The sequence below is a fragment of the Bradyrhizobium sp. WSM471 genome (assembly GCF_000244915.1).
Lineage (GTDB): Bacteria > Pseudomonadota > Alphaproteobacteria > Rhizobiales > Xanthobacteraceae > Bradyrhizobium.
In genome coordinates this window covers 4,463,491-4,517,982 of sequence record NZ_CM001442.1, presented here as the reverse complement: position 1 = coordinate 4,517,982, position 54,492 = coordinate 4,463,491, and the positions used below count along the sequence as shown (strand labels likewise).

Here is a 54,492-nt window from a genome sequence, read left to right as displayed (position 1 = left end):
ATGATCGATTTGGATGGGACCAGCGGAAGCATCGGCAGTGCCGAATTCGTCGCCGGCAACTGCGCGACGAGCGAGGCCGCGGCCGCGCTTTGTGGCGGCGGGCTCGGCGGCTCCTTTGTGGCCTCGGCGCGCGGCTTGTCGTTGGCCGGAGCCGGCGTCGAGGCGACCGGCGCGATGCCGGGCGCCGGCGGCCCGATCAAAGCCGGCGCGTCCTGAGGTTTCGCAACGGACGCCTGCGGCGGCGTTGTCGTCTGCTTGGCGATCGCGCCGGTGACGGAATCGAGCCCTTGCTCCAGCACGGTGACGCGCGAATAGAGCCGGTCGCGATCGGTGTTCAGCGTCTCGATGGCGGAGGCGAGGCGGCGGGCCTCGTTCTGGCTCTCCTTGCTCAGCATCTGGAGCCGGTCGGCCTGGCGCGCGAGATCGGCGGACGCAACCTGGTCGCGCCGCCAGCCGAGCTGGGCCTGATTGGCGAACACGGCAAGCACCACGGCGCCGACGGCCGCCACGCCCCATGAGCCCAGCCGCCACATCATGCCGCGATCGAACGAACTCTCCTCGGCCACAAGTCCGGAGAACAGCCCGCCGGTCTCCTTGGCGCCGAAGGCATCCGCCAGTGGGTCGGAATCCTTTGCCATGAACGTTAAGTGCCCAACCCCTGTCCGGCTTCCCCGAATCAATCAGGGAACATTAACAGGAAAAGCGTGTCGCACTTGAACTCCGGGCGTTTGCGGGGGTAGCAAGGCGATAGCTCATGAGGGCGGCCGTCGCCCGCTGGCGCCACTTGATTCGGCCGATTGACAGGATTTCGATGACCGCCCGTTCCAGCCTCACGATCGTGCTCGCCGCCGGCGAAGGCACGCGTATGCGCTCACACCTGCCGAAAGTGCTGCATCCGGTGGCGCACCAGAGCCTGCTCGCCCACGTGCTCGCCGCGGCGCCCAAGGGAACCGGCACCTCGCTCGCGGTCGTGATCGGACCCGACCATCAGGCGGTGGCGGACGAAGCAAAGCGCATCCGCCCCGACGCGCTCACCTTCGTGCAACAGGACCGGCTCGGCACCGCGCATGCGGTGCTGGCGGCGCGTGATGCCATTGCCCGGGGCGTGGACGATTTGCTGATTGCATTCGGCGACACGCCGCTGATCTCGGCCGAGACCTTTGCGCGGCTGCGCGCGCCGCTGGCCAAAGGCGCCGCGATTGCGGCGCTCGGCTTCCACGCCGCCGATCCCACCGGCTATGGCCGCTTCATCGTCGAGAGCGACCGCCTGGTCGCGATCCGCGAGCAGGCCGATGCCAGCGCCGAGGAGCGCAGGATCGACCTGTGCAATGCCGGGGTCATGGCGATCGACGGCCGCCGCGCGCTCGCGATCCTCGAGAAGATCGGCAATGCGAATTCCAAGGGCGAATATTATCTGACCGACGCCGTCGGCGTTATCAGCGAACAAGGATGGGATGCCGTGGTGATCGAAACCAGCGAGGACGAAGTGCGCGGCATCAACACCAAGGCGCAGCTCGCCGAGGCCGAAAGCGTGATGCAGGCACGGTTGAGGAAAGCGGCGATGGAGTCCGGCGTGACGCTGATCGCGCCCGAAACCGTCTATCTCGCCGCGGATACCGTGTTCGGCAAGGACGTGACGATCGAGCCCTTCGTGGTGATCGGCCCCGGCGTTTCGATCGGCGACGGCACGGTGGTGCATTCCTTCTCGCATATCGTCGAGACCAGGCTCGGCAAGAAGGTCTCCATCGGCCCCTATGCGCGGCTGCGGCCCGGCACTTCGCTCGGCGACGGCGCGCGCATCGGCAATTTCGTGGAGACCAAGGCCGCGACGCTGGAGGCCGGCGTCAAGGTCAACCATCTCTCCTACATTGGCGATGCCACAATCGGCGCCAATTCCAACATCGGCGCCGGCACCATCACCTGCAACTACGACGGCTTCAAGAAGCACAAGACGATCATCGGGCAGGGCGCCTTCGTCGGCACCAACTCCTCGCTGGTCGCGCCGGTGACCATCGGCAACGGCGCCTATATCGGCTCGGGCTCGGTGATCACGCGCGACGTGCCTGATGATGCCATGGCGCTGGAGCGTAGCCCGCAGACCATCCGCGACGGTGGCGCGGCGCGCTATCGCGAGATGAAGACAAGTGGCAAGAAGCTTGAAAAGAAGCCGGCGAAATGAGCGCCGCTATTCGTCGTCGGCGAATTCGGAGAAGATCGCGCGCGTCAGGCGCCAGCCGCGCGCCTTGGCACGCTTGGCCGGCTCGCCGGCGGCGTGCTTGATGAAGACGGGCTTGCTTTCCTTGCCGCGCTGGGGCGGCGGCCAATGCGCAAGGTGCGTGCCGGTGGTCTCGCTGGCGCTCACCGACATCGATGACAGACGTTTGCGGTTGGATGAGCCTTTCATGGCCTCTCTCCTTGGTACGCAAGGGTTGGCCAAATTCGTTGACAACAAGTTAATGCGCGCGGTTTAAGGCTCAGCCAGTTCGACGCAGGCGAGGCGCGTTGCCGTCGGTGCTGTCTCAATCAGCAATAATTATTGAGTATCTGGTTCCTTAGGAACTTCGCTAAAAACCGAGCGCGTCGTTTAGGCGATTTTTCGACGATTTGGGGGATATTGATCCGCATGTGCGGGATTGTCGGCATTCTCGGGCGCGAACCGGTTGCAGAGCAATTGGTGGATTCGCTCAAACGTCTTGAATATCGCGGCTATGATTCCGCGGGCGTCGCCACGCTTGAAGGCAAGCATCTCGAGCGCCGCCGCGCCGAGGGCAAGCTGAAGAATCTGGAGAAGCGGCTGGAAGCCGAGCCGCTCAAGGGCACGACCGGAATCGGTCACACCCGTTGGGCCACCCACGGCAAGCCGACCGTGAACAATGCGCACCCGCACGCGACCGAGCGTGTCGCCGTCGTTCACAACGGCATCATCGAGAATTTCCGCGAGCTGCGCGAGGAACTCGAGACGAAAGGCACGGTGTTCCACACCCAGACCGACACCGAGATCGTGCTGCATCTCGTCGACGATCTGCTCACGCGCGGCAACAAGCCGGTGGAAGCGGTGAAATTGACATTGGCGCGTCTGCGCGGCGCGTTCGCGCTCGGCTTCATCTTCGCCGGCGAGGACGATTTGATGATCGGCGCCCGCAATGGTCCGCCGCTCGCGATCGGCTATGGTGACGGCGAGATGTATCTCGGCTCCGACGCCATCGCGCTCGGGCCGTTCACCGACACGATCAGCTATCTCGAGGACGGCGACTGGGTCGTGCTGACCCATACGAGCGCTTCGATCTTCGACAAGGACGGGCATGCCGTCCAGCGCGAGAAGACCAAGCACGCCGCCTCGACCTCGCTGGTCGACAAGGCCAATTACCGCCACTTCATGGCCAAGGAGATCCACGAGCAGCCGGAAGTGGTCGGCCACACGCTGGCACGCTATGTCGACATGGCGACCGAGCGGGTCTCGCTGCCGGTCAAGCTGCCGTTCGACCTCAAGAATATCCAGCGCATCAACATCACGGCCTGCGGCACCGCGAGCTACGCCGGGTTCGTCGCAAAATACTGGTTCGAGCGTTTCGCGCGCGTGCCGGTCGAGGTCGATGTCGCCTCCGAATTCCGCTACCGCGAGGCGCCCTTGCGCAAGGGTGATCTCGCCATCTTCATCTCGCAGTCGGGCGAGACCGCCGACACCCTGGCCGCGCTGCGCTACGCCAAGGCCCAGGGTGTGCACACGGTGGCCGTCGTCAACGTGCCGACCTCGACGATCGCGCGCGAGAGCGAGACCGTGCTGCCAACGCTGGCCGGCCCCGAGATCGGCGTCGCCTCGACCAAGGCCTTCACCTGCCAGCTCATGGTGCTGGCAAATCTTGCGATCGCGGCCGGCAAGGCCCGTGGCGAACTGTCCGACGAGGACGAGACCAAGCTCGTCCACGGGCTCGTCGAGATCCCGCGTTTGATGTCGGATGCGCTCACCACCGAACTCCAGATCGAAAAGCTGGCGCGCGAGATCGCGAAATCGCGCGACGTGCTCTATCTCGGCCGCGGCACCAGCTTTCCGCTCGCGCTCGAAGGCGCGTTGAAGCTGAAGGAGATCTCCTACATCCACGCCGAGGGCTATGCCGCCGGCGAGCTCAAGCACGGCCCGATCGCGCTGATCGACGAGACCATGCCCGTCGTCGTCATCGCGCCCTACGACCGGGTGTTCGAAAAGACCGTCTCCAACATGCAGGAGGTTGCCGCCCGCGGCGGCAAGATCATCCTGATGACCGACGCCAAAGGCGCGGCGGAGGCAACCGTCGAGTCCCTCGTCACCATCGTCATGCCTGACATGGCGGCGGCGTTCACGCCGATGGTCTATGCCGTCCCCGTTCAGCTGCTCGCCTATCATACGGCGGTCATCATGGGGACCGACGTCGACCAGCCGCGCAATCTCGCGAAATCCGTGACGGTGGAATAGGCGGAAGGGTTGAGAGCGGAACGCTTCGTGGTCTTCCAAAACCTGCTAGAAGACCCTAGCTTGAACGAAGCGACCGACCTGGAACCCGAATGACCCCCCGTGACGATGCGCCTGCGCCTCTTGATCCCACGCCGGAGCCGCATACCGGCCTGATAGGCCGCTTCCGCAATTATTTTCTCACCGGTCTCGTGGTGACGGGACCGGTTGCGATCACCTTTTATCTGGTTTGGTGGTTCGTCACCTGGGTTGATGGCGTGGTGCGGCCGTTCGTGCCGCTGGCCTATCGGCCTGAAACCTACATGCCGTACGTCATCCCCGGCTGGGGACTGATCGTCGCATTCTTCACGCTGACTCTGGTCGGCTTCCTCGCGGCCAATTTGATCGGCCGGACGCTGGTCGATGTCGGCGAGACCTTCCTCGGCCGCATCCCGGCGGTGCGCGCCATCTACCGCGGCCTGAAGCAGGTGTTCGAGACTCTGTTCTCGGGCAAGGGCTCGAGCTTCCGCAAAGTCGGTCTGGTCGAGTTTCCCTCGCCGGGCATGTGGTCGATCGTGCTGATCTCGCAATCGCCGAACGAGGACGTCTCCCGCAGCCTGCCGGGTCAGGAGGAGCACGTCTCGGTGTTCCTGCCGTGTTCGCCGAACCCGACGACCGGCTTCTTCTTCTACGTGCCCAAGAGCAAGATCGTCGAGGTCGACATGAGCACCGAGGACGCCGCGACGCTGATCATGTCGGCCGGCGTGGTGCAGCCGGGTTCGGCGCCCGACCCGAAGAAGGCGGCGGCGCTGGCGGGCATGGCGAATGCCGCGCGTATTGCCAACGCCTCGGCTGCGCTGCAGCCCCAGCCTGCGAAGGTGGAGTAGGGCCATTCCTCTGCGGGATGGCCGCCGGTCACGCGAGCGTCCCGTCCTCTGCTAGTCTCCGGTGAACCGAGCGCGTTGCTCGGACTTCGATCTGGAGTGCACGATGTCCAAAACCATTGCGATCCTCGCGCCCGGTGCCATGGGCAGTGCCGTGGCCCGCCGTCTCGGCGAGCACGGTGCGCGCGTGCTGACGTCGTTGAAAGGACGGAGCGAGGCGACGCGCAAACGCGCGGCGGATGCCGGCATGATCGGCGCCGAGGACGACGCGATCGCGGACGCCGACATCATCCTCTCGATCGTGCCGCCGGGCGAAGCCGTGGCGCTCGCCGAGCGGCTTGCCGGGCTGATCGTCCGGCGCGAGAAGAAGCCGGTCGTGGTCGATTGCAATGCCGTCAACGTCGATACCGTGATGAGGATCGAGGAGATCATCGGCTCGGCACAGGCGCGGTTCGTCGATGCCGGCATCATCGGGTTCCCGCCCCAGCCCGGCGGCAAGAGCCCGGCCTTCTACATGTCCGGCGAGCACGCTAAGGACGTCGCCCTGCTGAAGGATTTCGGGCTCGACGTGCGGATCGTCGAAGGGCCGGTCGGTGCCGCGTCCGCGCTCAAAATGTCCTATGCCGGGATCGTCAAGGGTCTCGTCGGGATCGGCTCGGCGATGGTGGTCGCGGCAACGAAAGCGGGGGCTGCGGATGCGCTGCGCGACGAACTCGCACTCAGCCAGCCCGCGGTTCTGGCCCGGCTCGAAGTCGCGCTGCCGGACATGATTCCGAAAGCCTATCGCTGGGTTGCGGAGATGCGGGAGATTTCCGGCTTTCTCGGCCCCGATCATCCAGCCAGCCAGGTTTACGAAGGCTTTGCGCGTTGGTTCGAGCATCTCGCTGACGACGCGAAAGGCGAGGCGGCGGATACCGACCTGATGAAGGCATTCGCCGCGCGTATCGCGCAGAAGAAATCCTGATCGTCCGGTCTCACGTCGCGGCCATCGATCATGTGCCGTGCACCGACTCCAGAAAACCCTGGATGTCCCGATCGCGTCTCAAGCGCACGACCGGGACGTCAGCACCATACTGCACGCGCTCGGCCTCGATGACAGGCGCGCGCTCGGCGTCGTAGCGCCATGCTTCCCGCATCAATGTCCAGTCGAACTGTTCGGGGCACCCCTCCGGGAGGTCAGGCCGGGTCTTGTCGCGATCGAGGGCGGAGCGCAGGAGAATGCGCCACTGGCAGAGCCAGCGCGGGCGGTCGATGACGACCAGAGTATCGGCGCGCGCCAGCGTGAGATCGAAGGCAAGCCCCGAGAAGCTGCCGTCGACAACCCATGCGTCGCCCCCGATCGCATCAGCAACACGTGTCCGGAAGCTCGGTTTGTCGGACGGCTTCCAGCCCGGCTGCCAGTAGAGCACGTCGAGATGCACCACCGGCAGCCCGAGCTTTTGCCCGAGATTCCGGGAGAGGTTCGTCTTTCCGCTGCCCTGACAGCCCACGACGATGATCCGGCGCATCGCCGCAAGGTTTCACGAAACCCGCCGAGGCGAAAGATTGGATTTCAACTTGCCGTTCCAGGTGCGGAATGGCTGAATGGCCGCGTTTGACATGGGAGTTCGAATGAGAGTGCTCGTCATCGGCGCGGGAGCGCTTGGAGGCTATTACGGAGCGCGCCTGGTCCGAGCCGGCGGCGACGTGACCTTTCTGGTGCGGACCGGGCGTGCGGAGCAATTGCGGCGGAATGGATTGCAGGTCGTGAGCCCGCACGGCGATTTCGCCGTGCAGCCGAAGGTCATCCTGGCCAACCATCTCAAGGAAACCTTCGACGTCGTGCTCGTCGGGGTGAAATCCTACTCGCTCGACGAGGCGATGGCCCAGTTTGCCCCGGCGGTTGGTGCCCAAACGATGATTTTGCCGATCCTCAACGGGTTGAAACATGTCGACGCCCTGACTGCGCGGTTCGGCGCCGCTCAGGTTCTCGGCGGGCTCGCGAACGTCAGTGCCGGGCTCGATGCGGACGGCCGTGTCGTTCAGTTCATGGCCAATCAGACCATCGTCTTCGGCGAGATCCAGGGTTCGTTGAGCGAGCGCGTGCTCGCGCTGGAGACGCTGCTGCATGTGCCCGGTATCGACGTGCGCGCCAGCGAAGCGATCATGCAGGACATGTGGGAGAAATTCGTCCAGCTCTCGACGCTCGCCGGCATCACCTGCCTGATGCGTGCAAGCATCGGAGACATTCTGGCCGTGCCGAACGGCGAGCAATCCATCTTCCGCCTGTTCGCCGAATGCTGCGCCGTCGCGACGGCCTCGGGTTTCGAGCCGCGAGCGCCTTTCATCGAGTTTGACCGGAAGCTGTTCACGATCCTGGACTCCCCGCTCAAGGCCTCGATGCTGCGGGACATCGAGCGCGGCTCGATTACCGAGGCGGAGCACATCCTCGGCGATATGGCCAACCGGGCCCGTGCGCTTGATATCGACACGCCCTTGCTGGATCTCGCCCGGGCGCATCTGGCGGCTTATGAGATTGGGCGGCAGAGAGCGGCCAGCTAACCCGCCCCGATCAGCGGGATCGCCTCATCCCGCTCGTAGAGATACAGCAGGCACCGCAGCGCCTCGCCGCGCTCGCCCTTGAGCTTTGGATCGTCCTTGAGGATGCGCAGCGCCTCGTCGCGGGCCTGGGTGATGAGCTGGCCGTGCACCTCCGAGCGGGCGATGCGGTAGCCAGGCAGGCCGCTCTGGCGCACACCGAGCACATCGCCTTCGCCGCGCAGCTTCAGATCTTCCTCGGCGATGCGAAAACCGTCGGTGGTCTCGCGGATCACCTTCAGCCGCGCCTTCGACATCTCGCCGAGCGGCTCGGAGTAGAGCAGAAGACAGGTCGAGGCCTCCGAGCCGCGCCCGATGCGGCCGCGCAATTGGTGAAGTTGGGCGAGGCCAAAGCGTTCGGCGTTCTCGATCACCATGATGGTCGCCGCCGGCACGTCGACACCGACCTCGACGACGGTGGTCGCGACCAGCAGGCCGATCTCGTGGGCGGCGAACTGGCCCATCACGCGGTCCTTCTCGGTGCCCTTCATCTGGCCGTGGACGAGGCCGACGCGCTCGCCGAAACGCTTTTGCAGGCTTTCGAAGCGCTTGGTCGCATTGGTGAGGTGCTCTGTACCCTCGGCCTCCGATTCCTCGACCAGCGGGCAGATCCAGTAGACCAGCTTGCCGGATTCGAGCGCGCGGCCGATGCTGTCGGTAACCTCGCCGAGGCGGCTCATCGATATGGTGCGGGTTTCGATGGGCTGGCGGCCGGCGGGCTTCTCCCTGAGCTCGCTGATGTCCATGTCGCCGAAATAAGTCAGCACCAGCGTGCGCGGGATCGGCGTTGCGCTCAGCACCAGCACGTCGACTGCCTCGCCCTTTGACGTCAGCGCCAGCCGCTCGCGCACACCAAAACGATGCTGTTCGTCGACGACGGCGAGGGCGAGATCCTTGAAGATCACGTCGTCCTGGATCAGCGCATGGGTGCCGACGAGCAGGTCGATCTCGCCGGCTTCGAGTTGTGCCAGCAGGTCCCGCCGCTCCTTGCCCTTTTCGCGGCCGGTGAGGATCGCCACCCGCATGCCCGCGCGCTCGGCGAGCGGCGTGATGGTCTTGATGTGCTGACGGGCCAGAATTTCGGTCGGCGCCATCAGGGCGGCCTGCTTGCCGACCTCGGTGACCGCAGCGGCGGCGAGCAGCGCGACCACGGTCTTGCCGGAGCCGACGTCACCCTGGAGCAGGCGCAACATGCGCACGGGTTGTTGCAGATCATTGGCGATGGCGGCCGCGGCGTCGCGCTGGGATGACGTCAGCGCATAGGGCAGGGCATCGATGATCTTGTTGCGGAGCTGCCCGTCGCCGGCGTTGCGCACACCGGCCGGGCGCCGCAATTGCGCGCGAATCAGGGCAAGCGCAAGTTGCCCGGCGAGGAGTTCGTCGAAGGCGAGGCGCGACCAGAACGGCTGGTCGGGCAGAATGTCGGTGAGCTCGACCGGCTGATGCATGCGGGTGAGCGCCTCCGAGATCGGCGGGAAGCTGCAGCGGCGCAGCACCTCCGGGCTGATCCATTCCGGCAGCGCCGGCAGCTTCTGCAGCGCCTGCGCGACCGCGCGGCGCAGCGAGCCGAGCGCAAGGCCTTCGGTCAAGGGATAGACGGGATCGATGCCGGAGAGTTTTGAAATCGCCTCCTCGTCCAGCACCCGGTCGGGATGCACGATCTGCGGGATGCCGTCGTACATCTGCAGCGTGCCGGAGACGAAGCGCTTCTCCCCAATTGGCAGCAGCTTTTCGACATAGCCGGGCTTGGCGCGGAAGAACGTCAGCACGACGTCGCCGGTATCGTCGCTGGCGTAGACGAGGTAGGGCGCGCGCGCATTGCGCGGCGGGGGCGGGCGGTGGCGGTCGACGGTGACCTCCAGCGTCACCATGGTTCCTTGCACGGCGTCGCGGATCTTCGGCCGTGCCCGGCGGTCGATGACCTGGCTCGGCAAATGCAGCAACAGATCGACCAGCCGCGGCGTCTCATTGCGGCTCAGCAGATATTGCAGCAGCTTGTCCTGCTTCGGACCGACGCCGGGCAGGCTGGTCACGGGGGCAAACAGCGGATTGAGCAGGCTGGGGCGCATCAGGCGAACCTAGGATCGTTTTCGCTCGTCATGCCCGGCTTTATGCCCGGCATCCACGTGTTTTTTCGTGCCCCTGCGGCGGCAGCGGGCCATGATAAATCGAGGGCTGACATGGCCCGCCCGAGTGGCTATATCACCCCGGCCCGGCACGTCCGGGCTTTTGGCGTTTGACTGGAATTGAGACATGACGGGAACGACACGATCGAGCAACGGGCTGGACGACCGCCGCAAGCGGCTTCTGTTCCGCTGCTGGCACCGCGGCACGCGCGAGATGGACCTGATCCTCGGTCGCTTCGCGGATGCCGAGATCGGCAATCTGTCCGAAGACGAGCTGACGCAGCTCGAGGCCCTGCTCGAAGAGGCCGATCCCGACCTCTATGCCGCCATCACCGGCGACAAGGTGCTTGCCGCCGAAATCATCGGCCCGCTTTTTGCGCGCATCAAGGCGTTTCCGATCGCGGACCGCGACGTATGAAGCAGGGGATGAAATCGCCGGCCGAGCTGCTCACGCCCGGCCGCGCGCTGACGCTTGCCAATGTCGCCGAGGGTGCCGAGGGCCTCGTCGTCTCCGATCTCGCGCGCGCCATCGCGGCGCGGCCGAAGAAGCCGGCTGTCAGCCTCGCGGTGGTCTGCCGCGACGGGCCGCGGATGCAGCAGCTCGAACGGGCCCTGCAATTCTTCGCGCCCGATTTGCCCGTGCTGACCTTCCCGGCCTGGGACTGCCAACCCTATGACCGCGTCTCGCCCCATGGCGGCGTCCTCGCGCAGCGCCTGACGACGCTGGCGCGCCTTGCGTCACTGACCGGCAGCGACAAGCCGCTGATCGTGCTGACCACGGTGAACGCCGTCGTCCAGCGCGTGCCGGCGCGCGAGCTCGTCGCGGCGCAGGCGCTGTCGGTCGCGCCGGGCAACGTCGTGCCGATGGACACCATCATCGCCTGGCTCGAGCACAACGGCTACAACCGCTCCTCGACCGTGCGCGAGCCCGGCGAATATGCCGTGCGCGGCGGCATTCTGGACCTGTTTCCGGCCGGCCTCGACCAGCCCGTCCGTTTCGATTTCTTCGGCGACAGCCTGGAATCGATCCGCACCTTCGATGCCGAGACCCAGCGCACGCTGCTCGACATGCGCGCGCTCGATCTCGTGCCGATCTCCGAATTCCAGCTCGTCACCGACACCATCCGTCGCTTTCGCATGGGCTATGTCGCCGAGTTCGGCGCGCCCGAGCGCGACGATGCGCTCTACGAGGCCGTCAGCGAGGGGCGCCGTCATCCCGGCATGGAGCATTGGCTGCCGCTGTTCCAGGACCGCATGGATACGCTGTTCGACTATCTGCAAGGGGCAGCCGTCGCGATCGAGCCGCAGGCCGAGGACGCCATCCGCGAGCGCTTCAAGCAGATCCTCGACTATTACCAGGCCCGCCGCGATGCCATGGAGCATCCGGGCGGCGGTGCCATCTACAAGCCGCTGCCGCCTGACAGGCTCTATCTGACCGAGGAGGAGTGGGGCAAGCGCGAGAGCGGGATGCCGTTGGTGCGGCTGACGCAGTTTTCGGTGCCTGCCGATGGTACCAGCGTGGTCGATGCCGGCGCACGCAAGGGACGAGACTTCGCCCCGGAGCGCAACGACAATAAGGTCAATGTCTTCGAAGCCGTCGTCGCACATGTGCATGGGCTGCTGACAAGCCGCAAGAAGGTGGTCATCGCGCTCTGGACGGAGGGCTCGCGCGACCGCATGATTTCGATGCTGCGCGATCACAAGCTCACGCCTGTGACCAGCGTCAACAGCTGGCGCACGGTGCAGGCGACCCCGCGCAACGAGACCATGCTCGCCGTGCTCGGCCTTGAAAGCGGTTTCGAGACCGACGAGATCGCGCTCATCAGCGAGCAGGATATCCTTGGCGATCGCCTGGTCCGGCCGCGCAAGGCGAGCCGCAAGCTCGACAATTTCATCTCGGAGGTGACGAGCCTCGCCGCCGGCGACATCGTGGTTCACGTCGATCACGGCATCGGCCGCTTCATCGGCTTGCAGACGCTCGACGTCGCCGGCGCGCCACATGACTGCCTCGAGCTGCATTATGCCGCCGAGACCAAGCTGTTCCTGCCGGTCGAGAACATCGAGCTGCTGTCGCGCTATGGCTCCGACCAGACCTCGGTCGAACTCGATCGTCTCGGCGGCTCGGGCTGGCAGACGCGCAAGGCCAAGCTCAAGAACCGCATCCGCGAGATCGCGGGCGAGCTGATCAAGATCGCCGCCGAGCGCCACCTGCACGAGGCGCCAAAGCTGCCGGTGCAGCCGGGCCTCTATGACGAGTTCTGCGCGCGCTTCCCCTATGACGAGACCGAGGATCAGCTTGGCGCGATCGAGTCCACGCTGAAGGACCTCGAGCTCGGCCGTCCCATGGACCGGCTGATCTGCGGCGACGTCGGCTTCGGCAAGACCGAGGTGGCCTTGCGCGCCGCCTTCGCGGTGGCGCTCGAAGGCAAGCAGGTCGCGGTCGTGGTTCCGACCACGCTGCTCGCCCGTCAGCACTACAAGACGTTCACCGAGCGTTTCAAGGGTTTCCCGGTGCAGGTGGCGCAGGCCTCGCGGCTGGTCCCGGCCAAGCAGCTCAATCTGGTCAAGAAGGGCCTCACCGACGGCGCGGTCGATATCGTCGTCGGCACCCACGCGCTGCTCAGCAAGTCGATCAAGTTCCGCGATCTCGGGCTGCTGATCGTCGACGAGGAGCAGCATTTCGGCGTCACCCACAAGGAGCGGCTGAAGCAGCTCCGCGCCGAGGTGCACGTGCTGACGCTGTCGGCGACGCCGATCCCGCGCACGCTTCAATTGGCGCTCACCGGCGTGCGCGAGCTCTCGATCATCGCATCGCCCCCGGTCGACCGCCTCGCGGTCCGCACCTTCGTCGCCCCGCACGATCCGCTGATGATCCGCGAGGCGCTGCTGCGCGAGCGCTATCGCGGCGGCCAGGCGTTCTACGTGGTGCCGCGTATCGACGACCTCGCCGAGGTCAAGGACTTCCTCGACAAGAACGTGCCGGAGATGAAGGTCGCGGTCGCGCACGGGCAGATGCCGCCCGCCGTGATCGAGGACATCATGACCGCGTTCTACGACGGCAAGTTCGACATCCTGCTGTCGACCACGATCGTGGAATCCGGCCTCGACATCCCCAACGCCAACACGCTGATCGTGCATCGCGCCGACATGTTCGGCCTCGCCCAACTCTATCAGCTCCGTGGCCGCGTCGGCCGTTCCAAGCTGCGGGCCTATGCGCTGTTCACGCTGCCGGCGCAGCAGAAGATCACGGCGCAGGCCGAGCGCCGGCTCACGGTGCTGCAATCGCTGGAGACGCTGGGCGCAGGCTTCCAGCTCGCCTCGCACGACCTCGATATCCGCGGCGCCGGCAACATCCTGGGCGAGCAGCAGTCCGGCCATATCAAGGAGGTCGGCTTCGAGCTCTACCAGTCGATGCTGGAGGAGGCGATCGTCAACCTCAAGGCTGGCGTGTCGGAGCCCGCCGCCGATCGCTGGTCGCCGACCATCACGATCGGCATGCCCGTGCTCATACCGGAGGACTATGTCGGCGATCTCTCGGTGCGGCTGTCGCTCTACCGGCGGCTCGCCGACCTCGACAGCGAGGAGGAGATCGAGAACTTCGGCGCCGAGATGCGCGATCGTTTCGGCGTGCTGCCGGACGAGGTGCGCTATCTGTTCAAGGTCGCCGCGATCAAGGCGTTCTGCCGGCAGGCCAATGTCGGCAAGATCGACGCCGGCCCGAAGGGCGCCGTCATCGCCTTCCGCGACAATTCCTTTGCTCACCCCGATCGCCTGGTGAGCTTCATCCGCAGCCACGGCCAGGCCGCGAAGGTGCGGCCCGACATGAAGGTGGTGTTCCTGCAGGACTGGGAGACGCCGGAAGAGCGTCTCGCCGGCACCACCGAGATCATGCGCCAGCTGGCGCAGCTCGCGCAGAGCAAGAAGGCGGCGTAGAAGTTTCCGGAGGCGGCGCGGCGCGAAACGACGCGCCGCATCCGGATCCCCGAACAGCGACATATGATCACTTGCGGAATGATCGAACAGTTGCTACGTTCAGTCTATCGAGTTTCGGCCGAACGACTTGGCCTCGCCGCTGAAAAGCGCGCCTGACTGACGACCCTCCCTCCAGATCTCGACGACACACGCCGCGCTTCTGAGCGCGGCTAAACGTTTATCTATCTTAAAGGACGATCCCCATGACGACGGGAACTGTGAAGTGGTTTAACAGCCAAAAGGGCTTCGGATTCATTCAGCCGGACGAGGGCAGCCAGGATGTCTTCGTTCATATCAGCGCCGTTGAACGCGCCGGCATGAATACCCTCAACGAAGGGCAGAAGGTTTCCTTCGAAATCGTTGCAGATCGCCGGACCGGCAAGTCTGCTGCTGAAGATCTGCGCGCCGCATAGGCTGCCGCAATCTCAATGACGTTGCTTTGACCACGGATGTACTGGCAGAGCTTCGGATCTTTGGACCCGCGACCGTTTATCGGCCGCGGGTTTTTTGCGCCGGCTGTCGCCCGCCGCGAATGAGAATGCGAACGGTCACGCAACGATTCCATATATGAGCAGTCGAGCTCCGACGGCAGCGGGCGCTGGCGGATGACTACGACGCCGCGCGCGACGCGTCGGCCGACAGCCGTCCCAGCAGCGACCTTGCCGTATCCGATGGCGACAGCGAATCCACCGAGACGACGGGATCGCTGCGCATCTCGTGCTTGCCGTTCGACGTGTGCCGCATCACCGCGGAGAGACGGCGGGCGATCATGTGGGCGGTGCGGAAGTCGGTCTCGGCGAACACGACGATGACCGAGCCGTCCTTCTGCGCCACGCCAAAATCCATCTGCCGCATCAGGCGGCTGAGAATGCGGGCGGCATCGAGCTGGGCGCGGGAATTGCCGGGGTCGAAGGCGAAGCGCGCGACCGAGAGGCCGCCGCCGCGGGCCAGCGTCTGCTCGACCGTCTTGGCAAAATCGCGCGCAAAAGCTTCCGCCGTGAGCAGGCCGCTGCGCGGATCGAGCCAGCCGCCGGCATCAATCGAGCGCAGCGTGCGGCTCAGCTGGGCTTCCATGGCGTGCTGGCGGATCAGGGGCAGCGCGTTGGCGGCGACCTTCGCCGGCTCGCCCGGGATCAGCTCGAGATTGGGCAGGTCGTAGGTCTGCGTCAACTGATGCGCAGTGACGATCACGGGCAGGCTGCGGAAGCGGGTGTCCTCGGCGAGCACCGTGAGGAAGGCATCGGTCACGCGGGGGGTAAAACCTTCGGCGAGCACGACGCCGTCGAGATCGCGGGTGTTGAGATGCTTGGCCGCCGCCTCGATCGAGAGCGCCCCGATGACGCCGACGCGCTCGCCGAGCGCAACGGAAAGCGCGGGGTAAGCCGCGCCGCGACCGATCAGAAGCACCGTGGCATCGCGAACGGGATCGGCCTCCGGCAGCGCGACTTTCACCTCGGGCAGCCGGCGCAGCACCGTGGCATGGAGCGTGCGAATCCGTAGTGCGGCGCGAAGCCGCGCGATCAGGCGTTCGGAATGGCCGGCGCGCGAGGAAGAGAAGGGCAGGGCGTTGTGAGGGAGCGCGCCCGCCGCATCCAGCGCCACGAAGGGAAGGTAAGGCGATTGCTCCGCGATCTTCTTGGCGAGCGGCGCCAGATGCGGCTCGTGCCCGGTGTGCATCGCGGCGAGAACCGCGGCCGGCTGTACCTCTTCGACCGCGCGCACCGCGCCGGCCCAGCTGGTGTCGATCACGGGGAAGAATCGCGCCTCGTCCAGCGCCGCAATGAAGGCCGGCCGCTCGGCATTGGACACAAACAGGATCGGGCCGGCCTGGGACATCGAGGAGCTCTGATCACGCGACAGGTGCCGCGCAATCTAGTCCCGCCGCCTTAATGCAGCGTCAATGGAACCGTCGAAATGACCCTCAACCCGGCCCGGACCGGTCGCGAAAAGCCTCGACCATCAGGGGGTTAAGCCCGAGTTCGCTGAGCGCTTCGCGGGCGCGGGCATTGTCCTGGGCCCGGCCCGCGAGCCGGTGACCGGAGAGCCGGTCGGGCAGCGCGGTCAGCAGGGCGCCCTGGCCGAGCCGGCGCGCCCATTCCTGGAGGTCGTTGGAGAGGAAGCGGTAGCCGCCGACGGCCATGATCCCGGAGGGCGGCGCGGTAATGCAGATCGCGCCGCTGGGGCGGTCGAGCCGTGCGGCATAGCCGGTGTCGACATAGTCGCGTGGCGGCTGCGCGATCAGGCTGTCGCCGACCGGCGGCGGAGGGGCGTAGGCCGCGATCGGCACCATCGGGCCGCGCAGGCCGAGCGTGCCCTTCGGTGTCAGCAGAATCTCGCCGGCGATCGACGAACCCGACTGCTCGCGCGGCGCGCCGTGCGGTCCCGGCATCACCGGCACCGGCATGCCGTCCTCGCCACGCCGGGCGCCGAACAATCCGGCCTCGCCGAACAGATAGACGTCAGTGAACGGCGCGTGAGGCGCGATCCATGCCTCGCTCGCCGCCACCTGCTCGGGGGCACGCCACAGGCCGATGACGTTGCGCAAGGTCGGCATCCGCGCCGCCAGTTCGGAATCGCCGAGCCGCTGGGCGAACTGTGCCGGTGCGATCAGCACGTCGCATTCGTGCGCGTTGACCTGCTGCTCCAGCACGTCGTTCTCGAACGGATGATGCAGCGCCAGCGTGCCGCCGCACAGCAGCCACACCGCGAGCGAGGAGGCGAGCCCTGCGAACGACATCGGCGTGAACGCCGCCATCACGGTCGCGCCCTGCCTGATGTCGGCTTCCAGCGACATCGCGAGCCCCCCGGCGATCAGGCTGAAATGCGGCCGCGGCACCGGACGAAAGCCTTCCGCGGTGACGTCGAAGGAGATCATCGCCGCCTTGCGACCATCCTGAATCACGGCGCGCGCGGTGCCGGGCGGACGGGCCTGCACGTCGTCGAGCGAGGCCATGCCTTCGGGCAGGTTGGTGCCGAAGCCGCAGACATGGCGGATCGAGAAGGCCTCCGCGGCCGCGTGCATGGCGAGATCGGCATAGCTGACGCCGTCGACCGTGCTCATGGTGACGATGGCGCGCGCCGCGGTGCGGTTGAGAGCGGCGGTCAGTTCGGCATGGCGCCAGAGCAGCGGCAGCACGGCGACGACGAGGCCGGCGCGATGGGCGGCGAGAACGGTGAGCACGAACTCGACCGTATTCGGCAGCTGGATGGCGATGACGGAATTGGCCGGCAGGCCCGATTCGACGAAATAGGCGGACAGCGCCTCGATGGCCGTGTCAGCCTCGGCATAGCTCATCCGCCGCGGCTGGTGCCCGGTCACGCGGAACTTGTTCAGGGGGTCGAGCAGAGCGGTCGCGTGCGGCTGCCGCATCAGCGTGCGCTGAAACAGCGTGTCGAGCGTCGGCGATACGGCTGGCTGGTTCACGGCGTCACTTTGCTTGATGAGCTTCCGGCTGCCCCTTCGACCACCAGGTCTCCGGCAAATAGCCGGACAGCGAGGTGACCTCTGGCCGTTCTATCCGATTCCAGCGCGCGATCCATTGCTCGGATACGTTAAACAGGGGGATTGTATAGAAACCGGAGATCAAAGCGCGATCGAGCGCCCGTACCGCGGATACGAAATCCGTATGTTCACGGGCTTCCAGCAGTGCGGCAATCATCGCATCGACCGCGGGATCCCTGGCCCCCATGTAGTTGCGGGTGCCCGGATTGTCGGCGGCAGCGCTCCCCCAGTAGAAATATTGCTCGTTGCCGGGCGACAGCGACTGGTCCCAGCGGTTCTGGATCATGTCGAATTCGTAGGCGAGCCGGCGCTGGTCGAACTGCACAGGGTCGACCGATCGTACGCTCGGCTCGATGCCGGCGCGCCTGAGGTCGCGCTGGAAGGCAAGCGCGACGCGTTCCTGGTCGCGGGTCGTGACCAGGATCTCGAAGGTGAAGGGCGCCTTGGTCGCGCGGTTGCGCAGCACGGTTCCGTCGAGATCGTAGCCGGCCTCCGATAACAGCTTCAGCGCCGCGCGCAGCGTGGTCCGGTCGCGCCCAGAGCCGTCGGTTACCGGCAGGCGGTAGCTGCCGTCCAGGATGTCAGGCGGGATCTGCGCGGCGAACGGCTTGAGCAACTCGCGCTCGCGAGCATCCGCAGGCTTGCCATACGCTGACAGGTCCGAGCCGGCAAAATAGCCGGCGACGCGCGAGTAGAGGTTGAAGAAGTAGTTGCGGTTGACCAACTCGAAATCGAACAGCAGCGTCAGCGCCTGGCGCACGCGGATGTCGGCGAAGATGGGACGCCTCGTGTTGAACACCAGAAATTCGGAAGGTTGCGGCATGCCCGGCTTGAAGGTGTCGCGGATCACGTCGCCATTCTTCGCCGCGGGAAAGTCGTAGCCGTCGTGCCAGCGCAGCGGCTCGTGCTCGATGCGGAAATCATAGAGGCCGCGCTTGAAAGCTTCGAACTGGCCGTTGGCCTCGCGAAAATAGTCGAGCCTGATCTCGTCGAAATTGTAGAGCCCGCGATTGATGGGCAGGTCACGGCCCCAATAGTCGGGATTGCGGGTGAGCGTCACGCTGGCACCGGGCCTCACCGCGGTGACGCGGTAGGGGCCGGAGCCGACCGGGGCCGTCAGCGTCGTCTCCTCGAAAGCCGCGACGTCGACGGCGTGTTTCGGCAGGATCGGCATCAGGCCGAGGATCAGCGGCAGTTCGCGGTCATTGGCTCCCGCAAGGTCGAAGCGGACGGTGAGGGGATCCGGCGCCTCGGCGCTTGCGACCTTGCTGTAATATTGCCGGTGGTTGGGGCGGCCGTGGTCGCGCAGCAACTGCCAGGAGAACAGCACGTCCTCGGCGCGGACCGGCTTGCCGTCGGAGAAGCGGGCGCGGGGATCGACGTGAAACGTGACAAAGCTGCGCGCGTCATCGGTCTCGACCGATCTGGCGAGCAGGCCGTAGAGCGTGAACGGCTCGTCATTGCCGCGCGCGAGCAGGCTCTCGACCACGTAGTTCCGCATCTGCTGCACGGCCAGTCCCTTGACGATGAAGGGATTGAGGCTGTCGAAGGTGCCGAGAACGCCCCAGGTCAACCGGCCGCCCTTGGGGGCGTCAGAATTGACGTAAGGCATGTGGGTGAAATCGGCAGGCATCGCCGGCTTGCCGTGCATGGCGATGGCGTGGGCTTCCTCGGCCCCTGCGCCGCTGACCGGGAGCCCAAAGGCGAACGGGAGCCCCAAGGCGAAAGCCAGGATACGAAGGCGGACGCAAAGACCTTCAGGACGGCCCTCGAGAAGGCGCTGGAACATGAACATCTGCACACGTTGATTCGAGGACCGCAGGCCTGAATCCTATCACAGGGATTTTCCCCGGGGCGTACGCCGGCGCGCGGCCAAAGACGCTTGTCGGCATTGATCTTTTCGTCGGCCACGTTAAGAAGGCGGGCAATCGCGCACGAGCGCCGAGCCGTCACTTATCCGCCTCATTTGACGGGGAGAGAGCCGCGCCCAACGTGGCCAGGCTCGGTGCGTCGAAGCGGTTCGGGCGCTTCCCGTTCAGAAAGGGTTTTCCGCAATGAATTTCCGTTACTTGGCCGCGTCCGTCCGGCCGCGCGGGCGACTTCTCGCCCTGTTGACGGCGACGGCGTTGGCCGTCCCGTTTGCCGCCGAGGCCCAGGCTCCCGCTCCGGGTGCGCCCGCGCCCAAGGCGGCTCCGAAGGCCGCTCCGAAGGCCGCCCCAAAGGCGCCGGCCCCGGCCGCTCAGGCACCCGCCCAGCCGGCTCCCGCCCAAGGCGCTCCGGCGCAGCAGGGCGCGGCCCAGCCGGCGGATCAGCAGATCCAGCTGATCTATGCCCCCTGGACCAAGTTCTGCCTCAAGGGCCAGGACGCCAATGCCAAGCAGGTCTGCTTCACCGGCAAGGACGGCCGTATCGAGTCGGGCCAGCCGGTCATTGCGGCCGTCATCATCGAGCCGGAAGGCGAGCCGAAGAAGATCCTGCGCGTGACGCTGCCGCTCGGCATGCAGCTGGTGCACGGTACCCGCATCATCGTGGACAACAATCCGCCGTTGCAGAGCCCGTATGTGATCTGCTTCCAGAACGGTTGCATGTCCGACTACGAGGCCACGCCCGAGTTCATCAACAACATGAAGAAGGGCCAGAACCTCGTTGTTCAGGCGATCAATGCCAACGGCGCACCGCTGACCCTGCCGCTGCCGCTCGCCGGCGAATTCCAGAAGGCCTATGACGGTCCGCCGACGGATCCGAAGGTGTTCGAGGAAACCCAGAAGAAGCTTCAGGAAGAGCTTCAGAAGAAGGCTGACGAGCAGCGCAAGAAGCTCGAGCAGCAGGGCACGCCGCCCGCCGGCCAGAAGTAATCGGGGCCCGATCCCGGACATGAAAAAGGCGCTCGGTTTCGAGCGCCTTTTTTGCTGGCCAGTTGATGGCTGCGAAAACTCAGTTCAGCGACGGATTGCGCGGGCGATAGCCGCCGGTCTTGTCCTTGACGAAGATCTCGGCGACCTGGGAATGCCGGACGGGCTCGCCGGAATCGTCCGGCACGAGATTCTGCTCGGAGACATAGGCGACGTATTCCGATTCCGAGTTCTCCGCGAGCAGGTGATAGAACGGCTGGTCCTTGTGGGGCCGCACCTCCTCGGGGATCGACAGCCACCACTCCTCGGTGTTGTTGAATTCCGGATCGATGTCGAAGATCACGCCCCGGAACGAGAAGATCCGGTGGCGCACGACCTGTCCGATCTGGAATTTGGCGGTCCGCGCTTTAATCATTCCCCGTCGATAGACCAGGATTGTGGCCGATGCTAGTGCCCTGATCTGGAATTAACCCGCGGTTGCGGGGCAGATAACCCCCCAATCTTCAGAAAACGCTTCATCAATGGTCGATATCCTCAATCTGGCTCTACCTTATTTCGGCTTGATCTTCGTTGGATTCGCCTGTGGCAAGGTCAAATCGCTGCCGGAATCGGGCCTCGCCTGGATGAACTTCTTCCTGCTCTATGTGTCGCTGCCGGCGCTGCTGTTTGCGATCATGTCGAAGACGCCGTTCTCGGAATTGAACAACCCGCCATTCCTGGTCGCGACCACGCTGTCGACCGTTGCGGCGTTCACACTCGCGCTGGTCGTCGGCAAGGTTCTCGGCGGGCTGACGCTGCGCGAGGCGACGCTCGCCGGGCTCTCCGGCGGCTACGGCAATATCGGCTACATGGGACCGGGGCTGGCGCTTGCCGTGCTCGGGCCGAAGGCCTCGGCGCCGACTGCGCTGATCTTCTGCTGCGACAGCATCTTCCTGTTCACGATCGTGCCGCTGCTGATCGAGCTTTCCGACCGCGATCATCCCTCGATCGTGCATGCCTTCGGCGTCGTGCTGAAGCAGATCGTGCTCAACCCGCTGATCATGTCGGCCTGTTTCGGCGCGGCCTTCGCATCGCTGCATGTCGAGATGCCGGTCGCGCTCGATCGCACCATCACGTTCCTCCAGAACGCAGCCGCCCCGACCGCGCTGTTCGTGCTCGGCGTGACCGTGGCGCTCCGTCCGTTCGATCGGGTCCCGTGGGAGGTGCCGGGCGTGATCGCGATCAAGCTCCTGGTCCATCCGCTCGCAGCGTTCGGCCTGATGCTGGCGTTCGGCCCGTTCGCGCAGCCCTGGGCCGCGACCGCCGTGCTGATGGCCTCGCTGCCGCCGGCGCTGAACGTGTTCGTCATCGCCCGGCAGAACGACGCCTGGATCGAGTCTGCCTCCGTCGCGGTGTTGCTCGGGACCTTTGCGTCCGTGGTTACGCTGACCAGCGTGATGTGGGCGATCCAGACTGGCCGGTTGGCGTTTCCTTGAGCGGCGGTTACTTCCGCCAAGTCGGCGTGAGCCCCTCGCGCATTGCAAAACGCCGGAGCGGGCCGATCGCGCCGAGCAGGTGCATGCCGACCGCGCGGACCGGCTGCAGCGGGAGGAAATCGTTGAGCAGCGAGCGGTTGGCGATGTCGATCGCAAAGGTCCGGCTCAGGATGTCCGGACGCCGGGCCCGGTCGTAACGCTTGAGCACGTCTGCTGCGCCAGGATCCTGGCCTGACGCGATGGCCTCGCCTGCAAGCCTCGCAATGTCGGCGGCATCGCGCAGGCCGAGATTGAGACCCTGGGCGCCGATGGGGGGAACCACATGGGCGGCTTCGCCGACCAGCGCGATGCGGTCGCGGCCAAAGGATTTTGGACGCTCGATCGCCAGCGGGAACAGATGGCGGCCCGGCTCGACCGTCATCCGTCCGAGGATCGAATGCGACTGCTTCTCGATCGCGGCGGACAATTCCTCATCGCTCAGGCCGCGAAGCCGCTCGGCGTCCGCAGGCGCCGAGACCCAGACGACGCTGGAGCGATCGCCGGGCAGGGGCACGAACACGCAAGGGCCATGCGGCGTGTGGAACTCGGTCGAGACGTTGCGATGGGGCCGCGCGTGGCCGACATTGAAGGTCAGCGCCGTCTGGGTCAGCTCGCGCCGCGTCACCGCGATGCCGGAGGCTTCGCGGCACAGCGAATGCCGGCCGTCGGCGCCGACCACGAGGCGGGCCGAGAGGAATTGCGCAGCGGCGGTGCGGATGGCGACGTCATCGGCTTCGATGATCACAGTTTCGGCCTCGTCATCGAAACGGACGACCTGGGGCAGTTCGGCCGCGCGCGCTTCCAGCGCCAGCATCAGCGAGCGGTTGTCGATGTTGTAGCCGAAGGCATCGAGGCCGATTTCGTGGCAGGAGAACCGGACCTCCGGGCTGCGAAACAGCCGGCCGGTGTCGTCGACGAGCCGCATGATTTCGAGCGCGGCCGCCTTGTCCTTGCAGCGCGGCCAGACGTCGAGGCTCTCCAGCAGATCGACGGAGGCACCGAGTAGCGCCGTAGTGCGATTGTCGGCATAGGGCACGCGACGCGCCACCAGCGCGGTCCGTGCGCCCGCCTGCGCCAATGCGATGGCCGCGCTAAGTCCCGCCGGTCCGCCGCCGATCACGGCCGCGTCAAAGAGTGTCGATGCATCTGTCATGGAACGACATTGGACACGCCCCGCAGCAAATTCAAGCCCGCTGATATTTCCCTGATTTTATGACGAATTGTGCGACCGGACGCCGCAATGGCTTATGTGCAAACCGGTGTCATTCTGATAGCAGAAGCCATGGACAGCCAAGAGGATTCCCTGAAGCCCAGGCCCGCGATCCGCGCCGCTGCCTTCTCGGTGCATATCTTCACCGCGTTCGGTGCGGCGATCGCGCTGCTGGCGATGCTTGAGGCCGTGCGCGAGCACTGGGCGGCGATGTTTCAGTGGCTGGGCGTCGCCCTCATCATCGACGCGATCGACGGGCCGATCGCGCGCCGGCTCAACGTCAAGGACGTGCAGCCGAACTGGTCGGGCGACGTGCTCGATCTCGTGGTCGATTTCGTCACCTACGTCTTTGTGCCGGCCTATGCGATCGTGGCCAGCGGCTTGCTGCTGCCGGTCGCGGCTCCCTTGCTCGGCGTCGCCATCATCGTCACCAGCGCATTATATTTCGCCGATCTGCGCATGAAGGCGGACGATAATCATTTTCGCGGTTTTCCGGCGCTGTGGAATGCGGCGGCGTTCTACCTGTTCCTGCTGCACTGGCCGCCGCTGCTGTCGACACTGCTGGTAGCGGCCCTGGTGGTGCTGACCTTCGTGCCGTTCCACGTGCTGCATCCGGTGCGCGTCGTGCGGCTGCGCTGGCTGACGATGACGCTGATTGCCATCTGGGCTCTGCTCTCCTTCTACACGCTGCAGATGGACTTTCGCGTCGGCACCGGCGTGACTGTCGCGCTCTGCGCGATCGCGCTCTGGATCAGCTTCAGCGACGCATTGATACGGCTGACAAGATCCTTCGCATGATGCACCTGTTGACCAGCCCCGAAGCCTGGGCCGCGCTCCTCACTTTGACCGCGCTCGAGATCGTGCTCGGCATCGACAACGTCATCTTCCTGTCGGTGATCGTCTCGCGCATTCCCGAGAAGCAGGCGCACCGCGCCCGCCAGATCGGGCTCGCGCTGGCGTTGATCTTCCGCATCATCCTGCTCAGCGTCCTGGTCTGGCTGATCGGCCTGACCGCGCCGGTGTTTTCGTTTTCGGGTTACGGCTTCTCCTGGCGCGACCTCATCCTGATCGGCGGCGGCCTGTTCCTGATCGCGAAGGCGACGCACGAGATCCATGGCGAGGTCGAAGCCGACGAGGGCGCGGGCGACGCGAAGTCCCCTCGTAACGCTTTCTTCTGGGTCATCGTCCAGATCGTGATCATCGACATCGTATTCTCGCTGGACTCGATCATCACGGCGATCGGCATGGCGCAGGACATCGAGATCATGATCGCGGCCGTCGTGATCGCCTGCCTGATCATGTACATTTCGGCCGGGCCGGTGTCGCGATTCGTCGCGGAGCACCCGACAACGAAAATGCTGGCGCTGGCCTTCCTGGTGCTGATCGGCGTCGCGCTGGTTGCGGACGGATTCCAATTCCACATCCCGCGCGGCTACATCTATTTCGCGATTGCGTTCTCGGCGGCGGTCGAGTTCTTCAACGTGCTGGCGAAACGCAACCGCAGGAACACCCGCAAGCGGTCGGTCTAGGCGTTCCAGCCGGCGTCGAGTTGACAAGGCGGGCGCGATGTCTTTCGCTGGCCCGCGAGAAGAGGAGGTCAGGTGATGACCAAAGCCGTCCGTGTGCACAAGGTCGGAGGCCCCGAAGCCCTGGTCTATGAGAGCGTCGATGTTCCGGCGCCCGGGCCCGGCGAGGTGCGCATCCGCCAGCATGCCGTCGGCCTGAATTTCATCGACGTCTATTACCGCACCGGCCTCTACAAGGCGCCGGGGCTGCCCTTCATCGCCGGCAACGAGGCCTCGGGCGAGGTTCTCGCAGTCGGGCCGGGCGTGACGAATTTCCATCCGGGCGACCGCGTCGCCTACTACCACAATCTCGGCGCCTATACCGGGGAGCGCAACATCCCCTGGGAGCGGCTGGTCAAGCTGCCCGACCACATCACCTACGAGCAGGGCGCCGTGCTGATGCTGAAGGGGTTGACGGTCTGGTATCTCCTGCACAAGACCTTCAAGGTCGAGCCGCATCATCGCGTGCTGATCCATGCCGCGGCCGGCGGCATCGGCCTGCTCGCCTGCCAATGGGCGAGGGCAATGGGTGCCCACGTCATCGGCACCGTCGGCTCGCGCGAGAAGGCTGCGCTTGCCGAGGCCAATGGCTGCGACCATGTCATCCTCTACAACGAGGAAGACTTCGTCGCGCGCGTCAAACAGATCAGCCGCAACGAGGGTTGCGATGTGGTCTATGACGGCGTCGGCAAGGCGACGTTCCCGGGCTCGCTGTCCTGCCTGAAGCCGCGCGGGATGTTCGTCTCCTTCGGCAATGCCTCGGGCCCGGTGCCGCCATTCTCGATCGCCGAGCTCAACACTCACGGCTCGCTGTTTGCGACCCGGCCCAAGCTCAACGACTACATCGGCACCCGCAAGGAGTTGCTGGAAGGCGCCGACACGCTGTTCGCCGCCGTGATCAACGGCAAGCTGCACGTGCCGATCAACCATGCCTACGCGCTCAAGGACGCCGCCAAGGCGCATATCGATCTCGAAAGCCGCAAGACCACCGGCGCGTCGATCCTGAAGCCGTAACTCACCGTCATTGCGAGCGAAGCGAAGCAATCCAGACTCTTTCCGTCGAGGCAGTCTGGATTGCTTCGTCGCTTCGCTCCTCGCAATGACGAACGCGTCACGCCACGCGCCGTGCCGCGCCTGCCCTGGTCAAAATCCCGTCCAGACAATCGATCATCTCGGCGATCTCGGCCCGCGTGACGTTCAGCGCCGGCATGAAGCGCAGCGTGTCGACCTGCGGCGCGTTGAGGAGCACGCCGGCCTCGAAAGCCTGCGCGACGATGCCGGGTGCGATCGGCAGCTTGAGGTCGAGCGCCAGCAGGAGCCCGCGGCCTCGCACTTCGCCGAGCCCGTGCCGCGCCGAGACCTTCTGCAATTCGCTTTCGAGCAGCAGCCCGGTTTCGGTCGCCGTCTTCAGGAAGTCCGGCTTGCTGACTTCGTCGAGCACCGCGAGCCCCACCGCGCACATGATCGGGTTGCCGTTGAACGTGCCGCCCTGGTCACCGTGCTCGAAGCAGGCCGCGCGTTCGGTCGCGAGCAGCGCCGCGAGCGGCACGCCGCCGCCGATGCCCTTGCCGAGCGTCATGATATCGGGCGCGACGCCGGTGTGCTCGTAGTGGAAGAGCTTGCCGGTCCGGCCCATGCCGGTCTGGATCTCGTCGAAGATCAGGAGGAGGCCGTGCGCGTCGGTGAGGGCGCGCAACTCCTGCAAGAACTGATCGGTCGCCGGCCATACGCCTGATTCACCCTGGATCGGCTCGAGCATCACAGCGACGGTGTTGTCGTTGATCAGCTTTTTGACTGAAGCAATGTCGTTGAGTTTCGCCTTCTTGAAGCCGGCGACCTTCGGCTCGAACAGCGGCTCAAAGGCCTTCTTGCCCGAGGCCGACATCGTCGCCAAGGTGCGCCCGTGAAAGCCGCCTTCGAAGCTGATGATCTCGAACGCGCCGCCTCTGTGGATGCCGCCATATTTGCGCGCGAGCTTGATCGCGCCCTCGTTGGCTTCCGCACCGGAATTGGCGAAGAACACCTGGTCGAACGCGCTGTTTGCGACAAGCTGCTCAGCGAGCTTCAAGCTCGGTTCGTTGTAGAAGGCCGGGCTTGGCGTCAGCAGCCGCTTGGCCTGCGCGGCAAGCGCGTCGGCGATTGCGGGCGGGGAGTGGCCGAGGCAGTTGACGGCCCAGCCCTGCACGAAATCGAGATAGCGCTTGCGGCTGTCATCCCAGAGGTAGGAGCCGGCGCCGCGGACGAACACGGCCTTGGGCCGGGCGGTGATGTCCATCAATGCGTCATACGGATGGGTGGCGCTGGTCATGTCGAACTCCTCTGGAGGCGGGGGAAAAGGGCGCGCGAAAAGCAAAAAGGCCGCACCTTGCGGGTGCGGCCTTTTCGAAAACTGACGCTGAATTCAGTGCTTCAGCGGCGTCGTCGGACATAGCGCACCCTCTCATCGTCGGGGAAGCGACGGCGGAGCATTTCGGTGCGCTGATGGGTCCGAGCGTTGATCATGGGGCGCGGCAATACAGGCGAATGGTGCGGCTTGTCAAGCGGGCGCTTTACAGACCACCCGCCCAGCGTGCATGGGCAGGAGAGAGATGCGTGCCTGGAAACCATTACGTCTCTAGCGCGTTTGTGATCACAGGACGCGAATTGGTTCGAACCGACCGCATGACGGTTCAGACCAAGAGGGGCGGGACCAACCAGATAGTTTAAAGCCTTGTCCGAGACGCCTTATCCGATCGACCTCGACAGCATTCGCGGCGCGTTTCCGCCGGGTGTCGAGGCACCGTCGCTCCTGGTCGACTTCGCCGGGTGGCTGAACGGGCGCCCCTGGGGCAGCGTCGGCTGCTTTTCCTTGCAAGGCCAATTCTCCGATCACGCTCCGATTGTCGACGGTAGTCCATTGCGCGACAGGTTTTCGCTGTTCATGCGGCTGCCGGATGGCTCGGCTGTTGGCGGCTGGTATGGCGCGGGTCTCGACCGCGACAATCCGCCGATCGTGGGGCTTGGGTCCGAGGGCGACTACGAGCTGCTGGCGCCCAGTCTCGACGGCCTGCTCGCGAAGTTGACGTCGCAACAGTTCGACAAGGCCTGGAGCGATCTCAAGCCGCATGACGATGTCGAATGCCAGACGGTCGAGCTCGCGCAATGGCTCACCGGACGGCTGAGCGGGGAGATGGCGGCGCCCGATGACGATCCGTCGGAGCTGCCCGACTTTCGCGGCTTCGTGGAAAAATGGAGCCGTGATCGCGAAGACTATTGGGCCAATCATCGCTTGATGGCCGAACTCGGCTGGCGCCTCGCCGCGCATCTGCCGAAGGGCAAGAAGCCCTGGGACAAGACGAATTTCGAGATCGCGATCGTCGGCAAGCAGTACGAGGCGCGCGTCCTGTCGCGCGGGCCGCAGCCGTTCGAGGAAGCCGCCTCGATTGAATCCCTGCTGCGCGATCTGCGTGAGGAGATGCGCCGCGCGCAGCCCGAGCTCGGGCTGTGGTACGCGATGAAATTCGGCCTCTATGCCGACGGGCGCGTCATGCCGAACTTCGAGTACGATGTGCGCCCGAGCATCGACGGCGAGCCTGCGAAGCTGTCGGAGGCGCAAGCCGATCTTGCCCGCGCGCCGCGGCCGGAGCGCTGGGTACCGAAATGGCTGGCGGGATCCTGAAGCTCGGAATCTCGCGACCTCCGCTGTCGCGCCACCATGACCTCGCGGGAACGGCCCTTTCGATCCCCCTTGACTTAGAGCGCGCTCGAAGGGGTATCTGTATGTGCGTCAGTACGAGAACGGGCACACATGAAGATCGGCGACCTCGCAAAACGGACCGGCCTGTCGACGCACACGCTGCGTTACTATGAGCGCATCGGGCTGCTGCCCTACGCTGACCGGGATCGCTCCGGCCAGCGTGACTTTGACGCATCGATCCTCACATGGATCGCATTCCTTGGTCGGCTCAAGACCACCGGGATGCCGATCCGGGACATGTTGCGTTACGCAGCGCTTCGTGACGAAGGCGACGCTACCGGCACAAGCCGGCGGCAGATGCTGGAAGTCCACCGCGAACAGGTGCGCACGCAGATCGCCGAACTCCAGGAATGCCTGCTCGTCCTTGATACCAAGATCGCCGGCTATGCCAGCGACGAACAGAGGACGAAGGAAAATGACGCACGCCCAGACACAAGACGAAAGCCGCTTCGATCGCGGCCAGCGGGCCCTGTCACGCATTGACGGCAGTGCCGGCGAAAAGGTCGTCGCTTCACTCGCTGACATCGCTCCGGATTTCGCACGATACGTGATCGAGTTTCCGTTCGGCGACATTTACTGCCGCCCGGACCTCGGCCTGCGCGATCGTGAGATCGCCACGATCGCGGCGCTGACGGCGCTCGGAAATGCCGCGCCTCAGCTCAAGGTGCATCTCGAGGCGGGTCTGAACGTCGGGCTGTCTCGCGACGAGATCGTGGAGATCATCATGCAGATGGCCGTCTATGCGGGCTTCCCGGCGGCGCTGAACGGGCTGTTCGCAGCCAAGGAGGTGTTCGCCGCACGTGACGAACAGCAGGCGTCCGGAGAAGCGACATGACCTCGTAGTTCGGCACGCCCAGCCTGAACGCCGGCGGGTGGAATGCCTGAGGCGCGCCGGTCTTGCCGGCGTGCCGCGGCCGGAATCTCAGAAGCCTGCGACGCTGCCGTGCAGGTCATATTGGTCGGCGCGTTCGATCTTCGCGGTGACGATCTCGCCAACGCGTAAGGGGCGGCGGCTCGACAGGTAGACGGCGCCGTCGATCTCGGGCGCATCGGCCTTGGAGCGGCCCTTCGAGACGGTCGGGCCGACCTCGTCGATGATGATCTGCTGCCGCGTGCCGACCTTGCGCTTCAGCCTGCGCGCGGAAATCTTCTGCTGGCGCGCCATCAGCGCGTTGTAGCGCTCCTGCTTGATCTCTTCCGGCACGGGATTCTCGATCGCGTTCGCGGTGGCGCCGGCGACCGGCTCGTATTTGAAGCAGCCGAGCCGATCGATCTCTGCTTCGTCGAGCCAGTCGAGCAGATACGCGAAATCGGCATCGGTTTCGCCGGGGAAGCCGACGATGAAGGTCGAGCGCAAAGCGAGATCGGGACATTGCTCGCGCCAGCGCTTGATGCGCGCCAGCGTCTTGTCCTGCGCCGCCGGACGCTTCATCGCCTTCAGCACTTCGGGGCTTGCGTGCTGGAACGGGATGTCGAGATAGGGCAGCACCTTGCCCTCGTTCATCAGCGCGATGACCTCGTCGACATGCGGGTAGGGGTAGACATATTGCAGCCGCACCCAGGCCCCGAGTTCGCCGAGCTCGCGCGCGAGGTCGATGAATTTGGCCCGGACCTGGCGATCCCTCCACGGGCTCTCGGCGTATTTGAGATCGATGCCGTAGGCCGAGGTGTCCTGCGAGATGACCAGCAGCTCCTTGACGCCGGCGCCGACCAGGCGCTCGGCCTCACGCAGCACGTCGTTGGCCGGTCGCGAGACGAGGTCGCCGCGCAGTTTCGGAATGATGCAGAAGGTGCAGCGGTTGTTGCAGCCCTCGGAGATTTTCAAATAGGCGTAGTGCCGCGGCGTCAGCTTGATGCCTTGCGGCGGCACCAGATCGAGATGCGGATTGTGGGCGGGCGGCAGCGCGCGATGCACGGCGTCCAGCACGCTCTCGTATTGCTGCGGGCCGGTGATAGAGAGCACGCCGGGATAGGCCTGCTCGATCTGCTCGGGTTCCGCGCCCATGCAACCTGTTACGATCACCTTGCCGTTCTCGGCCATGGCCTCGCCGATGGCCGAGAGCGATTCCTGCTTGGCGCTGTCGAGGAAGCCGCAGGTGTTGACGATGACGATGTCAGCCCCGTCATGCTTGCGGGCGAGCTCGTAGCCCTCGGCGCGCAGACGCGTGATGATGCGCTCGGAATCCACCAATGCCTTGGGGCACCCGAGCGACACGAAGCTGACCTTGGGCGCAGCCGTCTGATCCATATCCAAATCTGCCTGATTGACAGGGTTGAGCTAGTCCCAATTGCCCATAATTACAACCCTTTGCATGGCCGGCGGGCATGCTATGGATGAATCGCTGGTGGTGAGTGAGCAATGAGCGCCGAACAGTCGCCCAAAATCGTGATCGTCGACGAAAGCCCGATCCGGGCTGCGATCCTCGAAGAAGGGTTGCGTGAGGCTGGATTCACGCAGATCGTCCATATCAGCGAGATGCAGAGCCTGCTCGCCCGTATTTATGCGGTCGACCCTGACATCATCCTGATTGATCTGGAAAACCCCAGCCGCGACGTGCTGGAAGCGATGTTCCAGGTCAGCCGCGCCGTGAAGCGGCCGATCGCGATGTTCGTCGACCAGAGCGATTCATCCTCGATCCAGGCCTCGGTCGAGGCGGGGGTCTCCGCCTATATCGTCGACGGGCTGAGGAAGGAGCGCATCAAGCCGATCCTCGACCTGTGCGTGTCGCGCTTCAATGCCTTCGCAAAGCTCCAGGAGGAACTGGAGCGTACCAAGTCGCAGCTCGAGGATCGCAAGGTCATCGAAAAGGCCAAGGGCATCCTGATGAAGGTGAAGGGCCTCACCGAGGACGAGGCCTATGTGCTGCTGCGCTCCACCGCGATGCGCGAGAAGAAGAAAATCGGCGAGATCGCCCAGTCGATCATCACCGCGTCGGAGATGCTGAAATGACCGTTCCCCTCCGCATCGGGTTCATTCCGCTGGTCGATGCCGCGGCGCTGATCGTTGCCGTCGACAAGGGATTTGCCGCGGCCGAAGGGCTCCAGGTCGAACTGGTCCGCGAGGTCTCCTGGTCCAACGTCCGCGACAAGCTCAATATCGGCTTGTTCGACGCCGCGCATCTGCTCGCGCCCGTCGCGATTGCGTCCTCGCTCGGTCTCGGCCACGTCAAGGTGCCGATCGCGGCGCCCTTCAATCTCGGCATCAACGGTAACGCGATCACAGTCTCGCCGGCGCTTCATGCCGCGCTGATGGAGGAGATCGACGGCGACCGCTTCGATCCGCTCGCCACGGCAAAAGCGTTGGCGCGCGTGGTCGCCAAGCGGCGCAAAGCGGGCGCCGATCCGTTGAACTTCGGCATGACCTTCCCCTTCTCGACCCACAATTATCAATTGCGGTTCTGGATGGCGGCGGCCGGCGTCGATCCCGACGAGGACGTGCGGCTGGTGGTGCTGCCGCCGCCCTATATGGTCGACAGTCTCGCCAATGGGCATGTCGATGCGTTCTGCGTCGGCGCGCCCTGGAATTCGATCGCGGTCGATCTCGGGATCGGCCACATCCTGCATTTCGTCTCCGACATCCTGGCCCATGCGGCGGAGAAGGTGCTGGCGCTCCGCCAGGTCTGGGCCGACAAGAATCCCGACGTGGTCGCTCGCCTGGTGCGCGCGGCCGTGAAAGCCGCGGAGTTCATCGAGCACCCGGAAAACCGGACCGAAGCGGCGCGGATCCTGGCGCAGCCGGAGCGGATCGGCGTCGATGCCGAAGTCATTCAGCGCACCCTCACGGGACGCCTCAAGGTTTCGCCGGACGGCACCTTTCGCGAGAGCGGCAGCTACCTTCTGGTGGGACGCGAGGAAGCAGGGCGCCCCGATCCGGTCCAGGCCGCCTGGCTCTATGCGCAGATGGTGCGCTGGGGGCAGACGACGCTGACGCCCGACGGCGTCAAGACGGCGATGGCCGTGTTCAGGCCCGATCTCTACGACGGCGCTCTCGGCCGCCGGCCGCCCGCCCAAGCCCCCGCGGCATTCGGCGCATTCGCCGGCCCCGCCTTTGATCCCGCCAATATTCGGGGGCATCTCGAAGCCTTCGAGGTGGGCCGCTGGAAGGTGTGATTCGGGCCTGCATCGTTTTTGAGCGCTGGAGATCCGAGTCTAAATTTTAGGCCGACTGCTCGAATTTCGGAAGAGCTCCAGAACCCTGAGTTCCCTTTGCGCTCTTAATTGCTTGATCCTACACACATTTTCATTTCATCGAAGCTGGCACGCAACTTGAATGTTGCAGTGCGGCCAGCCTGTCACAGATGCCTGCTGCGCCAGTCCCCAGCAACGAAGCTGATCGGACCGTTGGGCGCACAGCCGGCTTTCGAGCCAGCCGAGCTCCTCGCGGGTCGTGCACTTTCCGTCGATACCACCTAGGTGGCCGCAGGAGCTTCGTTACTGACCATGAAACTCGACACCGTCTCAGTCGACTTTACCGACGACCAGAAACGCTATCTCGAAGGCTTCACGACCGGTCTGCAGATCAGCCGCGTCGGTCGCGGTCTCGGCGGCGGCGCCGGCAAGGCGAACGCCGAGCCCACCGGTCCCGATGCCGTGCACATCAAGGCGCAGGACAAGGTCATCGCCGCGGGCAAGAAGCTCGCCGACCAGGAGAAGGTCAAGCGCGACGAGCATCCCTTCGATGCCTATCCGCGTCTGCGCCAGCAGGCGCTCGATAATGCGCCGCCGAGCCCGGCGGACAATTTCCGCTGGCGATATTACGGGATCTTCTATGTCGCGCCGACGCAGGACTCCTACATGTGTCGTCTGCGCATTCCGAACGGCATCATGAAGCATTGGCAGCTGGCCGGCCTTGCCGATCTTGCCGATGAAACGTGCGGGCCCTATAGCCACGTCACGACGCGCGCCAATCTTCAGCTTCGCGAGATCCCGCCGAAGAACGCCGTGAAGCTGATCGAGGGCATTCAGGACCTCGGCCTGTGTTCGCGCGGCTCCGGCGCGGACAACATCCGCAACGTGACGGGAACGCCGACGGCGGGTATCGATCCGCAGGAGCTGATCGACACACGGCCTTATGCGCGCGAGTGGCACTACCACATCCTGAACGATCGCTCGTTGTATGGCTTGCCGCGCAAGTTCAACGTCGCCTTCGACGGTGCCGGCAGGATCGCCGTGCTCGAGGAGACCAACGACATCGCTTTCACGGCGTATGAGGTGAAGGACGGTTTCGGCGTCGAGCCCGGGGTCTGGTTCCGCCTCGGCCTCGGCGGCATCACCGGTCACAAGGATTTCGCAAAGTACTCCGGCATTATCGTCAAGCCGGAGCAGGCGACCGCTGTTGCGGACGCCATCGTGCGCGTCTTCATCGAGCACGGCGACCGCACCAACCGTAACAAGGCGCGGCTGAAATACGTGCTCGACGCCATGAGCCATGACGGCTTTCTCAAGCTGGTCGAGGAACGGCTGAAGACACCATTCACGCGTGTGCCGGAAGAGGCGTTTGCGCCGCGGCCGGCCGCCGACCGTATGGCGCATATCGGCGTGCACAGGCAGAAGCAGGAGGGCTTGAACTGGATCGGCGTGTCGCTGACGCTCGGCAAGATCAGCTGTGATCAGATGCGGGGCCTCGCCAAAGTGGCGCGGGACCTCGGCGACGGCGATGTCCGTCTGACCGTCTGGCAGAACCTGCTGATATCAGGGGTGCGCGACGAGAATGTCGAGCTTGCCGTCGCGGCGATCAAGCAGATCGGGCTTGCGGTCGAGGCCTCGCACATCCGCGCCGGCCTGATCGCCTGCACCGGCAATGCCGGCTGCCGCTTTGCCGCCTCCAACACCAAGCGTCACGCCGCGGAGATCGGCGACTGGTGCGAGCCGCGCGTCGAGATGGACAAGCCGGTCAACATCCACGTCACCGGTTGCCACCATTCCTGTGCCCAGCATTACATCAGCGACATCGGCCTGATCGGGGCTCGCGTGCCTGTAAACGAGGAGGACACGGTGGAGGGCTATCATCTCTTCACCGGCGGCGGTTTCGGTCCTGAAGCCGACGTCGGGCAGGAGGTCTATCACGACCTCAAGGCCGAAGACGCGCCGAAGACGGTCGAAGGGCTGCTCAAGGCCTATATCGCCCATCGCTCGTCTCCCGAGGAAACCTTCCTGTCCTTTGCGCGCCGCCATGACGGCGAAACGCTGCGCGAGCTTGCCGATGCACAGGTGTCCGCATGAACCAGATCAGCCCTCCGCCGAAACTCGACATCATTCCCACGAGCGCCCCGTTCTCCGACGCGCAACGCTCCTGGCTGAACGGCTTCTTTGCCGGGTTGCTGTCGCCTGACGCAGCCACGCCGCTGTCGGCGGAGCAGGGCGCCGCTGTCATGCAGGCTGGTGATGGTGATGACGGTGAAGCGCCCTGGCACGACCAGACCATGCCGATCGCCGATCGGATGAAGCTCGCCGAAGGCCGTCCCGTGCGGCGCAAGATGATGGCGGCGATGGCGCAGCAGGATTGCGGGCAGTGCGGCTATAATTGCCACGACTATTCGGAGGCGATCGCGAGCCGCAGTGAAGCGCGGCTCAACCTCTGCGTCCCCGGCGGCAAGGAAACCGCGCGGATGCTGAAGTCGTTGCACGAAGAGCTGGACAAGGCGCCGGCGGCCAAGACGTCCGACAAGGTCGATGCGGTGGCGGCCCCCGCCGTGACCGTGACGATCGCCGAGCCCGGCCGGTCCCGCGACAACCCTGTTGCGGCGACCTTCCTGTCGCGCCGTCTTCTCAACAAGGGAAAGTCGGAGAAGGAAACCTATCACGTCGAGTTCGATCTTTCCGAGAGCAAGCTCGACTATGTCGTCGGTGACAGTTTTGGCGTGTTCGCGCGCAACGAGCTCGGTCTCGTCGACCAGGTAATCGCGTTGCTCGGCGCCTCCCACACCACCAAGGTCAACGGCAAAACGCTGCGCGAGGTGCTGATCGACGACGTCTCGCTCTCGCCGGCGCCCGACACGCTGTTCGAACTGCTCTCCTTCATCACCGGCGGCGCGCAGCGCGAGAGGGCACGGGCACTGGCGCAGGGCGAGGATCCCGATGGCGACGCCGCCACGCTCGACGTCATGGCGGCGCTGCAGAAGTTCTCGGGCACGCGGCCGCATCCCGAAGCGTTCGTGGAGGCGCTGGAGCCGCTGCAGCCGCGGCTCTATTCGATTTCGTCCTCGCATAATGCGACACCTGGAAGGCTGTCGCTGACGGTCGATTCCGTGCGCTACGTGATCGGCAAGCGCAAGCGCATCGGCGTCGCCTCGACCTTCCTCGGCGAGCGCATCGCCGAGGGCGAGAAACTCAAGGTCTATGTGCAGAAGGCGCACAATTTCGGCCTGCCACAGGATCCGAAGACGCCGATCATCATGGTCGGGCCCGGCACCGGCATTGCGCCGTTCCGCGCCTTCCTGTTCGACCGCAAGGCGACCGGTGCGCCCGGCAAGAACTGGCTGTTCTTCGGCCATCAGCGCAGCGATTGCGACTTCTTCTACCAGGATGAGCTCAACGCGATGAAGACCTCGGGCCTGCTCACGCGCATGTCGCTGGCCTGGTCGCGCGACGGCGAGAAGAAGTTCTATGTGCAGGACCGCATGCGCGAGGTCGGCCGCGAATTGTGGACGTGGCTCGCCGAGGGGGCGCATCTCTACATCTGCGGCGATGCCAAGCGCATGGCCAAGGATGTCGAGCGCGCACTGGTCGATATCGTCGCCCAGTTCGGGGCGCGCTCGACCGACGAAGCCGTCAGTTTTGTCGCCGAGCTCAAGAAGACGGGCCGGTTCCAGGCTGACGTCTACTAGCTGTCGTCCTGTCGTCATCCGAGCCGGTTCCAACTGGCTCGGATTTGAACGAATAAGATTCTCGGAACCTGCGGGCAGGGAGAATTTGCTCCTGCGTTGCGGGGTTTTCAGAGAACCCGCATCGCTATTTCCGCGGGTCTCTTGCTCGCCACCCCGGTCGATCCCTCATAATCCCGCAAATGGGGCGTTGGAGATCGACCATGCGCGAACTATCGGCGGAAGCCAGGCTGCACTTCTACGCGCGTTCGCTCTCGCGGCGGACCGGTGCGAGCGTGCATCATGCCGCGATGTACAGCGCCTTCGCCGTCATCGCCGCGATCGTCTTCGGCACGCTGTCGGTGCACCCGTTCTAAGTTGTCGTTCCGGGGCGGCGAAGCCGAACCCGGAACCTCGAGATTCCGGGTCTGATGCTGCGCATCATCCCGGAATGACTGAAAGCCTCACGCCCCGCGCTTGAACGGCGCGACTTCGATGCCTGCATCCTTCAAGGCCTGCCGCAGGCCGCGCGCGATGTCGACGGCGCCGGGCGTATCGCCGTGGATGCACACCGTGTCGGTGCGCATCTTGATGACCTTGCCCGTGACCGAGACCACCGCGCCGTCCTGCACCATGCGCACCACGCGGTCGGCGATCGCCTTGGCGTCATGCAGCACCGCGCCTTGCTTCTTGCGCGAGACGAGATTGCCATCGTCCTCATAGGCGCGGTCGGCGAACACCTCATGCACCATCGGCAGATTGGCGGCTTCGCCGGCCTTCACCAGTTTCGAATTGGCGAGCACGACGAAAATCAGGCTGGGATCGACCGCCTTGATGCCGGCGGCGATTGCCTTCGCCGTCATGTCGTCCTCGCAGGCGACGTTGGAGAGCGCGCCATGCGCCTTCACATGCGTCACCTTGTGGCCGGCCGCGGTCGCGATCGCCTGCAACGCGCCGATCTGGTAGGCGACGAGGTTCTCGATCTCGGAGGCTTTCAGGCCCGAGATCGGATGGCGGCCAAAACCGTGCAGGTCGCGATAGCCAGGATGCGCGCCGACCGAGACGCCGCGCGCTTTCGCCAGCTCGACCGTCCGGCGCATGATATCGGGATCGCCGGCGTGGAAGCCGCAGGCGACGTTGACCGAGCTCGCCAGGTCGATCATGGCGGCATCGTTGCCCATCTCCCACGCGCCAAAACCTTCGCCGAGATCGCAATTGAGATCGATCGTCTTCATGGGGTGCTCTCCGTCTCTGATCGTCTTGTCGTTACGGTTCCACCGCGACCTGCCAGGTCCCGGCATCAACGGCACTCACAGCATAGCCCGCGACATTGGCATCGCTGAGCGCTTCGATGTTGAGCGCGACGGTATCGGCGGAGCGCAGGCGATCGGGCAAGTTGCGGATCAGCTGCGCAAATTTCCTCGCCTCGTCCTGCGCCTCGGCCATGCTGACCGCCTCGAAGCGGAACGCCGTTCCTGCCGAGGTCTGCGCGAGACGGCCGACATCGGCCGTGATCACGGTCGCGATCTTCGGGTAGCCGCCGGAGGTGCCGCGGTCCATCATCAGCGCGATCGGCGCGCCGTTGCCGGGCACCTGGATGCTTCCGTTGACCGTTCCGTCGGAGACGATGTTGTGGCCATGCAGATGCTTGATCGCGGGACCTTCCAGTCGGTAGCCCATGCGATCTGACGTCGCCGAGATCTTCCACTCGCTGTCGAGGAACAGCGCCTTGTTGACGTCGTCGAATTCGTCGTCCTGCGGTCCGAGCAGGACGCGAATCGGACCGCTCGATGGCTTCGGCAGTTCGATGCGCAGGTCCGGTGCACCGCTTGCGGCATCGACGGTGAATTCGTCGCCGGCCTGCAACGGGCGCGGGTAGGGGCTGCCGAGACCGGCCCGCGCGTTGACCGCGAGACTGCCGAACACCGGCTCGCCCTTGATCCCGCCTTCGATCGCGAGATAAGTGAACGCACCGCCGCGAGCAAAACCCAGCGTCAGCGTCTCGCCGTCTTTCAGCGTCACCGATATGTCCATGGCGACCGGACTGCCCGCGATGTCCGCCTTGCGCGGCGCACCTGAGATCGCGACGCGCACGGCACCGTCGCGGGCGGTGAACGAGGCGCCGAACGGGCCGACCTCGACAGCGGCTGCGAACGGATCGTTGCCGACAAGCGTGTTCGCTGCGGCGAGCGAGAGGCGGTCCATCGCTCCGCTGACCGTCAGGCCATAGCGTTGCGCGCCATGGCGTCCGCCGTCCTGAACCGAGCTTGCGGGCCCGATGCTGGCGATCACGAGCCGGCTCATGCGGCCACCTGCTCGGCAATGATCTCGCCGGCCTCGGCGGCGCGGTCCTGTTCCTCGAACGTCTTGTGGTCGATGGCGAAAAACGTCACGCGATCGCCGGGTTCGGTGAGGAAGGTCGGATTGCGGTGGAGCTGATAGGTCCGCACCGGCGTGCGGCCGAGCAGGTGCCAGCCGCTCGGGGCCGCCAGGCACTGGATTCCGGCCTGGATGCCGCCGATCGAGATCGTGCCGGCCGGCGTCAGCAGCCGCGGATTCTGTCGCCGCGACATTTGCAGGGATTTGTCGAGGCCGCTGAGATAGGACCAGCCCGGCGTGAAGCCGATCATGGCGACCTTGTAGTCGCCGGCGACGTGGCGCGCGACGATGTCGTCGGGCGTGGTGTTCAGCGCCTTCGCGACGTCCTCGAGGTCGATGCCATGCTCGCCGCCATAGGCGACGGGAATACGCCAGCGGCGCGCCTTGGTGGCCGGCGGCAGCGGCTGGCTGGCGAGCGCGAGCAGCTTTTGGCCAAGGGCGTCGAAGCCGATCTTGCCGGGATCGTAATGCACCAGCAGCGAGCGATAGGTCGGCACGGACTCGGTGATGCCATCGATCGGGCTTGCTGCGAGCGCCTTGTCGAGCGCCAGCACGCGCTGGTTGGCGTCGTCGTCGATGGTACGGCTGAACTCGACCGTGACGGCGCTGTCGCCACTGGGCAGAAGGCGGGGCGGGGGAAGCGTCGCGGACATGGGCTGTCGAAATCGGGCTTCTGGAGATGCGCGGGCTCGGCCTTGAGCTCCGCTTGTTCCTGCTTCGCGTAAATGCGCCCGCAAGTCCAATAAATTAATGCAGGGGGAGCCGATAAAGCCTTGTTATCGCGACGCATAACTGCGCTGCGGCCCTGCATGATTGGTATCCTCTTGGCCCTTGACGCAAGGCCCGCACCCCGCAAGATGCGCGCGTTCTTTCCCGCCCATCCGGAGCTCGTCTGTTTCCATGTCGCTGTCCCCCGAAGCCCGCAAGACCCTCGCCGGCATCACCACTGCCACCATCACAACGGTCCTGCTGAAGAAGGGCCTGCGCAACATCTGGATGCGCGGCGCGCGTCCGCTGCGCCCGGGCCTGCCGCGCCTGGTGGGACCGGCCTTCACGCTGCGCTTCGTGCCGGCGCGCGAGGATCTGGCGACGCCGGAATCCTGGTCGTCGCCGATCTCGACCCGCACCGCGATCGAGGCGATGCCGGAGGGCTGCATCGCCGTGGTCGATGCCATGGGCATCACCGACGCCGGCATCTTCGGCGACATCCTGTGCGCGCGCATGATGAAGCGCGGCGTCACCGCACTCGTCACCGACGGTGTCGTGCGCGACGTCGAGGGCGTGCTCGGCACCAACCTGCCGGTCTGGTGCGACGGCTATGCCGCGCCGCCGTCGGTTGCCGGCCTGACCTTCGTCGGCTGGGGCGAGCCGATCGGTTGCGGCGGCGTTGCGGTCTTCCCGAACGACATCGTGGTCGCCGACCAGGACGGCTGCGTGCTGATCCCGCAGGCGATGCTCGATCACGTGCTCAACGAGGGTGTCGAGCAGGAGCGGATGGAAGCCTGGATCGTCAACGAGGTGAACAATGGTGCGGTGCTCCCGGGCCTCTATCCCATGAACGCCGAGACCAAGGCGCGCTACGCCGCAAGCAAGAAGTAATCGGGAAAGAGCGAGGTAAATCCAATGGAGATCACTGTTGCAGGCACGCGGCCGACACGCCGTGCGCCCGGGGAACACTTCACCGGCACCGTGTGGCAGGACCCCGTGATCATGGCGCCCGCGCCGGCGCGGCTGAATTGTTCGCGCGTCTCGTTCGAGCCCGGCGCGCGCACCAACTGGCATCACCATCCGCTCGGGCAGACGCTCTATGTGATTTCGGGAGTCGGCCGGGTCCAGTCCAAGGGCGGGCCTGTCATCGAAATCCGTCCCGGCGACACCGTCTGGATTCCGCCGGGCGAACTGCACTGGCACGGTGGGTCGCCGACCAACGGCATGACCCACATCGCGATGCAGGAAGCGCTCGACGGCGTGTTCTCGACCTGGCTGGAGCCCGTGACCGACGCGGAATACGGCGCGGCGGTCGGCTAACGTCTGGTGTCCCGGACAAGACGCATCGCCGCAGGGCGATGCGGCGCCGATCCGGGACCCATATGTGGACGGCCCCCGTGGCACAAGAGCTTTGTGAGGTTTGACCGGATCGCTTGCATCCATATGTCCGGCCTGTTGATGCGGCGTGTTGAACCGCGGGCCAAGATGGTTTTCGCGACGCGAGTTCCAATCAGAAAGGCGACCTTGTTCGGCCACTGGGTCCCACGGATTTGCTCGCATCTCGGAACGATCGATCGCACCATCTCCTCTGCTCTTGCAGCTCCGGTTCGGCCGGTGGGCGAACCCGCCGGTCTGCCGAATCTCTCAACTACGCGGCGGCGGCCACTTCGGCATCGCTTTTGGCATCGAACCGCGCGCTGTCATAATCCTCTCCCGTCGTCATCAGCTTCCAGGCGATGCGTGCAGTCTTGTTGGCCAGCGCCACGGCTGCCTGCTTCGGCGTCTTGCGCTGGAGCAGGTCGAGCAGCCAGCGCGATCCACGACGGTGCTTCCCGGTCGCTTGCTTGACTACCACGGTCGCCCCGACCACAAGAAGTTGACGTAATCTCTCGTCGCCGGCTCGGGTTATCTTGCCGAGCCTGGTCTTTCCAGCGGTGGAATGGTCTTTGGGCGTCAGGCCGAGCCAGGCTGCGAACAATCGTCCCGAACGGAAGGCGTGCGGATCAGGCGCCTTCATCACCAGCGCGGCCGCCGTAACTGGCCCGATCCCAGGGACCTGCGCCAAGCGCCGGCTTGTGGCGTTGGCACGGTGCCAAGCCAGCAATTTGGCCTCGATCGCCTTCAGCTCGGTCTGCACCTGGTCGTATTGCCGAGCAAGCATCACAAAAAGCTCGCGGCTCAGCACGGGCACACGTTCGTCCCGCTCGATCGCGGCCAGGAACGCAGCAAGCTTGTCCAGCCCTTGGGCTGCGGTCAGACCGAACTCCGCCGCATGACCCCGGATCGTGTTGGAGAGTTGCGTGCGACGCCCGACCAATTGCTCGCGGACGCCAAGCAGCATCAGTGCGGCCTGCTGCTCCGCCGTCTTTACAGGCACATATCGCATCCGCGGCCGGCTCGACGCCTCGCAAAGCCCCTCCGCATCGCGTCCGTCGTTCTTGTTCCGCGGCACGTAGGGCTTCACCAGTTGCGGCGCAATCAGCTTGACCGTGTGTCCCAGCTTGCCGAGCTCCCGTGCCAAGTGGTGAGCCGCCCCACAAGCCTCGATCACGACCACCGTGGGCGGCAGCTTCGCAAAAAACTCCAGCATCGCTTTGCGGCTAAGCCGCTTGCGCAGCACGACTTGCTCCGACGCATCGACGCCATGGAGCTGGAAAATATACTTCGACGTATCCATCCCAATGCGGATAATCTGGCTCACGGACGGCTCCTGTGAATGAGTTTCTGACAACCTCATTCTGGCACACTGATGCCGTAGGGGGCCGTCCACACCATCAGATTTGGGACGCACCAAGAATGCTGGGTCCCGGCTCTGCGGAGCAGCGTTGCACGCTGCACCGCGTCCGGGGCACGCGCACTTACATCCGCTCGGCCGTCCACGTGCCCGTGCACATGCTGCCGCGCCAGGTGCCGGAGCCGGAGGTGCCGCTGAGCCGGCCGAAGCCGACGGCGCGCTTGATGCCGGTGCTCAAAGTGACATTGATGCTGCCGGCATCCGCGACGCGGCCTGACGCCGTCACCATGGCGCTGCTCGAGGCGATTTGACCGTTGTTGATGCCGATTGCGACGGTCGAGCCGTTACCGCAGGTCTCGCTCGACGACGAGATACGGACATTCCATGCGCCGTCAAAAGTGCTGGCGCTGGCCTGCGCGGCCGGCAACGCGATGACAATGATTGTGGCGAAGAGAGCCTTGCGAAATCCGTTCATGACACGCCCCTTGGGTTGATCATGCGGGGATCGTGTCACGGCCTTGAAACCGGCGATGTGAGGGCTGTCACGCGCGCGACGGGCTCTGTGATGTCGCGCACGCCGCAATCGATTTGGCGGGCGAAAGCAAAAGGGCCCGCATTGCGGGCCCTTTGTCTCGGTCGGAGTGTCGCCGGAAGTCAGTTCACCCGCGTCCAGATCTGGCCGCCGCAGAACATGCCGCCGAAGGCGCAGCCCTGGACGCGCAGGCGATCGGTGCCCTTCAGCGCGATGGTTGAATCGTAGGTCGAGCCGGAGTTCGGATCGAGGATGCGGCCGGACCATTTCTGGTCCTTGTTCTGGTCCTTGCCGGGCTTCATGTTGATCAGAACCTGCTCGCCATTCTGGTTCGATTTCGAATCGACCGAGTAACCGCAGAGATTGCTGCCGCATTGCTCGATCCGGACCTTGCCTTCCTTCTCCTCGGTGAGCCAGACGCCGAGCGGCGAATTGAGATCGCGCGTGGGCGCGGTTGCGGGAGCTGGCGGCGCGACGGCCGCCGACTGAACGGGGGCAGGTGCAGGCGCCGGGACGGGAGGCGGAGACGGCGCCGGAGGCGCGGCTGCGACGGCCGGGGCTGGCGGTGGTGCGGGCGGTACTGCGGCCACCGTCGGGGCAGCACTTGGGGCCGGCTGAGGCGGCGGCACCAGCGCGTCTTCCGCCGGAGCGTTGTTAGCCGTGGTGGCCGGAGGCGCCGGCGGGGCAGGCGGCGCGACGGCCACGGGAGCTTGGACGGGAGCTTGGACAGCGGCCTGCTCGGCCGCCGGGGGTGCCGTGACAGGTGCCGGGGCCGGCGCCGGATTGGCAGGCGACTGCGGGTCAGCCTTGGCCTGTTGCGGTGCCTGCGGGTCCGCTTTGGGAGCCCCCTTGGCATCGTTCTTGGCTTTCTTCGCCTTGCCCTGGCCGGTGTTGTCGTAGACCCCGGGGATTTGCACCGTGCCGCGGTCGGGATCGATGCGGATGGTACGCCCGCCATAGTCGAAGGTGTACTGCGCCTGCGCAGCGGTGCTCGCCAAAAGGAATGCGGCCGTGGCCAACAGCTTCCTCATTTCGCATCTCCTGAAACAGGTGGTCCCCGCACCGACGCTTACGCCCCGGTTCGATCGCAAAAAGTGATCTAGATCACTGTCACCGTATGAGTCGTGCTCCGGCGGCTGCGGGTTCAATAACACCGGAGACGGTCCAAAGTTTGGCCGGGGCAAGCGACAGGAGGACGCGGTCCTAATCGAACCAGGCGGCGTAGATCTTCTTGTAGCTGCCGTCCTGCATGGAAATGTGCAGCCATTGGTCGACGAACGCCTTCAGCGCCATGTCGCGCTGGAGCCAATAGGCCTTCTCGGAGAAGTCGAACGGCTTGTCGGGATGCACCGCGCAGAGCACGCCTTGATGCTGCTTCTGCTGGTAGCGCGTCTCGGAGGCGTCGGTCATCATCAGGTCGGCATTGCCCTTGGCGATCTCGTCGAAGATCACGGTATTGTCCGGGAAGACGGTGATGTCGGCTTCCTTGATGTTGGCACGCGCGAAGCGCTCGTTGGTGCCGCCGGGATTGACGATCACGCGGGTGCCCTTCTTGTCGATGTCGGTGATGTTCTGGTATTTGCCGACGTCGGCACAGCGCGCGATCGGCGTCTTGCCCTCGCGCATGATCGGCGCGGAGAAGAAGCCCTTCTTCTGCCGGTCGAGCGTGACCGAGACGCCGCCCATGGCGATGTCGAACTGATCGGCCTCGAAATCCTTCATCAGCTTCGGCCAGGCCGTCGGCACGAATTCGACCTTGACGCCGAGCGCCTTGCCGAGCGCCTCCGCCATGTCGACATCGAAGCCGTTGAACTGCTGCGTCGTCTTGTCGAGATAGGTGAAGGGCTTGTAGTCGCCGGTCATGCCGACGCGCAACGTGCCGCGCTTGACGATCTCGTCGAGGCGGGACGGCGCCGTCTGCTGTGCGTGGGCCGACAGGCTTGCCAGCAGGACCACGGCCAAAGTCGCCAGAATTCGACTGGTCATTCGAACGATCATCTCTTTTCCACCCATGCCCAAGCTGTCATTGTGCAGCTCTCGATGCCTGTCTTGAGGCTTGGATTTAGACCAGATGCCCGTCGCTGGCGAGGCGGAAGTGAAGGGAATTTTGAAGTGACGATCTCGATGTATGACGCCTCGGTCGGACTCTTCGTGCCGTATCTGCGCAACCTGTCCGCACTGCTCGACAAGGGCGTTGCCTATGCCGAAACCCGGAAGTTCAACCCGGCCGTCCTGCTCGGCATGCGCATGGCGCCCGACATGTACGATCTGGCGCAACAGATCGGTGAGGCCTGCCGCCATGCCACGGTCGCCGCGGCCTTGCTCGCCGACCGCGAGCCGGTGACGCTGCCGGTGCTGGAGCACGACATGGCCGGACTCCAGGCCCGCATCGCGACGTCGATCGAGTTCATCGAAAGCCTGCCGCGCGCGGAGATCGACGCGGCGGCGGACCGGAATGTCTTCTTCAGGCTGAAGAACGGGACCGAGTTGCCCTTCACGGGGCGGACGCTGCTGCTGACCTTCAGCGTTCCGCAGTTCTTCTTTCACGTCACGACCGCCTACGACCTGTTGCGGCACGCAGGCGTCGAGCTCGTGAAGAAGGATTATCTCGGACGACGATGAGCCGAACCGGCATCCACGTCGTGCGAAAGCGCGCTAGGCTTCGCCCTTGCGCTCATAATCGGCGAGCGAGCTGCGGCCGGCGATCTCGCTGCGCAGCTCCTCGAAGCGCCGATGTGCCTCGTCCTCATGCGCGTCGACGAAATGCACCGCGGCTTCGCCGGTCATCGGGCCGCTGACCACGGGCACGGACTGCTCGCCGATGGTCTCGTGGACGTAGAACTGGCCGTCGTCGCCGCGATGGACCGTCCATTTCAGACGGATCGCCACCATCGGCCCGGGGCCGACCTTGCTGTAGCCGTCGGCATCGGTGTGCTCCGGCACCAGCGGCTGCTCCTCGACCACCGGATGCTCATCGACCGTCTGGTGCTCGTCGACGAACGCGTGCTCGTCCGCGACCCCATGCTCACCGGCAACCACCATTTCGGTCACGGTGACGGTCTCGGTTTCGCGCACGGTCTCGGTCTCGCGCACGACGAGGACGGGTTCAGGGTGCTCCAGGATGCTGGCAATGGTCGCCAACGCGTGGTCGGTCGGGTCGATCTCTGACAAGGGTCCATCCTCCAGCTCGACGCGGCCGGCAAGTCTGTCCCACTGCCGCCGCGGCCGGACTATTACGCGGGTTTGATTAAGGCTGAGTGAGGGCTCGATCTGCACCAAAATGGGACTCATTCTGGCGTTCCGAAGGCGGGCGGCCGCCGCCCGCCCAGAAGAACCGCCCGGGAGACCAGCCTAGCCCAAGACGTCCTGATTGATGATGTTCTGCCGGATGGGATCGCCGTCCAGCACACTCAGGATGTTGCGCGCGGTCTGCTCGCTCATCCGGCTCACCGCCTCGACCGTGACGCCGGCGACGTGGGGGGCCATGATGACGTTGGGCAGTGCGAATAGCGCGTTGCTGACCGGCGGCGGCTCGACCTCGAACACGTCGATGCCGGCGCCGGCGAGCTTGCCCGAGACCAGTGCGTCGTACAGCGCCGCCTCCTTCACGATGCCGCCGCGCGCGGTGTTAATGAGATAGGATTTCGGCTTCATCCGGCCGATCCGCGCCGCGTCGAACAGGCCGACGGTCTCCGGCGTCTTCGGGCAGTGGATGGTGACGAAATCTGCGTGCGGCAGCGCGGCATCGAGATCGGCGACCGGCTCGCAGCCGGCTGCCTTGATCTCCGCGGCTCCCTTGTAGGGATCATAGACCTGTACATTCATGTCCATCGCCAGGCAGCGCTTGGCGGTGCGGGTGCCGATACGGCCGAAGCCGATGATGAGGACGGTCTTGCCGTAGAGATCGAACGGCAGCATGCCGAGGCGGTCGGCCCATTTGCCGTCCTTGACGCAGGAATGCATCTCCTGCGCACGTTTGGCCAGCGTCAGCATCATGAACAGCGCCTGCTCGGCGACCGAGGGCGAGTTCGCGCTGCCCGCGACCATCAGCGGCACCTTGCGGCGGGAGAGGGCGGGGACGTCGACGGCGTCGTAGCCGACGCCGATCCGGGTCACCACCTTCATGTCCTTCGAGGCTTCGAGCTCGGTCTCGCCGAAAGCGGTGGCGCCGAGCGCCACGCCATGGACCGGCGCGTGGCTCTTCAGCAAGGCCTCGAAATCCCTGGCGGAGATCAGGTTCGGAAACTCGATGAGCTCGATGTCATCTCGCTGGGTGAGGAGGGCGCGCGCCCCTTGCGACAAAGTTTGCGTGACAAAGATTTTCTTCTTGTTGGTCGACATCGTCCCTACCTGCACGAGTTTCTTGCCCGGCCGTCACAATACGGCGCCGGTCGCCTCGTTTAGCAGGTGCATATTGTTGAGGTCCATCGCCAAACGCATGGGGCCGCCGTCCTTGGCGCCCGCATTGGGATCGACACGGCCGCAGATCGGCGTGCCGTCCAATGCGAAATAGACCAGCGTCTCCATTCCCATCGGCTCGGTGACGTCAAGCACGGTGTCGAAGGTCTCGACACCCGGCTCCAGATGCGCATGCGATTCCGTGAGATGTTCGGGACGGATGCCGAGCAAGAGGTTTTCAGCTCGGGGCAGTGCGCTGTAATGGGCGGCGCGGGCCGGCGGCAACGGGAATGAGATGCGGTCCGTCAGGCGGACGTTGAGCTTGCCGCCGACGTCCTCGAGCCGGCACGGAATGAAGTTCATCGCCGGCGAGCCGATGAAGCCCGCGACGAAGCGCGTCGCCGGCTTGTGGTAGAGCTCGTTCGGGGTGCCGATCTGCTCGATCCGCCCCTTGTTCATCACCACCACGCGATCGGCCAGCGTCATCGCCTCGACCTGGTCGTGGGTGACGTAGACCGTGGTGGTGCGCACCTTTTGGTGCACCTTCTTGATCTCGATCCGCATCTGCACGCGCAGCTTGGCATCGAGATTGGACAGCGGCTCGTCGAACAGGAAGACTTTCGGGTTGCGCACGATGGCCCGCCCCATGGCGACGCGCTGGCGCTGGCCGCCGGAGAGCTGCTTCGGCTTGCGGTCGATCAGGTCGGTGATGTCGAGGAGGCGGGCAGCTTCGGTCACCCGCGCCTTGATCTCGGCCTTGGGATAGTGCTTGAGCCGCAGCCCGAACGACATGTTCTCCGCGACCGTCATATGCGGGTAGAGCGCGTAGTTCTGAAACACCATCGCGATGTCGCGGTCCTTCGGCGGCACGTCGTTGACGACGTCCCCGCCGATCATGATGTCGCCGTCGGTGATGTCCTCGAGCCCCGCGATCATCCGCAACGTCGTCGACTTGCCGCAGCCGGAGGGGCCGACGAGCACGATGAACTCATGATCGGAGATGTCGAGATCGATGCCGCGCACCGCCTCGACGTCGTCGTAACGCTTGATCACCTTCCGCAACGCAACCTCAGCCATAAGACATCAACCCTTTGTCGCGCCGGCGGTCAGGCCGGCAATGTAATAGTCCATCAGGAAGGCGTAGATGACCAGCGGCGGGGCTGCGCCAAGCAGCGCGCCGGTCATGATCTGCCCCCAGTTGAAAACGTCACCCTTGATCAGCGTAGTGGTGATGCCGACCGGCAGCACGAGCTGGTCGATGGATGTCGTGAACACCAGGGGATAGAGGAACTGCGCCCAGGACACGGTGAAGGCGAAGATGGTCGCCGCGATCAGGCCGGGCAGGGCGACGGGGATGAAAATCCGCGTCAGGGTCTGGAGCCAGGAAGCGCCGTCGATGATGGCGGCCTCATCGAGCTCCTTCGGGATCGAGGCAAAATAGCCGATCATGATCCAAGTGCAGAATGGCACTGTCAGCGTCGGATAGACGAACAGCAGCACATACCAGCGATTGAGCAACGTAATGCCCGTGATGTCCTGGACCGCAGCGAGCATTTTGAATAGCGGAATGAACAAGAGACTGTCCGGAACCAGGTAGGTCAGAAACACTCCCGTGGCGAGCGTCGTCGAGCCCCAGAACTTCATGCGCGCGAGCGCGAAGGCCGAGGGGATGCTGATCAACATGGTGATGATGACGACCACGATCGAAACGATCGCCGAATTCCAGAAGAAACGGAGGAACTGGTTCGAGGTCAGAAGCTCGACATAGTTCGACAGTGTGGGGTGGAACACCCACCACGGATTTGTCGCGGCCGAGATTTCAGCACTGCTCTTGAGCGAAGTGATCAGCATGTAGAGCGGCGGTGTCAGCGAGAAGATCGCAAACAACACGAGAAAGAAGTACGACCAGCGCAGCGCCCAGGTGCGGTCGCGGCTCATGCTGCCAAGCTTGACCTTGCGTGTCGGACCGGTCTTGTCGATTGCAAGCGTGCTCATCAGGCTTCGTTCCCGCGTTTGTTGACATCGCGCAGGATGAAGATCGCTGCGACGGCGAGGATAGGCACCATGAACAGCGAGACGCTGGCGCCAAGCGGAATATCGCTGCCCTCGATGCCGACCTTGAAAGCCCACGTCGCAAAAATGTGGGTGCGATCAAGCGGGCCGCCCGACGTCAGGATCCGGACAATGTCGAAGTTGGCGAAGGTCACGATCAGCGAGAACAACGTGGTGATGGCGATGATGTTGCGCATCATCGGCAGGGTGACGAACCAGATCTTCTGCCACCAATTCGCGCCGTCGATCGCTGCGGCCTCATAGAGCTGATCCGGAACAGATTTGAGCGCCGCCAGATACATGATCATAAAGAACGGTGCGCCGTACCAGACATTGACCAGGATGACGGAAAAGCGCGCCCACGACGTGTCGCCGAGCCAGTTGATCGGACCGATGCCGAAGAACGACAGTGTGTAGTTGAAGGCGCTGTAGGAGGGGTCGAACAGCCACAGCCATGCCAGCGTGCTCATCGCCGGCGGGATTACCCACGGCACGAGCAGCATGCCGCGCCATTTGCGTTGGCCTTTGGCGGGAATGTTGTGCACGAAATGCGCGACGATGAATCCCATCAGCGCCTTGAAGAACACCGCTGTGAGCGCGAAAATGCAGGATTGCTGCACCACCATCCAGAACGTGTCGCGCTTGAACAGGAAGGTGAAATTGCCGAAGCCGACGAACTTCTGCATCGACTTGTTCAGGGAGGCGAGGTGGATCGAATAGATCGCAGGATAGAGCACGAGCAGCGCAATCAGGAGGATCAGCGGCAGCGTCAGCAGGAACGCCGCCGTCGATTTGCGCCCCATAGCTTTGCGGAGACTCGTTCGCTTGCGGGCGCTCCGTGCAGGGACCACGCGACCTTGCTCAACGACGACGTCGGCCATGACAGATATTCCTTCAAGGTGTCGAACGGGATGCCGGCCCTGTCGGTCGGCTTCCCTGTGGCGGGAGGCGGGACCAGGAGTTGCGCCGGCGGCTCACGCCTCACGCGTGAACCGCCGTAGCACATCGGGCTAACTCCGCATGAAGCCCTCGCACTCGCCCTCTGCCCAGGCAAGTGTGGTCTCCATCTTCTCGCCCTGCGCGAAACGCAGCGCCATCTTGGTCAGCGTCGCCTGGAAGTAAATCTGCTGGGCGATCTTAGGCGGCGCCGGAGACGCGGCGATCGACAGTGTCTGATGATTGTAGGGGTTCGGATAATGGAAGAGCGTGCCCTTCGGCGGTCCTTCCTCCGCCCAGGTTTTCAAGGTCGTCAGGTTGGCATAGGCGGGCAGATCGTAGCCGCCGCTTGCCGCGACGAACTTCTCGATCGATGACGGCTGCGACAGATGTGTGAGTAGGCTCTTGCCCGCTTCCTTGTTCTTGCTGAAGCTCCAGAGTCCCCAGAAGTACGGAAGGTAGGGTGCGAAACGGCCTTTTGGCCCCGCCGGGAAGCCGTGAGTCCAACACTGCTCGGCGACCTGAGGAGCGTCGCGTTTGGCGACGGCCCAGGCGCTCGGCGGATTCAGGATCATGGCGCCGCGACCGGAGATCAGCCATTTGTTGTTCGAGGCGTCATCCCAGGACGGCGCGTCGGGCGGCAGGAACGCAATCAGCTTCTTGTAGTATTCGAGCGCCTGACGAACGGCGTCGGTCTTGACCGTGACGTCGCCCTTGGCGTTGACGAGCTCTGCCCCGAACGACTGGAAGATTGCACCGGCCGTGTCGACGCTGTCGGTGGTTTCGCCAAGCCCAATACCGAAGGGGACGCCGCCCTTCTGGCAGGCTTCGGCCGCCTTCAGGAACGTGTCCAGTGTCCAGTTGTCGGCTTTTGGCGGGCCGCCGGCCGGATACATCTCCTGCACGTCGATGCCTGCATGCTTCTTCATGAGGTCGATGCGGGAGCAGGGCCCCTTGATCTGGCTTCCCGGGGTCGCGGGGATGCCGAGCCATTTGCCGCCGGCCTGGCCGAGATATTTGACCGTGCCGTTGACGTCGCCGTTCTGCTTGAGGAGCGGCTCCATGACATCATTGAGCGGCTCGAGGTTTTCAGAATAGGCGTGCGGCCACCAGGTCGGCATCTGCAAGATGTCGTGACCGGATTTGGCCTGGGCTTCCGCCGCAACGGTGAGCTGGATCTTGTTGTTGTTGCTGGTGATGTAGTCGATCGAGACTTCGACTTTCTCCTTCGCCGCCCATTCGTTGACGAGAGCTTTGGAGGCATCGTTGGCGCCGGGCACCCAGTGGTCCCAGAAGCCGATCGAGAGCTTGCCGGCGGCGTAAGCGCCTCGGACATAGGGCGCCGCGATCAGCGCCGTGGAGGACATTGCAGTGGCAGCCACAAATTGACGTCGCGTCAGGTTCTTGCGTGACATCTCGTTTCCTCGCTTGGGTGTTTTATTGTTCTGGCGTTTCCTCTGAACTCTTCCGAGTTCTACTTTTGATCTTCTTTTCTAAAGTTTCTTGTTCGACGTTTCTTGTTGATGCCGTCGGCTTCGAAGGCAAATTGGTAGCGCGATCAGATCATGATTGATTGCGTCTGTCGAGAAAACCGAACGGCTTGCGCCTAGAACTAACGTTGTGTCCGGGAACGCGGCAGCGCCCTCGACATTATGCGCGGGCCATGAACCACGGCCGGTTGTTTTGCGACGCACACTCGGCGTTGGCGCGCCAGACCGACATGTGCGCAATTACGCCGCAGTTTCCAAGGAGCCTGCATAAGCACCTCGCGGCAAAGACTTTTCGGGCGTGGATAGCAATTGCCCTTGGCTAGACCTCGAAGCGGTGAAAACGATAGAGTTGCAACTGGCAAGTGGTTCTCACCCCCAACAGCCTAATCAGATCGAGATGGAGACCAGAATGATCAACCCGGCGCCGCCCGCGCGGCTTAACCTGCGACGATGGTTCGCGCTGGGATCCGTTGTCGTGTTGCTGCTCGGCGCAGCCGCGGCGAACGCTCAAGGCCTGGTCAAAGGGGTTCAGGAAGGAGCGGCGGCCGGGAACAAGGCGGCAGGTCCGGTCGGTGGCGTGCTCGGCGGCGCCATCGGCGGTGTGGTCGGTGTCTTCACCGGCGTGCTCGGCGTTGGCAATAATGGCAATCAGGCGCCTGCAGCCAAAGATGCGAGCAAGGACGCCAGCAAGGATGCGGCCAAGGACGCCAAGCAGGGCGCCGGCAAGGACAAGGATGCCAAGAGCGCCAAGCCGGGCAAGGGCGCCAAGGCGAGCAAGGAGGCGAAGAACGCGCCGCAGGACAAGGATGTCACGGTCCTGACCCAGACCGGCGCGCCGCAATTGACCGCCGACCAGATCGTCACCAACAGCGACTCCTATATCGAGCGGATCAAGGCCGAACTGAACCTCACGCCCGAGCAGGAGAAGCACTGGTACGGCTTCTCGAGCGCCATGCACTACCTCGGGCATAACGGTGCCGAGCGGCTCAACCTGCGGGTTGCGCGCGCCAAGCGGGATCCTCCCGACGACATCGTCGAGCAGATGCGCAACGAAGCCCAATTCCTCATCGACCGCGCTGCCGATCAGCGCAATGTCGCCGACGCCGCCGAGCCCCTCTATTCGAGCCTCGATGACAAGCAGAAGCAGGTGTTCGTGCAGGAGATGGTGCGGCTCAGCCATGAACGAGGGCTGGATTGATCAAGTTGAATCCGATCGGGCGCGTCTGAATTAACGGCGCCCGCCACGAATTCGTGAATCCTCTTCGCGATTCGGTTATGATTAGCTTCGGAAGCTGATGGCGGGGTTGATATGGCGGACGGACTCTCCGTTTTCCTGGTCGAAGACGAGACGTTGATCCGGATGATGATGGCGGACATGGTGGGGGAACTCGGCCACCACGTCGCCGCGGAAGCGGATAATGTTCGGGACGCCAGCGCTTTCGCCATGACCGCGCAGTACGATCTTGCGATCCTCGACATCAATCTCAAGGGCCTCTACGTCGATCCGGTCGCCGATTTGATCGAGCGTCGCGGCAAGCCGTTTTTGTTCGCCACGGGCTACGGTCCGGAGCTGCTGCCGTCCTTGCTCAGGCGCCGGCCGATCCTGCGCAAGCCGATTTCGATCGATCAGCTCAGGGCGATGATCGATTCGATGTTTCCGGAAGCGGCAGCGAAGACGCCGCACTGAAACCAAAAACAAAATGGCCGCCCGTCAGGGGCGGCCATTTCGCGACGGAATGCGTCGCGTCTCACATCAGGCCGGCGCCGAGATCGATGCCGTGCGCCATCAGGCCGAACGAGGCGGCCAGGCCCGTGCAGCAAAACAGCAAGATGGTCTTGAACGAAGAATCGGCCAAACGGGTTTCGATGGTGGCCGGCATCGCGGCGATCGAAATCATGCTCATGTTCATTCCCCCCTTTGTTGCCCCTGAATTGGATCAGGTGAGGGAACTTCTAGAGCAAAAAGTTTGACGCGAGCTTTCGAGGGATCGTTAACGAAATGGCAATTGATGCCGCGTTTTCGGGCACAGTAGCGCAATCATTCGTTTCACGGGCGCCCGTTCTTCAGCACGGTAGCGATAGTGTGGGCTGTCATGGCGGCGCGGTCCGAAGCGCGCTGGGCGGCAAGCCGGTCACGCGCCTTTTCCTCGATCAAGAGCTCGATCAGCGCCAGCCGCTTGCCCTCGTCGTCCGCCTCGAGCAGAAGGCGGTGATAGCGGTGATAGTCGAAACCCAAATCCTGCTTACGCATGTCACGCCCCCGCAACTACGCCACACACAAGCCAGGATTGTTTCTCATCCGGGACGTGCGCGCAAGCACGATCCCGCGCCGAGCGCGCGTGCTGTGCAATCAGCTGTGCATGACTGGAACCCGCGGCCGGAGGCGCGCGCCGTTAAGGCTGGTTGTGCTCGGCGAACATCGTCAGGCCAACAAAACTCGCATCGGGTTTCGTGACCAGTCTGGTCGGGATGTCGCGGAGATAGTCCTGGAAGCGTCCCTTGGCTTCGAAGCGCGCCCGGAATGCGGAGGCTGCAAGGAAGTCGGGAAAGCGCGGCACAATTCCGCCGGCGATATAGACGCCGCCGCGTGCGCCGAAGGTCACCGCGAGGTTGCCCGCGACCGAGCCGAGAATGGCGCAAAACATCTCCAGCGTTTTGCGGCTGAGCTCGCAACTGCCTTCCAGGGCCGCCTTCGTGATGGCGGCAGCATCGCGATGCGGCACCTGAGCGCCTTCCACCTCGGACAGCGCCTCATAGAGGCTTTGCAGGCCGGAACCGGACAACGCGCCACGCTCGATGGAGACATGGCCGAGGCGTCGGCGCATGCACGCGATCACGCGTTCCTCGCGCTCGTCCTCTGCCGGCAGGGTCGCGTGGCCCGCCTCGGTGACGACGGCCAGCCGTGAGCCGTGGCGCTCGACCAGGCAGGAAACGCCAAAGCCGGTTCCGGGTCCGACGACCAGCAACGGCTCTCCGGGAAGACCCTGCTGTCCGCCGAGCGGGATCAGGTCGGCGGGCTGCAGGGCGGGCAGGGACCAGGCCACCACCTCGAAATCGTTGAGAACATGGACGCTGTCAAAGCCGAGGGCCGGCTGAA

At 64.7% G+C, this 54,492-nt stretch carries 53 protein-coding genes (2 of these 53 cut by a window edge); 26 read left to right on the top strand and 27 right to left on the bottom strand.

What is annotated here, in order from left to right:
• A protein-coding gene (locus BRA471DRAFT_RS20100; protein WP_007610560.1) for a hypothetical protein crosses the window boundary here: on the bottom strand, positions 1-638 show its beginning. 712 nt of this gene lie to the left of the window's left edge; only the first 638 of its 1,350 coding nucleotides appear in the window; its start codon is at positions 636-638; its stop codon lies beyond the left edge, outside the window.
• A gap of 173 nt (positions 639-811) precedes the next feature.
• Between BRA471DRAFT_RS20100 and glmU the strand changes: the two genes are divergently transcribed.
• Positions 812-2,179, top strand: a complete 1,368-nt coding sequence (glmU, locus tag BRA471DRAFT_RS20095) for a bifunctional UDP-N-acetylglucosamine diphosphorylase/glucosamine-1-phosphate N-acetyltransferase GlmU (RefSeq protein ID WP_007610556.1) — start codon at positions 812-814, stop codon at positions 2,177-2,179.
• Positions 2,180-2,185: 6 nt separating this feature from the next.
• Here glmU and BRA471DRAFT_RS20090 read toward each other — a convergent pair whose 3' ends face one another.
• Positions 2,186-2,404 (bottom strand): hypothetical protein, encoded by a 219-nt coding sequence (locus BRA471DRAFT_RS20090; protein WP_007610554.1) that lies wholly within the window; start codon positions 2,402-2,404, stop codon positions 2,186-2,188.
• 219 nt (positions 2,405-2,623) lie between these two features.
• On the opposite strand from BRA471DRAFT_RS20090, the gene glmS reads away from it, so the two are divergent.
• The 3 genes from glmS (at position 2,624) to BRA471DRAFT_RS20075 (ending at position 6,274) form a co-directional block, all read left to right on the top strand.
• On the top strand, positions 2,624-4,450 hold the full coding sequence (gene glmS / locus BRA471DRAFT_RS20085) for a glutamine--fructose-6-phosphate transaminase (isomerizing) (protein ID WP_007610552.1): 1,827 nt from the start codon (positions 2,624-2,626) through the stop codon (positions 4,448-4,450).
• Between the two features lie 89 nt (positions 4,451-4,539).
• Positions 4,540-5,313 carry a DUF502 domain-containing protein gene (locus tag BRA471DRAFT_RS20080; RefSeq protein WP_007610549.1) on the top strand — a complete coding sequence of 258 codons (774 nt, stop codon included), beginning with the start codon at positions 4,540-4,542 and terminating at the stop codon, positions 5,311-5,313.
• A 103-nt stretch (positions 5,314-5,416) separates the two neighbouring features.
• On the top strand, positions 5,417-6,274 hold the full coding sequence (locus tag BRA471DRAFT_RS20075; RefSeq protein WP_007610548.1) for an NAD(P)-dependent oxidoreductase: 858 nt from the start codon (positions 5,417-5,419) through the stop codon (positions 6,272-6,274).
• A gap of 28 nt (positions 6,275-6,302) precedes the next feature.
• Here BRA471DRAFT_RS20075 and BRA471DRAFT_RS20070 read toward each other — a convergent pair whose 3' ends face one another.
• The gene (locus tag BRA471DRAFT_RS20070; RefSeq protein ID WP_007610546.1) at positions 6,303-6,818 is read right to left on the bottom strand and encodes a hypothetical protein; all 516 of its coding nucleotides are present in this window, start codon (positions 6,816-6,818) and stop codon (positions 6,303-6,305) included.
• A 103-nt stretch (positions 6,819-6,921) separates the two neighbouring features.
• Between BRA471DRAFT_RS20070 and panE the strand changes: the two genes are divergently transcribed.
• Positions 6,922-7,851 carry a 2-dehydropantoate 2-reductase gene (gene panE / locus BRA471DRAFT_RS20065; RefSeq protein WP_007610544.1) on the top strand — a complete coding sequence of 310 codons (930 nt, stop codon included), beginning with the start codon at positions 6,922-6,924 and terminating at the stop codon, positions 7,849-7,851.
• Here panE and recG read toward each other — a convergent pair.
• Complete coding sequence (recG, locus tag BRA471DRAFT_RS20060; RefSeq protein WP_007610543.1) at positions 7,848-9,956, bottom strand: ATP-dependent DNA helicase RecG; 2,109 nt, start codon at positions 9,954-9,956, stop codon at positions 7,848-7,850. The genes panE and recG overlap by 4 nt on opposite strands.
• A 184-nt stretch (positions 9,957-10,140) precedes the next feature.
• On the opposite strand from recG, the gene BRA471DRAFT_RS20055 reads away from it, so the two are divergent.
• The 3 genes from BRA471DRAFT_RS20055 to BRA471DRAFT_RS20045 all read left to right on the top strand — a co-directional run bounded on the left by BRA471DRAFT_RS20055 (position 10,141) and on the right by BRA471DRAFT_RS20045 (position 14,398).
• A complete protein-coding gene (locus BRA471DRAFT_RS20055) occupies positions 10,141-10,431 on the top strand; it encodes a succinate dehydrogenase assembly factor 2 (protein WP_007610537.1) in 291 nt (96 codons plus the stop codon).
• Entirely contained in the window at positions 10,428-13,946 is a 3,519-nt protein-coding gene (gene mfd / locus BRA471DRAFT_RS20050; RefSeq protein ID WP_007610536.1) for a transcription-repair coupling factor, read from the top strand. The genes BRA471DRAFT_RS20055 and mfd overlap by 4 nt, the downstream gene beginning before the upstream one ends.
• Positions 13,947-14,188: 242 nt before the next feature.
• Positions 14,189-14,398 carry a cold-shock protein gene (locus tag BRA471DRAFT_RS20045; RefSeq protein WP_007610535.1) on the top strand — a complete coding sequence of 70 codons (210 nt, stop codon included), beginning with the start codon at positions 14,189-14,191 and terminating at the stop codon, positions 14,396-14,398.
• 196 nt (positions 14,399-14,594) lie between these two features.
• Here the strand turns inward: BRA471DRAFT_RS20045 and BRA471DRAFT_RS20040 are convergent, their stop codons facing one another.
• From BRA471DRAFT_RS20040 to BRA471DRAFT_RS20030, 3 genes are all read right to left on the bottom strand, one after another.
• On the bottom strand, positions 14,595-15,821 hold the full coding sequence (locus BRA471DRAFT_RS20040; protein ID WP_007610534.1) for a hypothetical protein: 1,227 nt from the start codon (positions 15,819-15,821) through the stop codon (positions 14,595-14,597).
• Between the two features lie 85 nt (positions 15,822-15,906).
• Complete coding sequence (locus tag BRA471DRAFT_RS20035) at positions 15,907-17,409, bottom strand: class I adenylate-forming enzyme family protein (RefSeq protein ID WP_007610533.1); 1,503 nt, start codon at positions 17,407-17,409, stop codon at positions 15,907-15,909.
• 4 nt (positions 17,410-17,413) lie between these two features.
• The gene (locus BRA471DRAFT_RS20030) at positions 17,414-19,282 is read right to left on the bottom strand and encodes an extracellular solute-binding protein (RefSeq protein ID WP_007610530.1); all 1,869 of its coding nucleotides are present in this window, start codon (positions 19,280-19,282) and stop codon (positions 17,414-17,416) included.
• 259 nt (positions 19,283-19,541) lie between these two features.
• Between BRA471DRAFT_RS20030 and BRA471DRAFT_RS20025 the strand changes: the two genes are divergently transcribed.
• Positions 19,542-20,342, top strand: coding sequence for an invasion associated locus B family protein (locus tag BRA471DRAFT_RS20025; RefSeq protein ID WP_007610528.1), 801 nt, complete (start codon positions 19,542-19,544; stop codon positions 20,340-20,342).
• A gap of 79 nt (positions 20,343-20,421) precedes the next feature.
• On the opposite strand, the gene hspQ is transcribed toward BRA471DRAFT_RS20025, so the two are convergent.
• The gene (gene hspQ, locus BRA471DRAFT_RS20020) at positions 20,422-20,754 is read right to left on the bottom strand and encodes a heat shock protein HspQ (RefSeq protein WP_007590865.1); all 333 of its coding nucleotides are present in this window, start codon (positions 20,752-20,754) and stop codon (positions 20,422-20,424) included.
• A 106-nt stretch (positions 20,755-20,860) separates the two neighbouring features.
• Between hspQ and BRA471DRAFT_RS20015 the strand changes: the two genes are divergently transcribed.
• A complete protein-coding gene (locus tag BRA471DRAFT_RS20015; RefSeq protein ID WP_007610526.1) occupies positions 20,861-21,814 on the top strand; it encodes an AEC family transporter in 954 nt (317 codons plus the stop codon).
• A 7-nt stretch (positions 21,815-21,821) separates the two neighbouring features.
• Here the strand turns inward: BRA471DRAFT_RS20015 and BRA471DRAFT_RS20010 are convergent, their stop codons facing one another.
• Positions 21,822-23,006 (bottom strand): UbiH/UbiF family hydroxylase, encoded by a 1,185-nt coding sequence (locus tag BRA471DRAFT_RS20010; RefSeq protein WP_007610520.1) that lies wholly within the window; start codon positions 23,004-23,006, stop codon positions 21,822-21,824.
• Positions 23,007-23,093: 87 nt separating this feature from the next.
• Between BRA471DRAFT_RS20010 and pcsA the strand changes: the two genes are divergently transcribed.
• From pcsA to BRA471DRAFT_RS19995, 3 genes are all read left to right on the top strand, one after another.
• Positions 23,094-23,861: a phosphatidylcholine synthase gene (gene pcsA, locus BRA471DRAFT_RS20005; protein ID WP_007610518.1), complete on the top strand. Its 768-nt coding sequence runs from the start codon at positions 23,094-23,096 to the stop codon at positions 23,859-23,861.
• The gene (locus BRA471DRAFT_RS20000) at positions 23,858-24,592 is read left to right on the top strand and encodes a TerC family protein (RefSeq protein WP_007610517.1); all 735 of its coding nucleotides are present in this window, start codon (positions 23,858-23,860) and stop codon (positions 24,590-24,592) included. The genes pcsA and BRA471DRAFT_RS20000 overlap by 4 nt, the downstream gene beginning before the upstream one ends.
• Positions 24,593-24,667: 75 nt before the next feature.
• Positions 24,668-25,642, top strand: coding sequence for a quinone oxidoreductase (locus BRA471DRAFT_RS19995; protein WP_007610513.1), 975 nt, complete (start codon positions 24,668-24,670; stop codon positions 25,640-25,642).
• Positions 25,643-25,739: 97 nt separating this feature from the next.
• Here the strand turns inward: BRA471DRAFT_RS19995 and BRA471DRAFT_RS19990 are convergent, their stop codons facing one another.
• Complete coding sequence (locus BRA471DRAFT_RS19990) at positions 25,740-26,936, bottom strand: acetylornithine transaminase (protein ID WP_007610510.1); 1,197 nt, start codon at positions 26,934-26,936, stop codon at positions 25,740-25,742.
• A 402-nt stretch (positions 26,937-27,338) separates the two neighbouring features.
• Here BRA471DRAFT_RS19990 and BRA471DRAFT_RS19985 point away from each other — a divergent pair, with 402 nt between their 5' ends.
• The 3 genes from BRA471DRAFT_RS19985 to BRA471DRAFT_RS19975 all read left to right on the top strand — a co-directional run bounded on the left by BRA471DRAFT_RS19985 (position 27,339) and on the right by BRA471DRAFT_RS19975 (position 29,199).
• Positions 27,339-28,286 carry a hypothetical protein gene (locus BRA471DRAFT_RS19985; RefSeq protein WP_007610509.1) on the top strand — a complete coding sequence of 316 codons (948 nt, stop codon included), beginning with the start codon at positions 27,339-27,341 and terminating at the stop codon, positions 28,284-28,286.
• A 129-nt stretch (positions 28,287-28,415) separates the two neighbouring features.
• Positions 28,416-28,847, top strand: coding sequence for a MerR family transcriptional regulator (locus tag BRA471DRAFT_RS19980; RefSeq protein ID WP_035974127.1), 432 nt, complete (start codon positions 28,416-28,418; stop codon positions 28,845-28,847).
• On the top strand, positions 28,780-29,199 hold the full coding sequence (locus BRA471DRAFT_RS19975; RefSeq protein ID WP_007610507.1) for a carboxymuconolactone decarboxylase family protein: 420 nt from the start codon (positions 28,780-28,782) through the stop codon (positions 29,197-29,199). The genes BRA471DRAFT_RS19980 and BRA471DRAFT_RS19975 overlap by 68 nt, the downstream gene beginning before the upstream one ends.
• A gap of 87 nt (positions 29,200-29,286) precedes the next feature.
• Here the strand turns inward: BRA471DRAFT_RS19975 and rimO are convergent, their stop codons facing one another.
• Positions 29,287-30,612 (bottom strand): 30S ribosomal protein S12 methylthiotransferase RimO, encoded by a 1,326-nt coding sequence (gene rimO / locus BRA471DRAFT_RS19970; protein WP_007610505.1) that lies wholly within the window; start codon positions 30,610-30,612, stop codon positions 29,287-29,289.
• Positions 30,613-30,723: 111 nt separating this feature from the next.
• Here rimO and BRA471DRAFT_RS19965 point away from each other — a divergent pair, with 111 nt between their 5' ends.
• The 5 genes from BRA471DRAFT_RS19965 to BRA471DRAFT_RS37540 all read left to right on the top strand — a co-directional run bounded on the left by BRA471DRAFT_RS19965 (position 30,724) and on the right by BRA471DRAFT_RS37540 (position 36,543).
• The gene (locus BRA471DRAFT_RS19965; protein ID WP_007610503.1) at positions 30,724-31,314 is read left to right on the top strand and encodes an ANTAR domain-containing response regulator; all 591 of its coding nucleotides are present in this window, start codon (positions 30,724-30,726) and stop codon (positions 31,312-31,314) included.
• Positions 31,311-32,474, top strand: coding sequence for a CmpA/NrtA family ABC transporter substrate-binding protein (locus BRA471DRAFT_RS19960; protein WP_007610497.1), 1,164 nt, complete (start codon positions 31,311-31,313; stop codon positions 32,472-32,474). The genes BRA471DRAFT_RS19965 and BRA471DRAFT_RS19960 overlap by 4 nt, the downstream gene beginning before the upstream one ends.
• A 330-nt stretch (positions 32,475-32,804) precedes the next feature.
• The gene (locus BRA471DRAFT_RS19955; protein ID WP_007610489.1) at positions 32,805-34,586 is read left to right on the top strand and encodes a NirA family protein; all 1,782 of its coding nucleotides are present in this window, start codon (positions 32,805-32,807) and stop codon (positions 34,584-34,586) included.
• Positions 34,583-36,190 carry a sulfite reductase subunit alpha gene (locus BRA471DRAFT_RS19950; protein ID WP_007610488.1) on the top strand — a complete coding sequence of 536 codons (1,608 nt, stop codon included), beginning with the start codon at positions 34,583-34,585 and terminating at the stop codon, positions 36,188-36,190. The genes BRA471DRAFT_RS19955 and BRA471DRAFT_RS19950 overlap by 4 nt, the downstream gene beginning before the upstream one ends.
• A 200-nt stretch (positions 36,191-36,390) precedes the next feature.
• Complete coding sequence (locus tag BRA471DRAFT_RS37540; RefSeq protein ID WP_007590908.1) at positions 36,391-36,543, top strand: hypothetical protein; 153 nt, start codon at positions 36,391-36,393, stop codon at positions 36,541-36,543.
• A gap of 87 nt (positions 36,544-36,630) precedes the next feature.
• Here the strand turns inward: BRA471DRAFT_RS37540 and BRA471DRAFT_RS19945 are convergent, their stop codons facing one another.
• Genes BRA471DRAFT_RS19945 through pxpB form a run of 3 tightly spaced genes read right to left on the bottom strand, consistent with a single transcriptional unit; the run spans position 36,631 to position 39,198 of the window.
• Positions 36,631-37,401 (bottom strand): LamB/YcsF family protein, encoded by a 771-nt coding sequence (locus BRA471DRAFT_RS19945; RefSeq protein WP_007610487.1) that lies wholly within the window; start codon positions 37,399-37,401, stop codon positions 36,631-36,633.
• 31 nt (positions 37,402-37,432) lie between these two features.
• Complete coding sequence (locus tag BRA471DRAFT_RS19940) at positions 37,433-38,470, bottom strand: biotin-dependent carboxyltransferase family protein (RefSeq protein ID WP_007610485.1); 1,038 nt, start codon at positions 38,468-38,470, stop codon at positions 37,433-37,435.
• The gene (gene pxpB, locus BRA471DRAFT_RS19935) at positions 38,467-39,198 is read right to left on the bottom strand and encodes a 5-oxoprolinase subunit PxpB (RefSeq protein WP_007610483.1); all 732 of its coding nucleotides are present in this window, start codon (positions 39,196-39,198) and stop codon (positions 38,467-38,469) included. The genes BRA471DRAFT_RS19940 and pxpB overlap by 4 nt, the downstream gene beginning before the upstream one ends.
• A gap of 247 nt (positions 39,199-39,445) precedes the next feature.
• Between pxpB and BRA471DRAFT_RS19930 the strand changes: the two genes are divergently transcribed.
• On the top strand, positions 39,446-40,144 hold the full coding sequence (locus tag BRA471DRAFT_RS19930) for a ribonuclease activity regulator RraA (protein ID WP_007610481.1): 699 nt from the start codon (positions 39,446-39,448) through the stop codon (positions 40,142-40,144).
• Positions 40,145-40,168: 24 nt separating this feature from the next.
• Positions 40,169-40,573: a cupin domain-containing protein gene (locus tag BRA471DRAFT_RS19925; protein WP_007610479.1), complete on the top strand. Its 405-nt coding sequence runs from the start codon at positions 40,169-40,171 to the stop codon at positions 40,571-40,573.
• Positions 40,574-40,901: 328 nt separating this feature from the next.
• Here BRA471DRAFT_RS19925 and BRA471DRAFT_RS19920 read toward each other — a convergent pair whose 3' ends face one another.
• The 4 genes from BRA471DRAFT_RS19920 to BRA471DRAFT_RS19905 all read right to left on the bottom strand — a co-directional run bounded on the left by BRA471DRAFT_RS19920 (position 40,902) and on the right by BRA471DRAFT_RS19905 (position 44,505).
• Entirely contained in the window at positions 40,902-41,954 is a 1,053-nt protein-coding gene (locus BRA471DRAFT_RS19920) for an IS110 family transposase (protein ID WP_007610475.1), read from the bottom strand.
• A 157-nt stretch (positions 41,955-42,111) separates the two neighbouring features.
• Positions 42,112-42,462, bottom strand: a complete 351-nt coding sequence (locus tag BRA471DRAFT_RS19915) for a hypothetical protein (RefSeq protein ID WP_007590916.1) — start codon at positions 42,460-42,462, stop codon at positions 42,112-42,114.
• A gap of 179 nt (positions 42,463-42,641) precedes the next feature.
• The gene (locus BRA471DRAFT_RS19910) at positions 42,642-43,550 is read right to left on the bottom strand and encodes a DUF2147 domain-containing protein (protein WP_007610473.1); all 909 of its coding nucleotides are present in this window, start codon (positions 43,548-43,550) and stop codon (positions 42,642-42,644) included.
• Between the two features lie 172 nt (positions 43,551-43,722).
• Positions 43,723-44,505, bottom strand: a complete 783-nt coding sequence (locus BRA471DRAFT_RS19905) for a transporter substrate-binding domain-containing protein (protein WP_088931381.1) — start codon at positions 44,503-44,505, stop codon at positions 43,723-43,725.
• Positions 44,506-44,643: 138 nt separating this feature from the next.
• On the opposite strand from BRA471DRAFT_RS19905, the gene BRA471DRAFT_RS19900 reads away from it, so the two are divergent.
• Positions 44,644-45,141: a DUF1993 family protein gene (locus BRA471DRAFT_RS19900; protein WP_007610471.1), complete on the top strand. Its 498-nt coding sequence runs from the start codon at positions 44,644-44,646 to the stop codon at positions 45,139-45,141.
• 33 nt (positions 45,142-45,174) lie between these two features.
• On the opposite strand, the gene BRA471DRAFT_RS38985 is transcribed toward BRA471DRAFT_RS19900, so the two are convergent.
• The 6 genes from BRA471DRAFT_RS38985 to BRA471DRAFT_RS19870 form a co-directional block, all read right to left on the bottom strand.
• The gene (locus BRA471DRAFT_RS38985) at positions 45,175-45,690 is read right to left on the bottom strand and encodes a hypothetical protein (RefSeq protein ID WP_035974124.1); all 516 of its coding nucleotides are present in this window, start codon (positions 45,688-45,690) and stop codon (positions 45,175-45,177) included.
• 180 nt (positions 45,691-45,870) lie between these two features.
• Positions 45,871-46,860, bottom strand: coding sequence for a hydroxyacid dehydrogenase (locus tag BRA471DRAFT_RS19890; RefSeq protein WP_007610469.1), 990 nt, complete (start codon positions 46,858-46,860; stop codon positions 45,871-45,873).
• A gap of 33 nt (positions 46,861-46,893) precedes the next feature.
• Entirely contained in the window at positions 46,894-47,994 is a 1,101-nt protein-coding gene (locus tag BRA471DRAFT_RS19885; protein WP_007610467.1) for an ABC transporter ATP-binding protein, read from the bottom strand.
• 6 nt (positions 47,995-48,000) lie between these two features.
• Positions 48,001-48,912, bottom strand: coding sequence for a carbohydrate ABC transporter permease (locus BRA471DRAFT_RS19880; RefSeq protein ID WP_007610465.1), 912 nt, complete (start codon positions 48,910-48,912; stop codon positions 48,001-48,003).
• Positions 48,912-49,850, bottom strand: a complete 939-nt coding sequence (locus tag BRA471DRAFT_RS19875; protein WP_007610463.1) for a carbohydrate ABC transporter permease — start codon at positions 49,848-49,850, stop codon at positions 48,912-48,914. The genes BRA471DRAFT_RS19880 and BRA471DRAFT_RS19875 overlap by 1 nt, the downstream gene beginning before the upstream one ends.
• Before the next feature lie 129 nt (positions 49,851-49,979).
• The gene (locus BRA471DRAFT_RS19870; RefSeq protein ID WP_007610461.1) at positions 49,980-51,320 is read right to left on the bottom strand and encodes an ABC transporter substrate-binding protein; all 1,341 of its coding nucleotides are present in this window, start codon (positions 51,318-51,320) and stop codon (positions 49,980-49,982) included.
• A 484-nt stretch (positions 51,321-51,804) separates the two neighbouring features.
• Between BRA471DRAFT_RS19870 and BRA471DRAFT_RS19865 the strand changes: the two genes are divergently transcribed.
• Positions 51,805-52,593, top strand: a complete 789-nt coding sequence (locus tag BRA471DRAFT_RS19865; RefSeq protein WP_007610459.1) for a Spy/CpxP family protein refolding chaperone — start codon at positions 51,805-51,807, stop codon at positions 52,591-52,593.
• Positions 52,594-52,704: 111 nt separating this feature from the next.
• The gene (locus BRA471DRAFT_RS19860; protein ID WP_007610457.1) at positions 52,705-53,082 is read left to right on the top strand and encodes a response regulator; all 378 of its coding nucleotides are present in this window, start codon (positions 52,705-52,707) and stop codon (positions 53,080-53,082) included.
• 61 nt (positions 53,083-53,143) lie between these two features.
• Here the strand turns inward: BRA471DRAFT_RS19860 and BRA471DRAFT_RS38980 are convergent, their stop codons facing one another.
• The 3 genes from BRA471DRAFT_RS38980 to glk form a co-directional block, all read right to left on the bottom strand.
• Positions 53,144-53,299, bottom strand: coding sequence for a hypothetical protein (locus tag BRA471DRAFT_RS38980; protein WP_007610455.1), 156 nt, complete (start codon positions 53,297-53,299; stop codon positions 53,144-53,146).
• 143 nt (positions 53,300-53,442) lie between these two features.
• The gene (locus BRA471DRAFT_RS19855; RefSeq protein ID WP_007610453.1) at positions 53,443-53,646 is read right to left on the bottom strand and encodes a hypothetical protein; all 204 of its coding nucleotides are present in this window, start codon (positions 53,644-53,646) and stop codon (positions 53,443-53,445) included.
• Between the two features lie 142 nt (positions 53,647-53,788).
• Positions 53,789-54,492, bottom strand: partial view of a glucokinase gene (glk, locus tag BRA471DRAFT_RS19850; RefSeq protein ID WP_035975029.1) — the 3' portion only. It continues 268 nt past the right edge of the window; 704 of the gene's 972 nt are visible here — the last part of the coding sequence; its start codon lies beyond the right edge, outside the window — the gene reads right to left on this strand; it ends in the stop codon at positions 53,789-53,791.

What these genes read in the sequence shown, in the direction of transcription:
- glmU (WP_007610556.1), top strand. Translation starts at nt 812, where the DNA reads ATGACCGCCCGTTCCAGCCTCACGATCGTGCTCGCCGCCGGCGAAGGC.
- BRA471DRAFT_RS20090 (WP_007610554.1), bottom strand. Translation starts at nt 2,404, where the DNA reads ATGAAAGGCTCATCCAACCGCAAACGTCTGTCATCGATGTCGGTGAGC.
- glmS (WP_007610552.1), top strand. Translation starts at nt 2,624, where the DNA reads ATGTGCGGGATTGTCGGCATTCTCGGGCGCGAACCGGTTGCAGAGCAA.
- BRA471DRAFT_RS20080 (WP_007610549.1), top strand. Translation starts at nt 4,540, where the DNA reads ATGACCCCCCGTGACGATGCGCCTGCGCCTCTTGATCCCACGCCGGAG.
- BRA471DRAFT_RS20075 (WP_007610548.1), top strand. Translation starts at nt 5,417, where the DNA reads ATGTCCAAAACCATTGCGATCCTCGCGCCCGGTGCCATGGGCAGTGCC.
- BRA471DRAFT_RS20070 (WP_007610546.1), bottom strand. Translation starts at nt 6,818, where the DNA reads ATGCGCCGGATCATCGTCGTGGGCTGTCAGGGCAGCGGAAAGACGAAC.
- panE (WP_007610544.1), top strand. Translation starts at nt 6,922, where the DNA reads ATGAGAGTGCTCGTCATCGGCGCGGGAGCGCTTGGAGGCTATTACGGA.
- recG (WP_007610543.1), bottom strand. Translation starts at nt 9,956, where the DNA reads ATGCGCCCCAGCCTGCTCAATCCGCTGTTTGCCCCCGTGACCAGCCTG.
- BRA471DRAFT_RS20055 (WP_007610537.1), top strand. Translation starts at nt 10,141, where the DNA reads ATGACGGGAACGACACGATCGAGCAACGGGCTGGACGACCGCCGCAAG.
- mfd (WP_007610536.1), top strand. Translation starts at nt 10,428, where the DNA reads ATGAAGCAGGGGATGAAATCGCCGGCCGAGCTGCTCACGCCCGGCCGC.
- BRA471DRAFT_RS20045 (WP_007610535.1), top strand. Translation starts at nt 14,189, where the DNA reads ATGACGACGGGAACTGTGAAGTGGTTTAACAGCCAAAAGGGCTTCGGA.
- BRA471DRAFT_RS20040 (WP_007610534.1), bottom strand. Translation starts at nt 15,821, where the DNA reads ATGTCCCAGGCCGGCCCGATCCTGTTTGTGTCCAATGCCGAGCGGCCG.
- BRA471DRAFT_RS20030 (WP_007610530.1), bottom strand. Translation starts at nt 19,282, where the DNA reads ATGTTCATGTTCCAGCGCCTTCTCGAGGGCCGTCCTGAAGGTCTTTGC.
- BRA471DRAFT_RS20025 (WP_007610528.1), top strand. Translation starts at nt 19,542, where the DNA reads ATGAATTTCCGTTACTTGGCCGCGTCCGTCCGGCCGCGCGGGCGACTT.
- hspQ (WP_007590865.1), bottom strand. Translation starts at nt 20,754, where the DNA reads ATGATTAAAGCGCGGACCGCCAAATTCCAGATCGGACAGGTCGTGCGC.
- BRA471DRAFT_RS20015 (WP_007610526.1), top strand. Translation starts at nt 20,861, where the DNA reads ATGGTCGATATCCTCAATCTGGCTCTACCTTATTTCGGCTTGATCTTC.
- BRA471DRAFT_RS20010 (WP_007610520.1), bottom strand. Translation starts at nt 23,006, where the DNA reads ATGACAGATGCATCGACACTCTTTGACGCGGCCGTGATCGGCGGCGGA.
- pcsA (WP_007610518.1), top strand. Translation starts at nt 23,094, where the DNA reads ATGGCTTATGTGCAAACCGGTGTCATTCTGATAGCAGAAGCCATGGAC.
- BRA471DRAFT_RS20000 (WP_007610517.1), top strand. Translation starts at nt 23,858, where the DNA reads ATGATGCACCTGTTGACCAGCCCCGAAGCCTGGGCCGCGCTCCTCACT.
- BRA471DRAFT_RS19995 (WP_007610513.1), top strand. Translation starts at nt 24,668, where the DNA reads ATGACCAAAGCCGTCCGTGTGCACAAGGTCGGAGGCCCCGAAGCCCTG.
- BRA471DRAFT_RS19990 (WP_007610510.1), bottom strand. Translation starts at nt 26,936, where the DNA reads ATGACCAGCGCCACCCATCCGTATGACGCATTGATGGACATCACCGCC.
- BRA471DRAFT_RS19980 (WP_035974127.1), top strand. Translation starts at nt 28,416, where the DNA reads ATGAAGATCGGCGACCTCGCAAAACGGACCGGCCTGTCGACGCACACG.
- BRA471DRAFT_RS19975 (WP_007610507.1), top strand. Translation starts at nt 28,780, where the DNA reads ATGACGCACGCCCAGACACAAGACGAAAGCCGCTTCGATCGCGGCCAG.
- rimO (WP_007610505.1), bottom strand. Translation starts at nt 30,612, where the DNA reads ATGGATCAGACGGCTGCGCCCAAGGTCAGCTTCGTGTCGCTCGGGTGC.
- BRA471DRAFT_RS19965 (WP_007610503.1), top strand. Translation starts at nt 30,724, where the DNA reads ATGAGCGCCGAACAGTCGCCCAAAATCGTGATCGTCGACGAAAGCCCG.
- BRA471DRAFT_RS19960 (WP_007610497.1), top strand. Translation starts at nt 31,311, where the DNA reads ATGACCGTTCCCCTCCGCATCGGGTTCATTCCGCTGGTCGATGCCGCG.
- BRA471DRAFT_RS19955 (WP_007610489.1), top strand. Translation starts at nt 32,805, where the DNA reads ATGAAACTCGACACCGTCTCAGTCGACTTTACCGACGACCAGAAACGC.
- BRA471DRAFT_RS19950 (WP_007610488.1), top strand. Translation starts at nt 34,583, where the DNA reads ATGAACCAGATCAGCCCTCCGCCGAAACTCGACATCATTCCCACGAGC.
- BRA471DRAFT_RS37540 (WP_007590908.1), top strand. Translation starts at nt 36,391, where the DNA reads ATGCGCGAACTATCGGCGGAAGCCAGGCTGCACTTCTACGCGCGTTCG.
- BRA471DRAFT_RS19945 (WP_007610487.1), bottom strand. Translation starts at nt 37,401, where the DNA reads ATGAAGACGATCGATCTCAATTGCGATCTCGGCGAAGGTTTTGGCGCG.
- BRA471DRAFT_RS19940 (WP_007610485.1), bottom strand. Translation starts at nt 38,470, where the DNA reads ATGAGCCGGCTCGTGATCGCCAGCATCGGGCCCGCAAGCTCGGTTCAG.
- pxpB (WP_007610483.1), bottom strand. Translation starts at nt 39,198, where the DNA reads ATGTCCGCGACGCTTCCCCCGCCCCGCCTTCTGCCCAGTGGCGACAGC.
- BRA471DRAFT_RS19930 (WP_007610481.1), top strand. Translation starts at nt 39,446, where the DNA reads ATGTCGCTGTCCCCCGAAGCCCGCAAGACCCTCGCCGGCATCACCACT.
- BRA471DRAFT_RS19925 (WP_007610479.1), top strand. Translation starts at nt 40,169, where the DNA reads ATGGAGATCACTGTTGCAGGCACGCGGCCGACACGCCGTGCGCCCGGG.
- BRA471DRAFT_RS19915 (WP_007590916.1), bottom strand. Translation starts at nt 42,462, where the DNA reads ATGAACGGATTTCGCAAGGCTCTCTTCGCCACAATCATTGTCATCGCG.
- BRA471DRAFT_RS19910 (WP_007610473.1), bottom strand. Translation starts at nt 43,550, where the DNA reads ATGAGGAAGCTGTTGGCCACGGCCGCATTCCTTTTGGCGAGCACCGCT.
- BRA471DRAFT_RS19905 (WP_088931381.1), bottom strand. Translation starts at nt 44,505, where the DNA reads ATGACCAGTCGAATTCTGGCGACTTTGGCCGTGGTCCTGCTGGCAAGC.
- BRA471DRAFT_RS19900 (WP_007610471.1), top strand. Translation starts at nt 44,644, where the DNA reads ATGTATGACGCCTCGGTCGGACTCTTCGTGCCGTATCTGCGCAACCTG.
- BRA471DRAFT_RS19890 (WP_007610469.1), bottom strand. Translation starts at nt 46,860, where the DNA reads ATGTCGACCAACAAGAAGAAAATCTTTGTCACGCAAACTTTGTCGCAA.
- BRA471DRAFT_RS19885 (WP_007610467.1), bottom strand. Translation starts at nt 47,994, where the DNA reads ATGGCTGAGGTTGCGTTGCGGAAGGTGATCAAGCGTTACGACGACGTC.
- BRA471DRAFT_RS19880 (WP_007610465.1), bottom strand. Translation starts at nt 48,912, where the DNA reads ATGAGCACGCTTGCAATCGACAAGACCGGTCCGACACGCAAGGTCAAG.
- BRA471DRAFT_RS19875 (WP_007610463.1), bottom strand. Translation starts at nt 49,850, where the DNA reads ATGGCCGACGTCGTCGTTGAGCAAGGTCGCGTGGTCCCTGCACGGAGC.
- BRA471DRAFT_RS19870 (WP_007610461.1), bottom strand. Translation starts at nt 51,320, where the DNA reads ATGTCACGCAAGAACCTGACGCGACGTCAATTTGTGGCTGCCACTGCA.
- BRA471DRAFT_RS19865 (WP_007610459.1), top strand. Translation starts at nt 51,805, where the DNA reads ATGATCAACCCGGCGCCGCCCGCGCGGCTTAACCTGCGACGATGGTTC.
- BRA471DRAFT_RS19860 (WP_007610457.1), top strand. Translation starts at nt 52,705, where the DNA reads ATGGCGGACGGACTCTCCGTTTTCCTGGTCGAAGACGAGACGTTGATC.
- BRA471DRAFT_RS38980 (WP_007610455.1), bottom strand. Translation starts at nt 53,299, where the DNA reads ATGAGCATGATTTCGATCGCCGCGATGCCGGCCACCATCGAAACCCGT.
- BRA471DRAFT_RS19855 (WP_007610453.1), bottom strand. Translation starts at nt 53,646, where the DNA reads ATGCGTAAGCAGGATTTGGGTTTCGACTATCACCGCTATCACCGCCTT.